This is a genomic window from Hymenobacter terricola (assembly GCF_017921975.2).
Lineage (GTDB): Bacteria > Bacteroidota > Bacteroidia > Cytophagales > Hymenobacteraceae > Hymenobacter > Hymenobacter terricola.
The window spans coordinates 401,883-457,771 of sequence record NZ_JAGEMO020000001.1 but is presented as its reverse complement, the minus strand read 5'-3'; the positions used below and the strand labels follow the sequence as shown (position 1 = coordinate 457,771).

The 55,889-nt window shown below is 61.0% G+C and carries 54 protein-coding genes and 2 tRNA genes (2 of these 56 cut by a window edge); 30 read left to right on the top strand and 26 right to left on the bottom strand.

Annotated features, from left to right (window positions below; translation table 11 throughout):
* The 4 genes from J4G38_RS01780 to J4G38_RS01765 form a co-directional block, all read right to left on the bottom strand.
* Positions 1-41 carry the 5' portion of a hypothetical protein gene (locus J4G38_RS01780; protein ID WP_210514631.1) on the bottom strand. Its footprint begins 166 nt before the window's first position, so the window shows 41 of its 207 coding nt (coding positions 1-41); its start codon is at positions 39-41; the stop codon falls past the left edge of the window.
* A gap of 124 nt (positions 42-165) precedes the next feature.
* Positions 166-867: a hypothetical protein gene (locus tag J4G38_RS01775; RefSeq protein ID WP_210514628.1), complete on the bottom strand. Its 702-nt coding sequence runs from the start codon at positions 865-867 to the stop codon at positions 166-168.
* Positions 868-1,064: 197 nt separating this feature from the next.
* Positions 1,065-1,138: transfer RNA gene (locus J4G38_RS01770), tRNA-Pro, on the bottom strand.
* A gap of 108 nt (positions 1,139-1,246) precedes the next feature.
* Positions 1,247-1,320: transfer RNA gene (locus tag J4G38_RS01765), tRNA-Pro, on the bottom strand.
* Positions 1,321-1,509: 189 nt separating this feature from the next.
* Between J4G38_RS01765 and J4G38_RS01760 the strand changes: the two genes are divergently transcribed.
* Together J4G38_RS01760 and J4G38_RS01755 are read left to right on the top strand one after the other, a co-directional pair.
* Entirely contained in the window at positions 1,510-1,971 is a 462-nt protein-coding gene (locus tag J4G38_RS01760) for a T9SS type A sorting domain-containing protein (protein ID WP_210514626.1), read from the top strand.
* A gap of 360 nt (positions 1,972-2,331) precedes the next feature.
* Positions 2,332-5,550 carry a TonB-dependent receptor gene (locus J4G38_RS01755; RefSeq protein ID WP_210514623.1) on the top strand — a complete coding sequence of 1,073 codons (3,219 nt, stop codon included), beginning with the start codon at positions 2,332-2,334 and terminating at the stop codon, positions 5,548-5,550.
* Positions 5,551-5,624: 74 nt separating this feature from the next.
* On the opposite strand, the gene J4G38_RS01750 is transcribed toward J4G38_RS01755, so the two are convergent.
* Positions 5,625-6,017 carry a VOC family protein gene (locus tag J4G38_RS01750; protein ID WP_210514620.1) on the bottom strand — a complete coding sequence of 131 codons (393 nt, stop codon included), beginning with the start codon at positions 6,015-6,017 and terminating at the stop codon, positions 5,625-5,627.
* Between the two features lie 105 nt (positions 6,018-6,122).
* Positions 6,123-7,907 (bottom strand): ABC transporter ATP-binding protein, encoded by a 1,785-nt coding sequence (locus J4G38_RS01745; RefSeq protein WP_210514618.1) that lies wholly within the window; start codon positions 7,905-7,907, stop codon positions 6,123-6,125.
* A gap of 223 nt (positions 7,908-8,130) precedes the next feature.
* On the opposite strand from J4G38_RS01745, the gene J4G38_RS01740 reads away from it, so the two are divergent.
* The 8 genes from J4G38_RS01740 (at position 8,131) to coaE (ending at position 14,456) form a co-directional block, all read left to right on the top strand.
* Entirely contained in the window at positions 8,131-9,222 is a 1,092-nt protein-coding gene (locus J4G38_RS01740) for a Glu/Leu/Phe/Val dehydrogenase dimerization domain-containing protein (RefSeq protein ID WP_210514616.1), read from the top strand.
* Positions 9,223-9,312: 90 nt separating this feature from the next.
* Positions 9,313-10,509, top strand: a complete 1,197-nt coding sequence (nusB, locus tag J4G38_RS01735) for a transcription antitermination factor NusB (RefSeq protein WP_210514613.1) — start codon at positions 9,313-9,315, stop codon at positions 10,507-10,509.
* Between the two features lie 140 nt (positions 10,510-10,649).
* Entirely contained in the window at positions 10,650-10,961 is a 312-nt protein-coding gene (locus tag J4G38_RS01730) for a YtxH domain-containing protein (RefSeq protein WP_210514611.1), read from the top strand.
* 110 nt (positions 10,962-11,071) lie between these two features.
* Positions 11,072-12,070 (top strand): isocitrate/isopropylmalate dehydrogenase family protein, encoded by a 999-nt coding sequence (locus J4G38_RS01725; protein WP_210514608.1) that lies wholly within the window; start codon positions 11,072-11,074, stop codon positions 12,068-12,070.
* Between the two features lie 178 nt (positions 12,071-12,248).
* Positions 12,249-12,758: a DUF1573 domain-containing protein gene (locus J4G38_RS01720; RefSeq protein WP_210514605.1), complete on the top strand. Its 510-nt coding sequence runs from the start codon at positions 12,249-12,251 to the stop codon at positions 12,756-12,758.
* 18 nt (positions 12,759-12,776) lie between these two features.
* A complete protein-coding gene (gene yajC / locus J4G38_RS01715) occupies positions 12,777-13,106 on the top strand; it encodes a preprotein translocase subunit YajC (RefSeq protein ID WP_210514602.1) in 330 nt (109 codons plus the stop codon).
* A gap of 2 nt (positions 13,107-13,108) precedes the next feature.
* The gene (locus J4G38_RS01710) at positions 13,109-13,843 is read left to right on the top strand and encodes a YbbR-like domain-containing protein (RefSeq protein WP_210514599.1); all 735 of its coding nucleotides are present in this window, start codon (positions 13,109-13,111) and stop codon (positions 13,841-13,843) included.
* A 16-nt stretch (positions 13,844-13,859) separates the two neighbouring features.
* A complete protein-coding gene (gene coaE / locus J4G38_RS01705; RefSeq protein WP_210514596.1) occupies positions 13,860-14,456 on the top strand; it encodes a dephospho-CoA kinase in 597 nt (198 codons plus the stop codon).
* 60 nt (positions 14,457-14,516) lie between these two features.
* Here coaE and J4G38_RS01700 read toward each other — a convergent pair whose 3' ends face one another.
* A complete protein-coding gene (locus tag J4G38_RS01700) occupies positions 14,517-14,837 on the bottom strand; it encodes an ArsR/SmtB family transcription factor (protein WP_210514888.1) in 321 nt (106 codons plus the stop codon).
* 244 nt (positions 14,838-15,081) lie between these two features.
* Between J4G38_RS01700 and J4G38_RS01695 the strand changes: the two genes are divergently transcribed.
* The 3 genes from J4G38_RS01695 to J4G38_RS01685 all read left to right on the top strand — a co-directional run bounded on the left by J4G38_RS01695 (position 15,082) and on the right by J4G38_RS01685 (position 18,748).
* A complete protein-coding gene (locus J4G38_RS01695) occupies positions 15,082-16,311 on the top strand; it encodes a Glu/Leu/Phe/Val dehydrogenase dimerization domain-containing protein (RefSeq protein WP_210514593.1) in 1,230 nt (409 codons plus the stop codon).
* A gap of 337 nt (positions 16,312-16,648) precedes the next feature.
* Positions 16,649-17,392, top strand: a complete 744-nt coding sequence (locus J4G38_RS01690) for an LOG family protein (RefSeq protein ID WP_226163100.1) — start codon at positions 16,649-16,651, stop codon at positions 17,390-17,392.
* A gap of 153 nt (positions 17,393-17,545) precedes the next feature.
* Positions 17,546-18,748: a lycopene cyclase family protein gene (locus J4G38_RS01685; protein ID WP_210514587.1), complete on the top strand. Its 1,203-nt coding sequence runs from the start codon at positions 17,546-17,548 to the stop codon at positions 18,746-18,748.
* 35 nt (positions 18,749-18,783) lie between these two features.
* Here J4G38_RS01685 and J4G38_RS01680 read toward each other — a convergent pair whose 3' ends face one another.
* The 3 genes from J4G38_RS01680 to J4G38_RS01670 form a co-directional block, all read right to left on the bottom strand.
* Positions 18,784-19,539, bottom strand: coding sequence for an ABC transporter ATP-binding protein (locus J4G38_RS01680; protein ID WP_210514584.1), 756 nt, complete (start codon positions 19,537-19,539; stop codon positions 18,784-18,786).
* A 62-nt stretch (positions 19,540-19,601) separates the two neighbouring features.
* Entirely contained in the window at positions 19,602-19,823 is a 222-nt protein-coding gene (locus J4G38_RS01675; RefSeq protein ID WP_035561220.1) for a DUF2795 domain-containing protein, read from the bottom strand.
* 101 nt (positions 19,824-19,924) lie between these two features.
* Positions 19,925-21,244 carry a DUF349 domain-containing protein gene (locus J4G38_RS01670; protein ID WP_210514581.1) on the bottom strand — a complete coding sequence of 440 codons (1,320 nt, stop codon included), beginning with the start codon at positions 21,242-21,244 and terminating at the stop codon, positions 19,925-19,927.
* A gap of 275 nt (positions 21,245-21,519) precedes the next feature.
* Here J4G38_RS01670 and ettA point away from each other — a divergent pair, with 275 nt between their 5' ends.
* The 5 genes from ettA to J4G38_RS01645 are packed head-to-tail and all read left to right on the top strand — an operon-like array spanning position 21,520 to position 28,329.
* The gene (gene ettA / locus J4G38_RS01665) at positions 21,520-23,184 is read left to right on the top strand and encodes an energy-dependent translational throttle protein EttA (protein WP_210514578.1); all 1,665 of its coding nucleotides are present in this window, start codon (positions 21,520-21,522) and stop codon (positions 23,182-23,184) included.
* A gap of 47 nt (positions 23,185-23,231) precedes the next feature.
* The gene (locus tag J4G38_RS01660) at positions 23,232-24,323 is read left to right on the top strand and encodes a hypothetical protein (RefSeq protein WP_210514575.1); all 1,092 of its coding nucleotides are present in this window, start codon (positions 23,232-23,234) and stop codon (positions 24,321-24,323) included.
* 45 nt (positions 24,324-24,368) lie between these two features.
* The gene (locus J4G38_RS01655) at positions 24,369-25,829 is read left to right on the top strand and encodes a hypothetical protein (RefSeq protein WP_210514572.1); all 1,461 of its coding nucleotides are present in this window, start codon (positions 24,369-24,371) and stop codon (positions 25,827-25,829) included.
* A 26-nt stretch (positions 25,830-25,855) separates the two neighbouring features.
* Entirely contained in the window at positions 25,856-27,022 is a 1,167-nt protein-coding gene (locus J4G38_RS01650; protein ID WP_210514569.1) for a hypothetical protein, read from the top strand.
* Between the two features lie 44 nt (positions 27,023-27,066).
* Positions 27,067-28,329 (top strand): hypothetical protein, encoded by a 1,263-nt coding sequence (locus J4G38_RS01645; RefSeq protein ID WP_210514568.1) that lies wholly within the window; start codon positions 27,067-27,069, stop codon positions 28,327-28,329.
* A 47-nt stretch (positions 28,330-28,376) separates the two neighbouring features.
* Here J4G38_RS01645 and J4G38_RS01640 read toward each other — a convergent pair whose 3' ends face one another.
* From J4G38_RS01640 to panC, 12 genes are all read right to left on the bottom strand, one after another.
* Positions 28,377-29,234 carry an SMP-30/gluconolactonase/LRE family protein gene (locus J4G38_RS01640; protein WP_226163057.1) on the bottom strand — a complete coding sequence of 286 codons (858 nt, stop codon included), beginning with the start codon at positions 29,232-29,234 and terminating at the stop codon, positions 28,377-28,379.
* 336 nt (positions 29,235-29,570) lie between these two features.
* Complete coding sequence (locus J4G38_RS01635) at positions 29,571-30,749, bottom strand: hypothetical protein (protein WP_210514562.1); 1,179 nt, start codon at positions 30,747-30,749, stop codon at positions 29,571-29,573.
* A 13-nt stretch (positions 30,750-30,762) separates the two neighbouring features.
* A complete protein-coding gene (locus J4G38_RS01630) occupies positions 30,763-31,065 on the bottom strand; it encodes a hypothetical protein (protein WP_210514559.1) in 303 nt (100 codons plus the stop codon).
* A 74-nt stretch (positions 31,066-31,139) separates the two neighbouring features.
* The gene (locus tag J4G38_RS01625; RefSeq protein ID WP_210514557.1) at positions 31,140-32,396 is read right to left on the bottom strand and encodes a hypothetical protein; all 1,257 of its coding nucleotides are present in this window, start codon (positions 32,394-32,396) and stop codon (positions 31,140-31,142) included.
* A gap of 21 nt (positions 32,397-32,417) precedes the next feature.
* Positions 32,418-33,236 (bottom strand): M12 family metallopeptidase, encoded by an 819-nt coding sequence (locus J4G38_RS01620; RefSeq protein WP_210514555.1) that lies wholly within the window; start codon positions 33,234-33,236, stop codon positions 32,418-32,420.
* Between the two features lie 128 nt (positions 33,237-33,364).
* Positions 33,365-33,943, bottom strand: a complete 579-nt coding sequence (locus tag J4G38_RS01615) for an N-acetylmuramoyl-L-alanine amidase (RefSeq protein ID WP_210514552.1) — start codon at positions 33,941-33,943, stop codon at positions 33,365-33,367.
* Positions 33,944-34,050: 107 nt separating this feature from the next.
* Positions 34,051-34,674 (bottom strand): helix-turn-helix transcriptional regulator, encoded by a 624-nt coding sequence (locus J4G38_RS01610; protein ID WP_210514549.1) that lies wholly within the window; start codon positions 34,672-34,674, stop codon positions 34,051-34,053.
* Between the two features lie 270 nt (positions 34,675-34,944).
* Positions 34,945-35,622, bottom strand: a complete 678-nt coding sequence (locus J4G38_RS01605; protein ID WP_210514546.1) for a zinc metallopeptidase — start codon at positions 35,620-35,622, stop codon at positions 34,945-34,947.
* A gap of 156 nt (positions 35,623-35,778) precedes the next feature.
* Positions 35,779-36,258, bottom strand: a complete 480-nt coding sequence (rfaE2, locus tag J4G38_RS01600) for a D-glycero-beta-D-manno-heptose 1-phosphate adenylyltransferase (RefSeq protein ID WP_210514543.1) — start codon at positions 36,256-36,258, stop codon at positions 35,779-35,781.
* Between the two features lie 160 nt (positions 36,259-36,418).
* A complete protein-coding gene (locus J4G38_RS01595) occupies positions 36,419-37,465 on the bottom strand; it encodes a lysylphosphatidylglycerol synthase transmembrane domain-containing protein (RefSeq protein ID WP_210514540.1) in 1,047 nt (348 codons plus the stop codon).
* 101 nt (positions 37,466-37,566) lie between these two features.
* The gene (gene panD / locus J4G38_RS01590; RefSeq protein WP_210514538.1) at positions 37,567-37,914 is read right to left on the bottom strand and encodes an aspartate 1-decarboxylase; all 348 of its coding nucleotides are present in this window, start codon (positions 37,912-37,914) and stop codon (positions 37,567-37,569) included.
* Positions 37,915-37,995: 81 nt separating this feature from the next.
* Positions 37,996-38,844 carry a pantoate--beta-alanine ligase gene (gene panC / locus J4G38_RS01585; protein WP_210514535.1) on the bottom strand — a complete coding sequence of 283 codons (849 nt, stop codon included), beginning with the start codon at positions 38,842-38,844 and terminating at the stop codon, positions 37,996-37,998.
* Positions 38,845-38,963: 119 nt separating this feature from the next.
* Between panC and J4G38_RS01580 the strand changes: the two genes are divergently transcribed.
* From J4G38_RS01580 to J4G38_RS01545, 8 genes are all read left to right on the top strand, one after another.
* Complete coding sequence (locus J4G38_RS01580; protein WP_210514532.1) at positions 38,964-39,776, top strand: glycogen/starch synthase; 813 nt, start codon at positions 38,964-38,966, stop codon at positions 39,774-39,776.
* On the top strand, positions 39,760-41,247 hold the full coding sequence (locus J4G38_RS01575) for a DUF4270 family protein (RefSeq protein WP_210514530.1): 1,488 nt from the start codon (positions 39,760-39,762) through the stop codon (positions 41,245-41,247). Before J4G38_RS01580 ends, J4G38_RS01575 begins: the two co-directional genes overlap by 17 nt.
* Before the next feature lie 79 nt (positions 41,248-41,326).
* Complete coding sequence (gene glmS, locus J4G38_RS01570; protein WP_210514527.1) at positions 41,327-43,162, top strand: glutamine--fructose-6-phosphate transaminase (isomerizing); 1,836 nt, start codon at positions 41,327-41,329, stop codon at positions 43,160-43,162.
* 59 nt (positions 43,163-43,221) lie between these two features.
* Complete coding sequence (locus tag J4G38_RS01565) at positions 43,222-44,721, top strand: DUF6056 family protein (RefSeq protein WP_210514524.1); 1,500 nt, start codon at positions 43,222-43,224, stop codon at positions 44,719-44,721.
* 56 nt (positions 44,722-44,777) lie between these two features.
* Positions 44,778-45,161, top strand: coding sequence for a Rid family detoxifying hydrolase (locus J4G38_RS01560; RefSeq protein ID WP_210514523.1), 384 nt, complete (start codon positions 44,778-44,780; stop codon positions 45,159-45,161).
* Positions 45,162-45,219: 58 nt separating this feature from the next.
* Positions 45,220-45,411 carry a hypothetical protein gene (locus J4G38_RS01555; protein ID WP_210514520.1) on the top strand — a complete coding sequence of 64 codons (192 nt, stop codon included), beginning with the start codon at positions 45,220-45,222 and terminating at the stop codon, positions 45,409-45,411.
* A gap of 137 nt (positions 45,412-45,548) precedes the next feature.
* Positions 45,549-47,096, top strand: a complete 1,548-nt coding sequence (gltX, locus tag J4G38_RS01550; protein WP_210514518.1) for a glutamate--tRNA ligase — start codon at positions 45,549-45,551, stop codon at positions 47,094-47,096.
* A 237-nt stretch (positions 47,097-47,333) separates the two neighbouring features.
* Positions 47,334-47,732, top strand: a complete 399-nt coding sequence (locus tag J4G38_RS01545) for a hypothetical protein (RefSeq protein WP_210514515.1) — start codon at positions 47,334-47,336, stop codon at positions 47,730-47,732.
* A gap of 33 nt (positions 47,733-47,765) precedes the next feature.
* Here the strand turns inward: J4G38_RS01545 and J4G38_RS01540 are convergent, their stop codons facing one another.
* On the bottom strand, positions 47,766-48,380 hold the full coding sequence (locus J4G38_RS01540) for a toxin-antitoxin system YwqK family antitoxin (RefSeq protein ID WP_210514513.1): 615 nt from the start codon (positions 48,378-48,380) through the stop codon (positions 47,766-47,768).
* A 155-nt stretch (positions 48,381-48,535) separates the two neighbouring features.
* Between J4G38_RS01540 and J4G38_RS01535 the strand changes: the two genes are divergently transcribed.
* The gene (locus tag J4G38_RS01535; RefSeq protein WP_210514511.1) at positions 48,536-49,318 is read left to right on the top strand and encodes a TIGR00266 family protein; all 783 of its coding nucleotides are present in this window, start codon (positions 48,536-48,538) and stop codon (positions 49,316-49,318) included.
* Between the two features lie 29 nt (positions 49,319-49,347).
* On the opposite strand, the gene J4G38_RS01530 is transcribed toward J4G38_RS01535, so the two are convergent.
* The 3 genes from J4G38_RS01530 to lptB form a co-directional block, all read right to left on the bottom strand.
* The gene (locus J4G38_RS01530) at positions 49,348-49,596 is read right to left on the bottom strand and encodes a hypothetical protein (RefSeq protein ID WP_210514509.1); all 249 of its coding nucleotides are present in this window, start codon (positions 49,594-49,596) and stop codon (positions 49,348-49,350) included.
* A gap of 137 nt (positions 49,597-49,733) precedes the next feature.
* Positions 49,734-51,287 carry a GH3 auxin-responsive promoter family protein gene (locus J4G38_RS01525; RefSeq protein WP_210514507.1) on the bottom strand — a complete coding sequence of 518 codons (1,554 nt, stop codon included), beginning with the start codon at positions 51,285-51,287 and terminating at the stop codon, positions 49,734-49,736.
* 158 nt (positions 51,288-51,445) lie between these two features.
* Complete coding sequence (lptB, locus tag J4G38_RS01520; protein WP_210514505.1) at positions 51,446-52,177, bottom strand: LPS export ABC transporter ATP-binding protein; 732 nt, start codon at positions 52,175-52,177, stop codon at positions 51,446-51,448.
* Between the two features lie 151 nt (positions 52,178-52,328).
* Here lptB and J4G38_RS01515 point away from each other — a divergent pair, with 151 nt between their 5' ends.
* The 3 genes from J4G38_RS01515 to J4G38_RS01505 all read left to right on the top strand — a co-directional run.
* Positions 52,329-53,630 carry an OmpP1/FadL family transporter gene (locus J4G38_RS01515; RefSeq protein WP_210514503.1) on the top strand — a complete coding sequence of 434 codons (1,302 nt, stop codon included), beginning with the start codon at positions 52,329-52,331 and terminating at the stop codon, positions 53,628-53,630.
* Between the two features lie 33 nt (positions 53,631-53,663).
* Positions 53,664-55,091, top strand: coding sequence for an SGNH/GDSL hydrolase family protein (locus tag J4G38_RS01510; RefSeq protein WP_210514501.1), 1,428 nt, complete (start codon positions 53,664-53,666; stop codon positions 55,089-55,091).
* Positions 55,092-55,249: 158 nt separating this feature from the next.
* Positions 55,250-55,889, top strand: partial view of a hypothetical protein gene (locus J4G38_RS01505; protein ID WP_210514499.1) — the 5' end (the start) only. 818 nt of this gene lie beyond the right edge of the window; only the first 640 of its 1,458 coding nucleotides appear in the window; it begins with the start codon at positions 55,250-55,252; its stop codon lies beyond the right edge, outside the window.

The window sequence follows — 55,889 nt, the reverse complement described above, 5'->3', positions numbered from 1 at the left end:
GCAGCGCCTAGCAGCGCCACCAAAGTAAAAGTTGTTTTCATGACGCTTAATTTACGAATAGCGGAATGAATATCCTTTGCTCAACCGGTCGTTTTCATGAATGCGTAAAAAGGCCCTGACATCTTCCGATACCAGGGCCTTTTTACGCGGGGATGCAGCCGTCTATTATTTGCGCCCGAAATAATACGAGGCCCCAAACTGCAGCTGACTGAAGCCAAAGCCGGCATCAAACGAGCTAGCGGTTTCGTCGGGAATGTTGCTGCCCGTCAGGTTATTATTTTTGATGGTCAGCCGGTTATAGGCCAGGCTTCCAATCGTGGCCGTCAAGCCAAACTTGGGCACCGGGAAGAACACAATGCCCGGCGTGAGGGCCGCATAATAGCCAGTAGCCTTCAGGTTGGTGTAGTAGGTAGTAGGGTAGCCCCCCGAAGTGTAATACTGCACGGACCGCCGCAAGTCCGACTCATATCCCGCCCCAACCCCCGCGGTCAGGCCAAATTGCTCGCTCAGCATTTTGTAGTACTGCACCATCGGCCCCACCCGTAGCGTAGTGGAAGTAGGCGGGCTGGTGGTTTGAAGGTTGGAAGAAGATTTGGCCGAACCACCCGTTACCGAGTGGCTGAGCTGCAGGCCCAGGGCCAGGTTGTCGGCCACAAAGCCCCCGACGGCAACATCCAGATTGAACGTGCCGTACGTGACCGTGCTGGTGTACGTGCTGCCGCTGCCGGTGTTGGTTACATCGTCGGTGCTGGTGTGGTAGCCCACCGAGCCGGTGAGCAAGCCCGTGCCTTTGCCGATGGTGGTTTGCGCCTGTGCAGCCGAAAGGGTACTGCCTAATGCGGCCAGTAGAAGTAGTGAACTTTTCATGAAGGAAATTAAGGTTTGGGGCAAAGTTCTTGTGGAGCACCTCATTTCCAATGCCGCCAGCCAACTATTTGCGGCCCTCATGCCGCGGCCCAGTGCGCCTGAGCGGTTACGCGAAGTATAGTAGCAACTTACCAAACCGGCCACAACGCGCAACGCCCCCGCCGGGATGGCGGGGGCGTTGGCACTGGCGGGAAATGTCGGGGTGGCAGGATTCGAACCTACGGCCTCGTCGTCCCGAACGACGCGCGCTACCGGGCTGCGCTACACCCCGAAAGCAGGCCGATGGGGCGGCCTGTTTTCTTTTTTCCAATAGTTAGCGGCCGAAAAAAGCCCCCGAACCCAGAAGTTCGGAGGCTTTACAAGAGCGGCTGCTCTTCCGTCGGAGTGGCAGGATTCGAACCTACGACCTCCAGCACCCCATGCTGGCGCGATACCAGGCTACGCTACACCCCGATTGGTATTGGAGCGACAAAGGTAAGGGTTTTTTCGAGTGTAGCGCAAGCCAGCGCCAAAGAAAGTTTTGCACCCAGCAGCGCGGCCGGGCGGCACCGCCCGCCTTCGCCAGCTGCGAGGGCGATAAACGGCCCCAGAATTGCTTAGCTTTACGCTAGCAATTTTACCCCATCCCGTTCGTATCGCACTATGAAAAAGTTATTACTATCCGTGCTGCTCAGTGCCTTGGTATCGGCGGCCGCTCAGGCCCAGACTCCGGCGGCCTCACCCGGCGCGGCGGCCCCCGCGCCAGCCAAAGAAGAAGCCATTTTGCCCAGCGGCGTGGTGGCGGCCCCGGCGCCCACCGCCGTCGTTGCGGCAGCCCCTGCGTCCCTCATCGCGCCGGCGCCCGAAACGCCGGCGGCTAATCCCAACGCCATCAAGGTGAAGGCCGAATCCGTGGCGGGCCGCCTCACCGTGAAAACCGACAACCCCGGCCCCACCCGCGTGGAACTCACCGACGTGGGCGGCCGGCCGGTACTCACCTACACCATGATGAATGGCCAGGCACCAGCCGTGCTCAACGTCAGCCAGCTGCCCGCGGGCTCGTACATCGTGCGCTGCACCGCCTACGAGAAAACCGGCATGCGCCGGGTGATGATTGGGCAATAGCCCAAAGCATCGCAACTGCATGGGCCAGTGCCCAGCAATAGCGACCTGAGGTCTTATTGCTGGTATTGCGACTATAGCAACATTTCGCCCCGCCCACCAATAATTGGTGGGCGGTTTTTTTTATTCCCTTTTCGAAGCCAGGAAATTGACTAACGAATGAAAAAGGGATGTTCCTGCTTGTCATTTATCTCGGTGGCTATTGCTCGGTATAATTATTATAATTAAATTATTATATAAATTGGGTTCCCATGTTATCGCAGAGTTACTAATTTGTTATGCACGCCTACTTAATAATTGCTTAACATAACTTTGCGGCGAAATTCTGAGCATAAGCTTCGGATAAATAAAAAAGCTATTCACATGAAGAACAAATCATTACTACTCCTATTGCTCGGCTTTTTGCTTTTCACGAGCCACAATTACCTGCTGGCGCAGGGGGTCACAACCTCCGCAATAAAGGGCTTGGTGCTCGACGGCAAAGGCCAGCCCCTGCCGGGCGCCACGGTGGTGGCCACGCACCTGCCCTCGGGCACCACGTATGGCAATGCCACCCGCGACAACGGGCAGTTTGACCTGCTGAACATGCGCATCGGCGGGCCCTACGAAATCAAGGTGTCGTTTGTGGGCTACGACACCTACGTGCAGAACAATGTGCAGCTGGTGCTGGGCAAAACCTTCGAAACCCGCATCACCCTAAAAGAAGGCGAGGGGCAGAAGCTCGACGAAGTGGTGGTGAAGGGCAACCGCGACGGCCAGATTAACCCCGACCGCACGGGGGCCGTCACCAACATCAGCTCGACGGCCATTCGCACGCTGCCCACCATCAGCCGCTCGCAGGAGGACTTTACGCGCCTCACGCCCCAGGCCAGCGGCCAGAGCTTTGGCGGCCGCAACACGCTGTATAACAACTTCTCGCTCGACGGCTCCATCTTCAACAACTCCTTTGGCCTGGACTCGCCCACGCCCGGCGGCCAAACCAATTCGCAGCCGGTGAGCCTCGACGCCATCGAGCAGATTCAGGTGAGCCTGGCGCCGTATGACGTGCGCCAGGGCGGCTTCACCGGGGCCGGCATCAACGCCGTGACCAAGAGCGGCACCAACTCTTTAAAAGGCACGGCCTACACTTACTTCCGCAACGAGGGCCTGATTGGCAAGAAAGTGGAAGGTGCCACCATCGAAAACCCCAGCCTGAAATTCAACCAGACGGGCTTTGCCCTGGGCGGGCCGATTATCAAGAACAAGCTGTTCTTCTTTGCCAACGCCGAAATCACCCGCCAGACGGACCCCGGCCAGACTTTCCGGCCTGCCACCAGCGCGGCCGAAGCCACGGCCGCGCAAAGCGGCCAGCTCAACGGCGTGAGCCGGGTGCAACAGGCCGATTTGCAGGCCATCCGCGACCGCCTGACGTCGGTGTACGGCTACGACCCAGGGCCGTTCCAGGGTTTTAACTACCGCACGTACTCGGATAAGATTCTGGCTAAAATTGACTGGAATATCAACCCGCAGAACACGTTTTCCATCCGCTATAACTACCTCAAGAGCTACCGCGAGCAGGGGCCGCACCCCATTGCCATCGCGCCCTCCTCGCGCGTGCCCGGCGTGAACACCCTGCAGTTTGCCAACTCCGGCTACACGATTGACAACAACCTGAACTCGGTGGTGGCCGAGCTGAACAGCACGTTCGGGGGCGGCAAATTCAGCAACAAGGCCCAGGCCAGCTTCTCGGCCTTCCGCGACTTTCGGGAGCTGCCCTCGGGCAAATTCTTCCCGATGATTGACATTACCCAGGGCGGCACCACCTACACCAGCGTGGGCACCGAGCAGTTCTCGGCCAACAACACCCTGGACCAGAACATTTTGCAGCTCACCGACAACCTGAGCTACTTTGCCGGCAAGCACATTTTTACGGCGGGCGTCAATTACGAGCGGTTCAATTTCGTGAACGGCTTTAACCTCCAGCGCTATGGCTACCAGCGCCTGGAGCTGAGCGACTTTTTTGCCGACACCCGTCCCGGCACCGCCAGCAGCCCCAACCCCAATTTCCTGGACCTGAACGGCCAGGCCGCTGCCGGTGCCCTCACGCCCGTGAAGCAGGTGGACGTGAGCGTGGCCCAGCTCGGCCTTTACGTGCAGGACGAGTACCAGGCGAGCCAGGCCCTGAAGCTGACCCTGGGCGTGCGCGCCGACATTCCCATCTACAACACGACGGTGGCTCCGAATGCGCAGGTTGCGGCCGCCACGTTCCTCAATTCCGACGGCCAGCCGGTGAAGGTGGACGTGTCGGAGCTGCCGAAATCGACGCCGCTGTTTTCGCCCCGGCTGGGGTTCAACTACACTTCGCAGGGCGACGGCGCCAAAACCCAGGTGCGCGGCGGCACCGGCATTTTCACCGGCCGCATCCCGTTTGTGTGGATTTCGAACCAGGCCTCGAACGCCTCATTCGGCGATTTCTACACCTTCCAGATTAACTCGACGGGCCGTGACTTCAAATTCCCGCAGGTGTGGCGCTCAAATCTGGCCGTCGACCACGAGCTGCCGGGCGGCATTGTGGGCACCATTGAGGCCATTTATTCGAAAGACCGCAACGCCGTGGTGCATCGCAACTACAACCTTGTGACGCCCACCCAGCACCTGGCCGGGGCCGACAACCGCCTGATTTACCCCGCCGCCGGCCCGCGCCTGAACTCGTTCACGGGCCCCAACGGCCAGTTCACCTTCCTTGATGCGGGCGTGATTGCGCTCGAAAACACCAACCAGGGCTACCAATACTCCCTCACCGGGCAGCTGCGCAAGGAGTTTGCCAGCGGTTTCTACGCCTCGGCGGCCTATACCTACGCCCAGGCCAAGGACATTACCTCGAACCCCGGCGAAATTGCCGGCGATGCTTTCCAGCGCCTGCCCGTGGTGGGCAACCCCAACCAACCCAAGCTCTCCTACAGCGACTTTGGCCTGCGCCACCGCATCATTGCCGCCGCCGGCCGCCGCTTCGCCTACGCCAACGACAAGCTGGGCACCACCCTGGGCCTGGTGTTTGAGGCCGGGCAGGGCAACCGCTTCAGCTACACCTACGCCGGCGACCTGAACCGCGACGGTGTGGACGGCAACGACCTGATTTTCATCCCCAGCAGCCAGAGCCAAATCAACCTGGTGCCCTACACCACCGCAGCGGGCCAGACGGTTTCAGCCGCCACGCAGTGGCAGCAGCTCGACACCTATATTAACCAGGACAAGTACCTCAGCGCCCACCGCGGCGAATACTCCGAGCGCAACGGGGCCATCTCGCCCTGGTATACTCAGCTCGACGCCAAACTGATGCAGGACTTTGCGGTGGCCACCAGCAGCGGCAAGAAAAATACGCTCCAGGTGTCTTTCGACATTCTCAACCTGGGCAACCTCCTCAACCGCAGCTGGGGCAACCGGCAGGTGGTGGGCAACAACCGCCTGCTGGAAACCAGCTACGCGACCGGCTCCGATGTGCCCGCGTTCAACTTCCGCGGCGGCAACCAGACGTTCTTCACCGATACCAACCTAGCCAGCCGCTGGCGGGCGCAGGTGGGCGTGCGCTACATCTTCGATTAATTAACTCGTACTTTTCGAAATGAAAAATACCCCGGCAGCTACTGCCGGGGTATTTTTATGCTGCATCGGAGCACTTAACCCAGCGGCTCGAGCAGGTCCCACTTGTTGCCGTACAGGTCCTCGAACACGGCAACGTGGCCGTACACCTCGCTACGGGGCACTTCCAGAAAATGCAGGCCGCGGGCTTGCAGCACCGGGTAGTCGCGCCAAAAGTCGTCGGTGTGCAGAAACAGCCAGACGCGGCCAGCTCCCTGGTGGCCCACGCCGCGCTTTTCTTCGTCGGTTTTGGCTTCGGCCAGCAGCAGACTGCCGCTGGCCGAACCGGGCGGCGCTACCACCACCCAGCGCTTGCCGCCGCCCATGTCTTGGTCAGAAGTCAGGCTGAAACCCAGCACGTTGGTGTAGAAGGCAATAGCTTCGTCATAATCCCGAACGAGCAGGGTGACGTGGGCAAGATGTTGGCGCATGGGATAATCGGCTGATTGGTTCACGCGCCGGCAAGCTGATTAGTTGATGGGCTAATATGCTGAGGCACATTAAGTAATCCGCAAATCAACCAATTAGCCCATCAGCTACGCTTCTTCGGTTTGGAGCTGCCGGTCGTAGAGGGCGCGGTAGAGGCCGTCGGCATCGGCCATGAGGGCGTCGTGAGTGCCGTGCTGCACAATCACGCCATCGTCGAGCACCAGGATTTCATCAGCCAGCTTCACCGACGAAACGCGGTGCGAGATAATGAGGCTGGTGCGCGCCGCCATAATGCGCTGGAGGCTACCAAGAATGGCGTTCTCCGTCTTGGTATCGACGGCCGAGAGGGAGTCGTCGAGAATCAGAATTTTGGGCTCTTTCACCAGGGCGCGGGCCATGCTCACGCGCTGCTTCTGGCCGCCGGAAAGCGTGATGCCGCGCTCGCCCACTTTCGTGTCGAACCCTTCGGGGAAGGCGAGGATGTTTTCGTATACGTCGGCATCCTTGGCGGCTTGCAGCATCCGGACTTCATCGGGCTGGTCGAGGCCGAAGTTGATGTTGTTGCGGATGGTATCGGAGAACAGAAAAACGTCCTGCGGCACGTAGCCAATCTGGCCGCGCAGGGCCCTGAGCGAGTAGTCGCGCACGTCGGTGCCATCTATTTTGATGTCGCCGGCCGTCACGTCGTAGAGGCGGCAGAGCAGGGCCGCCACCGTGCTTTTGCCCGAGCCGGTGTTGCCGATGACGGCCAGCGTCTGGCCCGGCCGCACCCGGAAGCTCACGTTGCGCAGGGCCTGAATACCAGTATCGGGGTAGGTGAAAGACACGTTCTCGAACACAATGTCGCCCACCAGCTCGTGCTGCACGTTCTGGCGCGAGACGATGTCGGTTTTCTGGTCCAGAAACTCGTTGATGCGGGCCTGCGAAGCCTCGGCCCGCTGCACCAGCGAGGACGTCCAGCCCAGCGCCGTGACCGGCCAGGTGAGCAGGTTCACGTAAATCAGGAACTCGGCGATGGTGCCCGTGGTGATGGTGCCCCGGATGACCTCCTGCCCGCCCACCCACACGGTGATGAGCGTGCTCAGCCCAATCAGGAATAGAATGAGCGGAAAAAACAGCGAGTTCACGAAGTTCAGGCTCAGGGACTTCTCCTTGTATTCGTTGCTGGCTGCCGCAAACTGGGCGTGCGAATCGGCCTCGCGCACAAAAGATTTCAGCACCCGAATTCCGGAGAAAGCTTCCTGCACAAAGGTCGTCATGCCGGAAAGCGCCCGCTGGATTTCGTCAGATTTCCGCTCAATCAAGTTGTTGACGTAGAAAATACTGACCGACAAAACCGGCAGCGGCAGCAGCGTGTACAGCGTCAATTTCACGTTCACCAGGAGCATGAGTGGCACGATGAGCAGGAACAGCAGCACCAATTGCAGGAAATACATGATGGCCGGCCCGAGGTACATCCGCACCCGGCTCACGTCCTCCGAGATGCGCGACATCAAATCGCCGGTGCTGTGGCGGCGGTAGAAGCTGAGCGGCAGGGATTGGTAGTGCCGGTAAATCTGGTTTTTCTGGTCGTTCTCGATGTGCCGCGACATCACGATGAGCGTCTGGCGCATGAAGAACAGGAAAATGCCGCGCAGCAGGGCTAGCCCGATGATGAGCATGCCATAAAACAGCACGTTGCGGCCAAACAATTGGTACACCCCGCTCTGGGTCTGGGTGCCCGCGTAGAGGTGGTAGAGGTCGATGCCCTCATTCACCAAATCGAACGCGTAGCGCACCAGCTGGGCCGGAAAAATGGCCAGCAAAGTGCTCAGGGCCACGAACAGCACGCCCGCGAGGAAATGCCACTTGTAGCGGAAAATGAACGGGTTAACGGCGGATAATGCGCGCACGGGCAGGGTGGAAAGGGGGCCGGTTCGGGAAAATAGCGGTACTTTTGCGGCCTGAAAGGCTTACGCTGCTATCAAAAACTTTTCAATTCAACGGTAATACTCAACGCCGTGAAGCATGTTTACTGCTTCCGAACAGACTCCGTATAAAGACCCAACAAAGTTACGCCGCACACTTCTCAACCATCCATTCCAAATTCCCACCACACTCATTCATCCCCCAAGTATGATTGAAACCCAAATCCTGGCACCTGAAACCATTTTTGGTCAGATTGCCGAGCACCAGCACGAGCAAGTCGTGTTTTGCCACGACCACGAGACGGGCCTGAAGGCCATCATCGGCATCCACAACACCGTGCTCGGGCCCGCGCTTGGCGGCACCCGCATGTGGCACTACGCCAGCGACATGGAAGCGCTGAACGACGTGCTGCGCCTCTCGCGCGGCATGACGTACAAGGCCGCCATTTCGGGCCTGAACCTGGGCGGCGGCAAGGCCGTCATCATCGGCGACGCCGCTACCATGAAGACCGAAGCCCTGCTGCGCAAGTTTGGCCGCTTCGTGAAGAACCTGAACGGCAAGTACATCACGGCCGAGGATGTGAACATGACCACCAAGGACATGGAGTACATCCGCATGGAAACCACCCACGTAGCCGGCCTGCCCGAGAGCATGGGTGGCTCCGGCGACCCCTCGCCCGTCACGGCCTACGGCGTGTACATGGGCATGAAGGCCGCCGCCAAGAAAGCCTTTGGCTCCGAGAGCCTGGCCGGCAAGCGCATCGGCGTGCAGGGCACGGGCCACGTCGGCACCTACCTGCTGGAGCATTTGCAGAAAGAAGGCGCCAAGCTCATTGTTACCGATTACTACGAGGACCGGGCGCTGGATGCGGCCAACCGCTTCGGCGCCAAAGCCGTGGGCCTGGACGACATCTACGACCAGGAGATGGACATCTACTCGCCCTGCGCGCTGGGTGCCACGCTCAACGACGACACCATTCCGCGCCTGAAAGCCCGCGTGGTAGCCGGCTGCGCCAACAACCAGCTCAAAAACGAAAATTTGCACGGCCCCGAGCTAGTGCGCCGCGGCATCGTGTACGCCCCCGACTTCCTCATCAACGCCGGCGGCCTCATCAATGTGTATTCTGAAGTAACCGGCGCCAGCCGCCAGGGCGCCCTTACGCAAACCGAAAAAATTTACGATTTCACCCTCCAGGTTTTGGCGAAAGCCGAAGAAGAAGGCACGCACCCGCAAGCCGCCGCCATCCGGCAGGCCAAGGAGCGCATTGCCAGCGTGGGCAAGGTGAAATCGACCTACTAGTCATTAGTGGCTGGTTGTCAGTTGCTAGTCTGTTCCAGCAATTGACAACCAGGCACTAACAACTGACAACCAGCCACTAACAACTAAACAATGCTCAACCGCCGCCTCCTTCGTATCAAAGTCATGCAGTCGCTCTACTCCTACCACCAGGCGGTGGGAGCTGATTTAATGCTGGCGCAGGACCGCATCGCGGCTGCTTTCGAGCCCGACCTGACAGCCAAAGAGGCGCCCGACCGCCGCCAGCTGGAAGGCCAGCGCAAGCTGGGCGAAGCCCAATTGCGCGACTGGTATCGCACCGGCAACGCCCCCGAAAAGACCGACGACAAGGCCGTGGACGCGGCTTTGGCCGATGCCATCAGCTTTTTTCAGGCGCAGGTGAAAAAGGACGGCACTTTCTTCGGCGGGCAGCTGCTGGCCGGGGCTGAAAGCATTCACGACCAGTACCTGCACCTGCTCAACCTGCCCGCCGCCCTGCTCGGCGTGATTGAGGAAGAGCAGAGCCGCGAGGAGCGCCGCCGCCTCGGCCCGCGCGAAGACGCCCTGGATGCCAACCGCCTGCACCAGAACGTCGCCATGGCCAAGCTGATGGCCAACGAGCAGCTCCAGAGCCTGACCATCCGGCGCAAGCTGGCCTGGGACAGCGCCGAGGACCTCGAAGCCCTGCGCGCGGCCTGGGGCGAAATGAAGGCCGATGAAACCCTGCTGGCCTACCTGGCTGGCAAGCCCACCGACGAGCCCGAAATGGACTACGACACGGACATGGAAATCCTGCGTCATCTCTACAAGGACTTCATTTTCAAGGGTGATGCCCTGCCCCGCCACCTCGAAGCCGACGATTTGAACTGGGAAGAAAACCGGCCCATCGTGCGCAACCTGGTGCTGAAGACGCTGAAAATGCTGCCCTTCGCCGCCGAGCCAACACAGGAATTGATGAACCTCTCGGCCAACTGGGCCGACGACCGCGAATTTGCCGAAACCCTCTACAAGCAGACGCTGATTGAGGACGACAAGATGGAAAAGCTCATCGCCGGCTCGGTGCAGAACTGGGACGTGGACCGCGTGGCCCTGCTCGACAAAATCATCCTGAAAATGGCGCTCACCGAAATGCAGCTTTTCCGCGGCATTCCGGTGAAAGTTACTATCAACGAGTACATTGAAATCAGTAAGCTCTACAGTACGCCCAAGAGCAAGCAGTTTGTGAATGGCATTCTGGACAAGCTGGCGCAGGATTTGGCAGCCAGTGGCGACATTCGCAAATCGGGCCGTGGCCTGCTGGACAACCAGTAAGCTGCCGGCAACACTGGACGCAACCGGCGCGGGTGGCCCGAGATTGGGCCGCCGTAGCCACCTTTGCACCTGGTGCCGCGTTTCTCCGTACTCACGCCAGCACCTGTTCTCACCTTTCTTCCTTTTTCATCCCGACGACCATGGCCAGCAAAACCACCACCGGCATCCTATGCTTCGCGGGCGGCGCCCTCACCGGCGCAGCCCTTGGCTTGCTCTATGCCCCCGAACCCGGCACTGAAACCCGCTCCTGGCTCAGCTATCAGCTGGAGAAATACCGCTCCGTTCTGGCCGACCTCACCGACAGCCTTGTGACCAGCCGCGAAGCCACCGGCCAGTCCACCGCCAAAAGCGAAGGCCAACGCGTGATTTCCGACGCCAAATCCAAAGCCGAGCAGTTGCTGGGCGATGTGGACCAACTCATTAACCAAATCAATTCCCGCAAGGGAGCCTAGTTGATGTGCCACTGTGTTAATGGGTTGATGTGCTGATTGCGGGAATCCGATTCCGCAGCGCATCAGTCCATTAACACAGTGGCACATCGAACAATCAACACATTAGTAATATGCACTTAGTAACCCTTATTCCCGGCGACGGCATTGGCCCCGAAATCACGAAAGCGGTAACCGATATTTTTGCTGCCGCGCAGGTGCCCATTCAGTGGGAAGAGCAGAACGCTGGCCAGACCACGTTTGACCAATCGGGCGAGCTGATTCCAAATTCGCTGCTCAAGTCCCTGGAAAAGAATAAGGTGGCCCTCAAAGGCCCGATTACCACGCCGGTCGGCAAAGGCTTCCGCAGCATCAACGTGACGCTGCGCCAGAAGTACGACCTCTACCAGAACGTGCGGCCCAGCAAAACCACGGCCGGCATCCACACCCGCTACGAGGGCATCGACCTCGTGCTGTTTCGCGAAAACACCGAGGGCCTGTACTCGGGCCTCGAAATGTGGGACGAGCGCCTCGGCATCGCCGATGCTATTGCCCGCGTCACGGTGGAGGGCTCACGCAAGATATGCCGCGCGGCCTTCGCCTACGCCGCCAAGCACGGCCGCAAAAAGGTGACCCTGGCCCACAAGGCCAACATCATCAAAATGGCTGGCACGCTGATGCTCAACGCCTGCAAAGAGGCCAGCAACGAGTTTCCGCAGATTTTGTTCGAGGATAAAATCATCGACAACATGTGCATGCAGCTCGTGAACAAGCCCGAACAGTTCGACGTGATTGTGACCACGAACCTGTTCGGCGACCTGCTGTCCGACCTCTGCGCCGGCCTCGTGGGCGGCCTGGGCGTGGTGGCCGGGGCCAACATCGGCGACAACATGGCCATCTTTGAAGCCGTGCACGGCTCGGCCCCCGACATCGCCGGCCAGGGCAAAGCCAACCCCACCGCCCTGCTCCGCTCGGCCCTGATGATGCTGCACTACCTGGGCGAACACGCTAAGGCTGACCAGATTGAAAAAGCCCTCGAAGGCACTTTGCTCAACCAGGCGGAATGCACCGGCGACCTTGGCGGCAAAGCCAGCACCAGCCAGTTCGCCCAAAACATCATCAACAAGCTGTAGGAACGCGCTATAGCGCGTTCGTGTGGCCGCGTTGTAATAATTGTTCGCATAGCTGCGCCAGTCGCACCAGCCGCCTGCCCAGCCGGGCACGTTGCGCGGCGCGCTGCTGTTTGGTGATACCCTTGACTTTTAATTCGTTCAACACCGGAACGCGCCTGGGCGCGTGCCCACCTCTTCGATGAAATACCAGATTCTTCTCGCTGCTACACTTCTGCTTGCGGCTTGCAATCGCGACAAAGCCCCGGAAGTTGGGACCGAAGGCATGAATGCCGCCGCCACCGCCGCTTCCGATGCCGCCAATCCTACGGTGGACAACCCCAATGTGGTGAGCGAAAATGAAGCACCTAACCCGAATGCGCCGGTAATGAAATTTGCCGAATCCGAATTTGATTTTGGTGACATTCAGCCTGATACCAAAGTCCATCACACGTTCAGCTTCACCAACACCGGCAAATCGCCGCTGCTGATTGAGGACGCTACGGCTTCCTGCGGCTGCACCACGCCCAGCTGGACCAAAGAGCCCGTGGCGCCCGGTGCCCAGGGCAAAATGGAAGTGCAGTTTGATAGCCATGGCAAGCAGGGTATCATCAGCAAGCAGGTGGCGGTGCGGGCCAATACGCAGCCCAACATCACCACCATCCTCATCAAAGGCAATGTGCTCGACGCCGACGCCAAGAAACCTCTCTAAGCTAACATCCTAAACACCATGTTTTTGACCTTACTACTACAAGCTTCCGGCGGAATGGATTTCATGCAGCTGATATTTCCGGCGGCCATTGGCCTCGTGGTGTACTTCTTCATGATTCGGCCCCAGCAGAAGCGCACGGCCGATGCCAAAGCATTTCGGCAGTCGCTGGCCAAAGGCTCGCGCATCGTCACCATCGGCGGCCTGCACGGGCTGGTTATTGAGCTCACCGACGACACCGTGGTGGTGGAAGTCGACCGCGGCACCAAGTTGCGCTTCGACCGCTCGGCCATTGCCCGCGAAGTGGGCAACAAAGCCGCTTCCGGCGCCGATAGCATCGCCAACACCTAGTCATGGACGGGCCGCTGAACCGGGCGGGCCGGCTGGTGCGCTGGTTCTTGCGCCCCTTTGAAGGCCAGGAACCCAGCTTCTACCGGGCCGTGACGGCGTGCCTGCTGGCGGCTGGCTTGTTCTGGCAGATGAATGCCCTGAATAAAACCTACACCACCCGCCTGAATTTCCCACTGGCGTGGCACTACGATTCGGTGCACTACGTGCCCCTGCGGCCGTTGCCGGCAGTGCTGCCGGTCACGGTCACGGGCCAGGGCTGGCGCCTGCTGCGGGCCAACCTGGGCTGGGGCACCCACCCCGCCGACTTGCGCCCCGTGCCGTTGCCCGGCACCCGCTACCTGCCCGCCGAGGCCTGGCACCGCGGCCTGCAAACCGCACTCGAAGGCCTGCAGGTCAACGAATGGGCCGGCGACACCCTGCGGCTCACGTTTGACCGGTACGCCAGCCGGCGGCTGCCGCTCGGGCTCCCTCCCGACTCTGCCCAGCACTACACCGCACTTTTTATCCCGGCAGAGGTCACGTTTCGCGGCCCGGCCAGTCTGGTGAATGCCCTGCCGACTCCCTACCCCGTGGCGCTTCCCCCGGCGGCTGATAGCGACGCTGAAGAACTGGAAATAGCCATTAAAACACCGGCACGGGTACGCGCCCTGGTAGCCACAGTGCGGGTGCGGAGGCAGCCCCGCGCCGTACTCCGCCCGCGCGGCCGACACCGTCGCACGGCCGAAACGCCCAAATAACTTCCATCAAGCACATATGCTACGGATTGGCATCACCGGCGGAATTGGCTCTGGCAAAAGCATTGCCAGCCGTTTATTTCACGCATTGGGCGTTCCCGTCTACGATGCGGACACCCGGGCCCGGTGGCTAATGGAGAACGATGCCGAGCTGCGCCAGCAGCTAAACGCCGCCTTCGGCCCCGATACCTACGACAGCACGGGACGCCTGAACCGAGCAGTTTTGGCCGGCACCGTGTTTCGGGACCCAGCTTTGCTGGCCCACCTCAATTCCCTTGTCCATCCGCATGTCGGCACCGATTTTGAGCGCTGGGCTGCCGCACAGCAGCGCGCCGGCCACCCCTATATTCTAAAAGAAGCGGCCCTGCTTTTCGAAGCCGGCTCTTACAAGCAGCTCGACCGCATCATCACCGTATTTGCGCCGCTGGCGGTGCGCCAGGCCCGCGTACTGCGGCGCGACCCGCACCGCTCCCCTCCCGATGTGCAAGCCATCATGGCCAAGCAGCTTAGCGAAGAAGAAAAGATGCGGCGGGCCGATTATGTGCTGACCAATGACGACGTGCAGCCGTTATTGCCCCAGGTGTTGGCCTTGCACACGGCATTTAGCCAGCCCTAAGGAACATAAAAAAGGCTGCTTCTTTCGAAACAGCCTTCCTTACTGGGCACTTCTAATAATCTATAGCTTACCGGAATAATCCTCCAAGGTGTCAATCACCTTAAGAAGCTGAGGCACAGCCAGCGAATAGTAAATCTTGGTGCCTACTTTGCTCGACTTCAGTACGCCCCGGTCTTTGAGGGTGATGAGGTGTTGCGAAGCAATGGCTTGGGGCAGGTCAAGGGCTTGGTAAATGTCCGTAACGGACATCTGGCTGTCTTTGCCCTTGGTTTTGCCCAGCAAATCAACAATAGCCAATCGTTTTGGATGAGAGAGAACCTTGAGCATAGCCGCGGCACGGTCCAACTGTTGCGCTTCTACGCGCGAATGCAATGGTTTCATGAACTGGATAAAAAGTGAAGGTAAAATGGAAGTGTAGAATAAGTGCAATACATCATTGCTACTTGGGTAGTTCCTAAGCATGATGCAAAATAGGGGGAAATAGTTCGAATATTTTCAAAATACATAAATATTTATGCATTTTATTTCTCCCGGTAATGCAATTCCACTTTTTAACCGCTCAGGAGTTCCTGCCTACCTTTACGGCCCTGCTTTTATTGGCAGATTTTTTTTAAGTTGTCATTCGATGCTTGACCTGCTGACCAAATTTGAAAACAGACGTCCTGAAATTGTCTTTGAGTGGAAAGACTCGGAAACCGAAGCCGAAGGGTGGGTGGTAATCAACTCATTACGTGGTGGTGCAGCCGGTGGAGGCACTCGCATGCGCAAGGGCCTGGACAAGCGGGAAGTGGAAAGTTTGGCAAAAACGATGGAAGTAAAGTTCACGGTATCGGGGCCGGCAATCGGTGGGGCGAAGTCGGGTATCAACTTCGACCCGCAGGACCCGCGCAAGCGCGGGGTATTGGAGCGATGGTACCGCGCCGTATTTCCATTATTGAAAAACTACTACGGCACTGGTGGGGACCTTAACGTAGATGAGATACATGAGGTTATACCTATTACTGAAGAATATGGCCTGTGGCATCCGCAAGAGGGCGTAGTTACGGGTCATTACCACGCTACTGAACCCCAGAAAATCCAAAAGCTGGGCCAGCTCCGGCAAGGCGTGGTGAAGGTGGTGGAAGACGCCACCTTCTCTCCCAACCTGGCCCGCAAGTACACCGTGGCCGACCTCATCACCGGCTACGGCGTGGCCGAGGCTGTGCGCCATTACTACCGCCTCTGGCCCGGCACCGACGTGCGCGGACAGCGCGCCATCATCCAGGGCTGGGGAAACGTGGGCGCGGCGGCGGCCTACTACCTGGCCGGCCAGGGCGTGCGCATCGTGGGCATCATCGACCGGGCCGGCGGATTGCTGAACCCCGACGGCTTCGGCCTGGAAGAAATCCGGGCATTGCTGCTGGCCCGTGAAGGAAACTCCCTAACCGACGGCAACTTGCTGTCTTTCGAAGAAATTAACGCGCAGGTGTGGTCTGTGGGGGCCGATATTTTCATTCCGGCGGCTTCGTCGCGCCTCGTGGCGCGGGAACAGCTGGAACTGCTACTGGCGGGCGGGTTGAAAGTAATAAGCTGTGGGGCCAATGTACCCTTCGCCGACCCGGAAATTTTCTTCGGCCCCACCGGCGAATTTGCCGACCAGCACGCGGCCGTTATCCCCGATTTTATTGCCAACTGCGGCATGGCCCGCGTGTTTGCCTACCTCATGGAAACCGGTGCCGAAATCACCGACCAGGCCATCTTCGCCGATACTTCGCGCATCATCGGGGCGGCCCTGGAGCGTACGCGCCAGGAAAATGCCCAAGCCACGGGCATCGCGCAGCGCTCATTTGAGATGGCCCTGCGGCAGTTGGTGTAGGGGTGATTTGCTGATTTCTCGATGTGCTGGCATATAACGACCTTGTGCTAAAGCAAACAGCGCGGCGGCTTGCCATGCCATTCCACGTCAGCAAATCAGCACTTGAGCACATCAATTGTTATTTGGTAACAATTCGATAACTTTGACGCCCTACTTTTGGTCGCCCCATCTACGGGGCGATTTTGTTTTTAATAGAATTCCCTCTGAATTTATGTCTACTCTGAAAAAAGCAAAGACCAGCAAGACCAAGGTTTCCGACGACATGCTGAATGCCGGCAGCGGCAAAACCATCAAGCAGCCCAACGTCAACGACGATAAGCTCACGTCCATCACGGAGATGCGCCAAACCACCAACGGCCAGACCACCATGGCCATTGAGGACGAGCAGCGCCTGCGCAAAGCTTTTGTGGACAAGGACTGGAACGAAATCAAAATTGCCGATAGCTGGCAGATTTTCAAGGTGATGGCCGAGTTTGTGGAGGGCTTCGAAAAGATGTCCAAAATCGGCCCGTGCGTCAGCATCTTCGGTTCGGCCCGCACCAAGCCCGACAACCAATACTACCAGCTAGCCGAGGAGATTGCCTCCAAACTGGTGCGCCACGGCTACGGCGTTATCACGGGCGGCGGCCCCGGCATCATGGAAGCCGGCAACAAAGGTGCCCGTGCCGAGGGCGGTAAGTCGGTGGGCCTCAACATCGAGCTGCCCTTCGAGCAAACCCACAACATTTACATTGACCAGGACAAGTGCATCAACTTCGACTACTTTTTTGTGCGGAAGGTGATGTTTGTGAAATACGCGCAGGCATTCGTGGGCATGCCCGGCGGCTTTGGAACGCTCGATGAGCTGTTTGAAGCCATGACGCTGATTCAGACCAAGAAAATCAGCCGCTTCCCCATCGTGCTGGTGGGCTCGGCGTACTGGAATGGCCTGTTTAAGTGGATTGAGGACGTGATGTTGCACGAAGAGCACAACATCTCGGCCGAAGATATGAGCCTGGTGCAGATTGTGGACGACGCCAGCGAGGCGGTGAAAATCATCGACGATTTCTACCACAAGTACTTGCTGTCGCCGAACTTTTAATCGCGGATTTAGCCGGATTAGGTGGATTTTGCGGATTATTGGTCTCCCGGTTTTGGAGCAGGAAACGCCGCTTTCCCAAAAGCCGCTTCTTCGGAAGCGGCTTTTTTTGTGGGTAGCTTCGCCTTTCCGAGGCCTTTTGTGGTTTCTTCGCTCATGTCCTCACTTGCTGTTCCCGAAATTCCAGAGTTTGATTACCTGATTGTCGGCGGCGGCGCGGCGGGGCTGAGTCTGGCGTATCACATTGCGCGGGAGCCGCGCCTTGCTGGTAAAAAGGTGCTGCTGATTGAGTCCGAAGCCAAAGACCGGAACGACCGAACCTGGTCCTTTTGGACCGATGAGCCGACGGCATTCGACGGCATCGTGGCGCATGAGTGGCGGAAAATCGCCTTTCGTAGCCCCGGCTTTGAACGGGTTTTCGACCTGGGCCGCTACCGCTACAAGACCATCAACGGGCTGGATTATTACCGCTTTGTGTGGCGGGCACTGGCGGATAATCCGCAATTCACCTTCGTGCGCGGCACGGTAAAAAGCCTGGACAATGTTGCGCACCGCGCACGGGCGCGCACCACAGCGGGCGAGTTCAGGGGCCACTATGCTTTCGATAGCCGCCCGCCCAACCTGGAGCAGCTGAAGCAGCCAGAGAAACACCGCTACCTGTTGCAGCACTTCGTGGGCTGGGAAATTGAGACTGATGCTGATGTGTTCGACCCGACTACGGTAGAATTCATGGACTTTCGCGGCGAACAGCAGCACGAGGCGCGGTTCATGTACGTACTGCCCTTTTCGGCGCGCAAAGCATTGGTGGAGTACACGTTATTTTCTGAAACGACGCTACCGAAGGAGGAATATGAAGCGGCTATTCGGGAATATCTAAGTGGGACGCTGGGCTTGACGGCTTACCACGTTAGGGCCGAGGAAGTAGGCGCTATTCCGATGACGGACCACCCGCTGCCGGCGCGGGCGGGCCAGCACGTCATCAACCTGGGCACGCGGGGCGGGCGGGCCAAACCGAGCACTGGCTATGCGTTCAAGCGTATTCAGCAGCACTCGGCGCGGCTGGTGGCGGCGCTCGCAAGCACGGGGCACCCGCCGGCTGATGCAACCGGCGATAAGTGGCAATTTCGGCTGTTCGACACGCTGTTGCTGGATATCATGCAGCGGCGCGGCGAAACCACGCGGGATATATTTCGGCAGCTGTTCGAGCGCAATCCCGTGGAGCGCATCTTCCGCTTTCTGGACGAAACCACGTCGTGGGCCGACAACCTGCGGGTGATGAATTCGGTGGCGCCGGGGCCGTTTATGCACTCTATTGCGCAGGTGCTGCGGGACCGGCCGGGGCGGCGAAAAACAAGTTAAAAGGGAAGAGTTAAAAAGGGCGTCCATATTTTAACTCATTCTTTACCCATAGGGGCCTGTTCCAGCCAAGCGCGGGCGGCTTGTACGGTGGCGGCCGAAATGGGCCGCAATTGCGGTTCCGGCTCAGACAGATTGAGCAGACAACCCGATAATTCCGGCAGGTTATCCAAGTCGTGGGTACTGCAAAGCACGGTTTTGCCCTGCTCCGTAGCCCAGGCGTGGACGAGGCTGAACACCTGGCGACGGTAGTACACATCGAGCTGCTGGGTGGGCTCGTCGAGCAGGTATATCTGCGCGTCCTGCAGGCTGAGCTGGGCCAGCCACACCAGCTGCTGCTCGCCGCCCGAGAGTTGGGTGAAGTCGCGGGCCGTGAGGTGGGCCATGCCGACGCGGGCCAGCGCCGCATCGGCCAGGGCATAATCTGCGGGTGAGTAGGCGCTTAGCAGGCCGTGGTGACGGTAGCGGCCCATCACCACCAGTTCGCGCACGGCTATGGAAAAACCAATGCTGCCGCGCTGCGGCAGGTAACCCAGCAGGCCCGCCTGGGCGGCCCGGCGCAGGTTGCGCACCTCCTGGCCGTGCAACTGGATGCTGCCTTGGTAGGGCAGCTGGCCCGTGAGCACCCGGAACAGCGTGGTTTTGCCGCTGCCGTTGTGGCCCACCACGGCCACGAAAGCCGGCACGGGCAGGCACAAAAAAAGGTTGCGGACCAGCACCCTTCCGGGGTAGCCCGCAACCAGATTTTCGATGGTTATTGAGTTATTGGTTGTTAGTTGTGGGTTGTCAGACATGGGACAGCGAGGAGCCGCTTAGGTACTAACAACTGACAACGAGCAACTAACAATCATACATCCTAATACTCGTCCTCGTTGAACATAAAGTCCTCCTTGGTCGGGTAGTCGGGCCACACTTCCTCGATGTTTTCGTAGGGCTGGCCGTCGTCTTCCAGGGCTTGCAGGTTCTCCACCACTTCCATGGGCGCACCCGAGCGGATGGAAAAGTCAATCAGTTCGTCTTTGGTGGCGGGCCAGGGCGCATCTTCCAAGTAGGAAGCCAGTTCGAGTGTCCAATACATAGGGAGGAGGATAAAAAAAAGGTTGGCGAAGGTAACAGTTTCCTGTCAAGATACAAGATAGAAACTGCGTTGGAATCGACAACGAAAAATATGAGTGAATGTTAGCTTGCGGCCTGGGCCTGCTGGCTAAATAGTGCAATCAGGTCGTTTTTCGTGCGAATCTTGCGTTCAAACGACCTGATTTTTGTTTGCAGCATCTGGCGGAAGGCATCGTTGGCGGCGCTGGGGCTGAGCTTGTCGAGGTTATCGCGCAGCACTTCCAGCTCCTGGTGGTCGTCCTTGAGCAGTTCGCGCAGGGTACTGGCCCGGAAGCGCGCCCGCTCGGCCGGAGCGGTGGGCATGGGCTCGCCGGTGGTGCGCTTGCGCAAGTGGTACTCGAGGGCGCTAAGCTCAAAAATCTTGTCGCAGGCCACCATAAAGCGCTGCCAGATGCGGTCCGACTCTTCGCCGCGCACGGTGCCTACCTGTTTCCATTCGGCTTGCAAGGCCTTGGCCTGGTGAATGGCTTCCTGCGGGGGAATGGCCATCAGGGCTTCGGCGCGGTCGGCGAGGGCGCGCTTGCGGGCCAGCAGCTCATCGGGCAAGGCCGAGGCGCTGGAGCTGCCGGTGGCTTGCTGCGCGGCGATGTGCACTTTCAGGCGCTCGAAAAAATGGTTGTTGGCGGCCCGGAAGCGTGTCCACAGCTCCGAAGCCTGCTTTTTGGGCAAGGTGCCGTTCACCTCGCGCCAGGCCTGCTGGAGCAGCTTGAGCTGGCGGGAGGTAGTTTCGAACTGGTCGGAGTTTTTGAGGGCTTCGGCTTGCTGAATGAGGTCGCGGTAGCGGGTTTGCACGCGCGTGCTCATGGCCTTTTTGTCCGACTGGAAGGCTTTGCGGCGGTCGAAAAACACCTGGATGGCCGTTTGAAAGCGGCTTTCCAGCTGGTCGGTCATGGCTTTGTCGACGGGGCCGGTTTTGAGCCAGCCCTGACGCAGGTCCTTCACCTTTTCGCTGGCCGAAATCCATTCCACGTTCTCGCTCAGGGCCTCGGCTTCCTTGATGAAGCCGAGCTTGGTGGCCAGGTTTTTTTCGCGGTTCTGGGCCACGGTCACGCCGACGGCTTCTTCGGCGGCGGTGAGGCGGCGGTGCAGGCCCGCGAAATCGCCAAGGCCGTCGTGGGTCAGCAGCTGCTCTTTGAGGTGCAGCGCCTTCATTAAAAACGAGCCTTTGTTCTCGCTCGCGTCCATTTTCGCCAATAAGGCGTCGACTTTGGCTTTGAGGGCTTCGAAGCGTTGGGCAAAATAAAGAAGCGCGGCATCACCGGTTTCTTTAACCAGGCCAATCTGGCGGGCGGGCTGGCCCAGCACAGGGCTCAGCCAGACGCCGCCGGCTTCCACGTAGCCATAGCGTTTCGCTTCGGCCAGCAGGGGGGCGGTTGGTTCCATAGAAATGTTAAGCTCGGGGGTAGGAGTGTAGGATACGTGGGTGGGAGGGTAGAGCTTGGGCAGAAAGGGGAACGTGGGCCGGGAAAGGACTACAAGTTTACGGTAAAAACGTGATGAAAAGATGTAGCAATAAGGAAACGGGATAAAACTGAAGCCCGCCCTGAACGGACAGGGCGCATGGGGCGGCCAAAACTGCCGGGGCGGGGCATGGCCCACAAGCGTGGGCTGTCGTTCTTTGCGTTCTTAATCCTTCTTTTAGCCCCCTCCCCCACCCCATGAGCGACCAGACCATCATCTTCAGCATGGCCGGCGTGAGTAAGATTTACCCGCCCCAGAAGCAAGTTCTCAAGAACATCTACCTCTCCTTTTTTTACGGCGCGAAGATTGGCGTGCTCGGCCTCAACGGCTCGGGCAAGTCGAGTTTGCTGAAAATTATTGCCGGCGTCGACAAGCAGTTTCAGGGCGAAGTGGTGTTTTCGCCGGGCTACTCGGTGGGCTATCTGGAGCAGGAGCCCTTGCTCGACCCCACCAAAACGGTGCGCGAAGTAGTGGAAGAAGGCGTGGCCGAAACCGTGGCCATGCTGAAGGAATTCGACGAAATCAACGAAGCCTTTGGGGCCGAGGACGCAGATTTCGACAAGTTGCTCGACCGCCAGGGCAAGGTGCAGGAACGGCTCGACCAACTCGACGCCTGGAACCTCGACACCAGGCTGGAACGGGCCATGGACGCGCTGCGCACCCCGCCGCAGGAGGCCATTATCGGCACGCTCAGCGGGGGCGAGAAGCGCCGGGTGGCCCTGTGCCGCCTGCTGCTGCAGGAGCCCGACGTGCTGCTGCTGGACGAGCCCACCAACCACCTCGACGCCGAGAGCGTGCTGTGGCTGGAGCAGCACTTGCAGCAATACAAGGGCACGGTCATCGCCGTGACCCACGACCGGTACTTCCTCGACAACGTGGCCGGCTGGATTCTGGAGCTGGACCGCGGCTCGGGCATTCCGTGGAAGGGCAATTATTCCTCGTGGCTGGAGCAGAAAACCGACCGCATGGCCAAGGAAGAGAACACCGAAAGCAAGCGCATGAAAACCCTGCAGCGCGAGCTGGAATGGGTCCGGATGTCGCCCAAAGCCCGGCAAAGCAAGGGCAAGGCCCGCCTGGCCAACTACGATAAGCTGGCCAGCGAGGAGGCCAAAGACAAGGAGCAGAAACTGGAGCTGTTCATTCCCGACGGCCCGCGCCTGGGTGCGCAGGTAATTGAAGCCGAGGGCATCACGAAGTCGTTTGGCGACAAGCTGCTGTTTGAAAACCTGAGCTTTTCGCTGCCGCAGGGTGGCATTGTGGGCATCATCGGGCCGAACGGCGCGGGCAAAACCACGTTGTTCCGCCTCATCACGGACCAATTGCAGCCCGACGCGGGCACGTTTGAAGTGGGCCCGACGGTGCTCACGGCCTACATCGACCAGCAGCACGACACGCTGGACGGCAGCAAATCGGTGTTCGACACCATTACGGGCGGCACCGAAACCATGCTGCTGGCCGGCCGGCCGGTGAACTCCCGCGCCTACGTAAGCAAGTTCAACTTCGGCGGCGGCGACCAGGAGAAGAAAGTGGGCACGTTGAGCGGCGGCGAGAAAAACCGCGTGCATTTGGCCATGACGCTCAAGCAGGGCGCCAACTTATTGCTGCTCGATGAGCCGACCAACGACCTGGACGTAAACGCCATCCGGGCGCTGGAAGACGCGCTGGAAAACTTTGCCGGCTGCGCCGTCATCATCAGCCACGACCGGTGGTTTCTGGACCGGCTGGCCACGCACATCCTGGCCTTTGAGGGCGACTCGGAGGTGGTGTGGTTCGAGGGCAACTTCTCCGATTATGAGGAAGCCAAGCGCAAGCGCCTGGGCGACGTGGAGCCGAAGCGCGTGCGCTACAAGAAGCTGGGGTAGAAATGTGCCGGTGATGGTGTAGCTTGGCAGGCTACTTCATCGCTGCCATGAATACTGCCGACCACTACGACCAGGAAGCCGATAGTTTCGGCGAGCAGGCCCGCATTGCCGAAGAAACCGAAGCCCGCCTGGCGGCCGACCCGGCCGTGCAGGCGTGGCTGACGGATTTTTACGGTGATGGCAGCGGCCTGCTCGGCCACTACGCCGAAGAAAAGGCCCGCTACCTGGTGCACGGCCCGAGTTGGCTGGCCGCCGAAGAAAGCCGCGCCCTGCGCCCGCTGACCGAAGCGAATGAGCGCCTGTGGGAAATTCAGCAGAAAAAGCTCTTTAACCTGCAATGCGAGTGGCGGGCGGGCCTGCTCGACCTGCCCGGCGTGGAAACCGGGGCGGAGTTTGCCACCTGGGGCAAGGACATTACCCGGTGCCCGCTGCTGTCGCCCATCGGCGCCGAGGACGTGGCCCTGTACCGCGCCTACCTGCTCAGCAACGACTGCGTGGACGTGGGCGCGGGCGTTATCGGGCAGCCCAACTGGCAGGAATATGACCTGTTCCGGCAGTGGCACCGGCTGGAAGAAGCCGGGTCCGACTCGCCCGGCCACGACGTGGGCCGGGGCCTGCCCGCCGGGTTGCAGGACTCGTTCGGGCACCTCTTCAACCTGCTTTTTCGCTACCCGGAGTGGTACGCGTACTACGACCTGTACCGGGGCACCGGGCCGCTGCTGTGCCTGCCCGACGAGCGCGGCGCGGCCCCGAGCCCGGCCTTGCCCGCGAAGCCGCGGCCGCCCGAAATGCCACCCGGCCCGCCCGAGCCCGCCCTGCGCCACCTGGGGGCCAACGATTTGAAGCTGTCCGAAACCCTCATCAAGCGGTTCGAGAGCCGGCAGGTGCTGGGCTTTATGCGGGCCATGGAGTTTCAGCCGGAACAGGATGCCAAGACCGAAGCCATGTATGCCGTGTACGAGGAGCTGTGCGAAGCGCGGGAACCCGTGCCCGTGGCGGCGGGCTACGACTGGCGCGAGTGCCTGCGCCTGGCCCAGGTAGCCCACGAGAAGCGCACCCTGGCCGAAGCCCTGCCGGCCGTGTACCGCGACTACTGCCTGCGGGAACAGACGGGCATTGCCCACCCGCCGCCGGGGTAGCCCGGCCCCATAGCTTTTCTGCTTACCCCTTTTTTGCCGTTGCCAATGTCTGCCGAAACGACCCGTAAGCTGGCGGCCGAGCGCCGCCAACTGGCCCAGTTGGTGCGCGATACCGAGCACGAGCTGCGCACCAACCCCGAGTACCAGCCCTATTTTGCTGGCTACACCCCGGCCAGCGTGGCGGCGTTCATCGCGGCCTATGCGCAGCGCAAGGCCCGCTACGTGCTGCACGGCCCCAGCTACGAGCAGTGGAGCGAGCGCCACGCCGCCGAGCTGCACACCGAGGCCTACCAGCGCCTGTGGGACATTCAGCAGAAGAAGCTGTTTGACCTGCAATGCCGCTGGCGGGCCCGGGAAATCGACCTGCCCGGCGTGAACATCTACCAGCAGTTTGGCGAGTGGGAAAGCCACCCCGAACGCTGCGACTTCCTGCCGCCCGTTACCCCCGACGAGGTGGAACTCTACCGCGCCTACCTGCTCAGTCCGGAATGCCTCGACGCGGCCGACCACTACAGCGACTGGCGGCCCGATAACTGGCAGAACTACGCCGACGCCCACCTGACCGAGGAGCCGGCCTTCGACCCCGATGACTTTTACCGGGACGACGAGGCCAGCATCAACAACTACCACCCCGGCTACCTGCCGTGGTACCGCTATTACGACCGCCACCATGGCACCGACATGTTGGCCCTGCCCGACCTGCGCGGCGAGCGCCAGAAGCACTACGCCACCCTGTATTTGAAAGACGGCCACGCCCGGCAAGCCGCCGAAAAAGCGGCGCAGGCCGCAACCACCGCCCTCCCTACCGGCAACTCGGCCCTGCCGACCCAAGATGCTGCCCCCCTTTCCGATAGTACTGCCTTACTTAGTGATGACGCTGCCCGCCTTAGCAATAGCACTGCCTTGCTTGATGATAATGCGGCCCGCCTTGCCGATAACACTGCCTTACCTATCAATAATGCGGCCTTATTTAGTGATAACGCAGCCTTACTTGACGATAACGCCGCCTTACCTCCTGATAGCCCGGCGGCTCCCCATCCCGCGCCCGGCCGCGACCGCCGCACCATGTGGAGCCATTATGATTCGGGGGCGCTATTCGATGAAATAGCCGAAACGTTTGACCCCACGCCCCGCCTCCGGCAGCTCAAGGAAGCCATGGACGCCGGCCTGGACCACCGCGACAACACCAACGACGAAGTGAGCAAGGCCTTCGAGGTGCTGATGGAAGCCGAGGAGCTGGTGCCGCTCGAAGCGGATGCGGACGACTGGCGCGAGGCCCTGATTACGGCCGCCACGGACCTGCGCAAGCACTGGCTGGCCGAGGCCCTGACCACGGTATACGAGCAATACCGCCAGCGCCTGGCCCTGGGCCTGCGCCCCGCCCCGCCCTCCCCACACGAGGGGCTGAGCCGGGCAGACTACGAGGAGCATGTGCTGCAAGTGCAGCGCGACTGGGTGCTGGGCGGCCGCGCCCTGTGCGGCGAACCCCAGGATTTCAATTACTAACCGTTGCCTTTCCTGACCTGCCCCTGATGTCCGACGACCAGCCCCCCCTCGACCACCTCCCCTACGGCGACCCGCGCCGGACCGCAGCCCGCCACCGCGAGCTGGTGCGCCTGCGCGCCGAGGCGCTGGACCGGCACCAGAACGACCCGGCCGTGCGGGAATGGCTGCGGCAGTTCCGCGACGATGGCGACGGTTTTTTAGAATCCTACGCGGATAGCCGGGCCAGCAGCCTCACCGCCGGCCGCAACCATCTGGAGTACGAGCAACGCATCGACCGGGAGCTGGCGCGGGAGGCCAAGCACCGCCTGCGCGAAATTCAGCAGCGCAAGCTGTTTGAAGAGCAGGTGCGCTGGCGAGCCGGCGAGGCTACGGCTGCCGAGGCTTACGTGAGCACGGCGGCCGATTTTCAATATTGGGGTGGTAAGGTGAAGAAGTGCCACTGGCTGCCCCGCATCACGGCCGATGAGGTGGCGGACTACCTGGCCTACCTGGCCAGCCCGTACTGCTCGGATGCCGACCCGGAGGCCGCGCAGACGCCCGATTTTCAGGACTACGACGCCTTCAGGCACTTCCTGCTGCTGCGGGGCGAAGACTACGACCCCGCCGGGGTGCGCCGCCGGGCCCGGACGGCGCGCTTCGGCACCAACGAGCTGCAGTACCCCGGCTGGTACGCCTGGTGCGACCAGCGCGACGGCCCGCCCAACCTGGTGCTCAGCCGGCCCAACCTGCGCGGCTTCGCCAACGGGCCCGACGACGACGCGGAGGAGGAGGACGAAGACCAGCCCGGCATCTTCCGGCCGGCATCCGCTGCGCCCCCATCCCCGCCACCCGCCCCCGACCCGCCCCTGCCGCCGCCGGTCCCGTGGCTGGGGTATGCGGACTATGCGGGCCTCACCGCCACCCTCATGCGCGAGCAGGAAACCTCCGAGATGCAGCGCTACCACCAGGCCTGCCTGCCCCCGCCCACCGCGCCCGATGCCCCGGAAATCATCGAAGCGGAGCGCCTCCTCAACAATGCCGGGCACGAGGCGGGCCGCCTGCTGGCCGAGATACCCGAGCGCCTGCCCATTGCGGCCGCCGCCGACTGGCGCGAAGCCCTGCACCTGACCTGGCTCGACCACCGCAAGCAGCGCCTGGCTACCGCCATTCGGGCGGCCTTTGCCACCTACCAGGCCCGGCAGCCGGGCCGCTAGCGCGGGCCGTTTATTTCCCCCACTGCTTCTCCCTTTATCATACCATGGCTACCGACTACCACCTCGCCGCCGCCGAGCGGGAAGAACAGTTTGCCCGGCAGCAGCGCGACTTCGAGCACGAGCTGCGCACCGACCCGCGCTACCAGCCGTACCTGGCGGGCTACGCGCCGGCCAGTGTGGAGGGGTTCATCAAGCACTACGCGGCCCACAAAGTGGACTGCCTGCGCAAGGGGCCCGGCATGGTGAAATTCCGCTTGCACCAAGCCATCGAATACCAGGAAGATGCCTACGAGCGCCTGTTCGACATTCAGCAGAAGAAGCTGTTTGACTTGCAGGTGCGCTGGCGGGCCGGCGAAATCACCCTGCCCGGCGTGGCCGTCGGCCGCCAGTTTACGCTCTGGGAGCGGCACGTCCACGCCTGCCCCTGGCTGCCGCCCATCACCCCGGCCGAGTATGAGCGGTACTGCGACTACCTGGCCAGCTCCGCCTGCCAGGACGTGGGCCACCACCCCGACCATCGGCGCTTCGATGACTGGCAGGACTACGACCGGATGTATGACGACTGGCGCAGCACCCAGCCCAACCCGCCCGCCGACGACTTCCTCGACTGTGCCCCGTACCCAGCCTGGTACGCCTACGACGACGCCCGCACCGGCGCACCGGCCGGCTACCCCTTCGCCACCCATTCCAACCACAAAGGCGAGCGCGAGGAATACTATCGGGACCTGGCCATTGAGGAGGAACAGGCCACCCAGGGCCCGCCCACGCCCTACGTGCCCGACCCCCGACCTTTTTATCACGACTTTGACGCCCAGGAGTCGTTTGAGTCCCCGGCCGGCTGGTACATCGACAAGTATGCCCAGCAGTTTGAGGCATTTGCCAAAGCCTTCGACCCCGAGCCGGAGCCCCTCGGGGCCTACCACCGCGCCTGGCTCCGGCTGCAAAACAGTCACTACAGCCACTTCATGCAGCAAACCGAAAGCAGCCGGGAGCTGCTCTGGGACGCCCGCGGCCCCTGGCCCGTGGCCGCGCACCCCGACTGGCGGCTGGGCATCGTGGGGGCCGCGCAGGAGCTGCACCGGGCGCTGCTGCTGGCCGCGCTGCCGGCCGTGTTCGAGGACTACGAATTTCGGCTGGCCACGGGCCTGGCCCCGGCCGCGCCCGACCAGTTCCGCGCCTACCACGATGCCACCAGGCCCGATGACGAGGATGACCCCAAGCAGAAATGCGCGGTGCCCGCCTACCTGGAGCGCCTCATCCTGCGCGGCCGGGAGCTGGCCGGCGAGCCCCGGGACTTCAATTATTAGCAGCGGCGGCGCTTAAAAGCGGCGCTGCTGCACACGGCGTAAAGCAGCTACTGCACGCCGTGCACCTTCATCGGCAGAATGAACACGGCATCGGAAGCGGTAATGAACAAGGTTTTCCGGTCCTTGCCACCGAAGCAGACGTTGCCGGTCCACTCGGCTGGCACGTCGATGTGCTGAATTTGCTGGCCGGCGGCGTTGTAGACGGTCACGCCTTTGCCGGTGAGGTACACGTTGCCCTCGTTGTCGATGGTCATGCCATCGGAGCCCTGGGGCACAAATAGCTGGCGGTGGGTGAGCCGGCCGTCGGGCGCAATCTGGTAGCGGTAGGTTTTGTTGCCGTCGATGTCGGCCACGTAAAGCTGCTGGCCATCGGGCGTGCCGATGATGCCGTTGGGTTTTTGCAGTTTATCATCGGCCACCACGGGCTGGGTCTGGCCTTTGGGCAGGTAGTACAGCTTCTGGCCGCCCAGGCCGGGGTCGGGCGCGGTGCGGGGCCAGTAATCGCGCTGGTAATAGGGGTCGGTGAAGTAGATGGTGCCGGTGCCGGGGTGCAGCCACAGGTCGTTGGGGCCGTTGAGCTGGTGGCCCTGGGCGTCTTGCAGCAGCACGGTCACCTTGCCGTCGGGCGCGATGGACCAGAGTTGATTTTGCTCATCGGCGCAAACGAGCAGGTTGCCTTTGGGATCGAAGTACATGCCGTTGGCCCGGCCCGACTTTTCCAGGAAGACACTCAGCTTGCCATCGAGGTCGTACTTCCAGATTTTGTCGTTGGGCTGGTCGGTAAAGAAGACGTTGCCAGCCTTATCAGCGGCCGGGCCTTCGGTGAATTTGAACTGGCGGGCGATGAGCTGCGGCGTAGCCGGGCCGGCGAGGATGGCGCTGGGGGCGGGAGTGGTTTGGGCCATGGTGGGAATGATAGCACCGCCGCTTAGTGCAAGGCAAATAAGCGGAAAGCCAGCGCTGGAGCCGTAGGAAAACATCCGGAGAATAAAAATGAAACAGCCTGATTTCGGCGGAAGAAAGCGGGCCCGGCGTCGCCGCCTGGCTGGTTATTCTTCCTCTTAACGCAATAGGGTTGGAAAGGTAGTTGACAGAAAAATCCCGCGACTCAATCTCCGACGCTATTCATTGCCAAACAAAGCCCTTTTGGTACCGCGCGGCGAGAGCACCTGTGGTAAATTCTCCTGTCGCCGCGATGTTACGAGTGGCAGGCAACGGCTTACTGCGCCCGGCCGGCCTGGTCAATTGGGCACAATATTCCAGACCACCTTCAGAAAACCCAACACGTTGCCGTGCGTGTCGTACTGCACCGTCAGCGGCACCCACACCTGCTCGTTGATTCGGACGCGCAGGCTGGTTTCGCCATAAAGCTTGTCCCGGCTTTCTCCGTTGTACAGCTGGCTGGGGCGATGCTCGTACCCCGCGTTCAGTTTAAATTCCAGTAGTGGCCTGGCCACGTCGCTGCTGCTGATTAGCACCTTGTTCAACCCCACGGTTGTGATAAAAGCCCGGTGGTCGAGCCCGCGTGGCTCGGCGGTGGGAGTGGCCGTGGTGTCCCAGGCAAACGCTGTTCTCGCGTCCAGCTCCAGGGAATTGCTGTTCCTGACCGGCAGCCAGCCCACCAAATAGCGCAAGCCCAATTCCCCGTGAGTGAAGCCTTGGGTTTTCCCAAAATTGGTGTTGGCCCGGCCAAAAAGGGTGAGCAAGCCCCGGGTTTTAAGCGCCTCCGCAACCAGGGCCAACGTGTAGGCAGATACCGCATAGCCCTGGCTTTGGTAGAATTTAAGTTGCTCGTCGGTATTGCCTGCTGCTTTGTCTTTTTGCACGGCGGCCTTCTCCTTAGCGGCCAGCGCCGGGTCCGGAGTCGCTAAAAGCTTGGCCTTAAATTTCACGCGCGCCGCGCTGAGTGAAACCACAGCCTTGCTCTGAAGCTCGATTTCATTGGCCGGAAAATTAAAGAACGGGTCGCGTTTGTTCACAATAGCCCAATTAAACCCAAACACCCCATCGCTCACCGAGCTGCCCTTCCCGGTTTTCGCCCCCAATTCCACCGAAAAATGGCGCATGAACGCGGTACCCTGTCGCGTAGACAATTCATCAAAATCACCCCTGGTCAAGCCGTCAATGGCAAACAGGGTGCCTTTCAGGACATAGGTTGCCCCCGCCCCATCCGGCGTAGCCTTTTGCGTGAGCAAATCCCGGTCGTAGGCCAATTGAATGTATTTGGCGAAGGTTTCGAACGCTAACTGGCTCAGCTGCTTGTTCTGGAGCTTTTCCACAACCGCCTCTTTATTTACGGTGGCAGAATCGGTGCTCGTGCTGCTTGCCCGGGCGGCCACCAGGTCGTTGCGCAACGCCGTCGCCAGGTTCACAGTGCCCCTCTGGCACCAGGCGTGGCTGGCCACCAATAGTAACCCCACGAGGGCAACGATTTCACGCTTCATCTTGCTCATTGACTTCGTATGGCTGACTGATATTGGTAATAACCCGGTCGGAAAACTGGCGGAATAGGTTTTGCGGTTTTTTGATGTCGGTGATGTCGTCGACGAGTACCGTCAGCTGAGAGCCTTCCAGCAGGTGCGCCGCCACGGTCACAAAGTATTCCCCCGGCGAGAGGGTGTCGATGTGAATGTCGGTCCCGTAGTAGTGGCACAGGGTGGCGCCATCATACCAAAGCACGGTGGCAATGGCGTCGCCAAAGCCCGAGACGATGAGCGAAAAACGGATGGTTTTCATGGGGTCCGTAATTGGGGTTGGACAATGCGGCCGGAAAAAATCAGGGCCCGCCATGGGGCTGGGTGTCTTCTCAGCTAAGCTTTAGGTTTCTTATCAGCTTTTGGCGGCTTAATGCCCACGTTGCGGATGTTCACGAACCGGCACAGGGTATCGAACCAGAAAGGCGCGCCGAGCATCATGGCAAAGGCCGTGAGCAGCCAGCCGCCGAGCATCTTCCCGATGGTTGCCACGGCTACCCCAATTCCAGCATGGCCGACGGTGCCGGTTCGCCGGTCAATCTGCCGGCGCTGGGCATACCCCGGCAGGCCAAAATCATCGGCCGTCGGGGCCCACCGGTAGCCCACTATCACCGAGTCTCTGCGGGGGTGCGGGTTGGGTATTCGCTTCCTGGTTTGGGGGTCCGTGACCTTCGAGGTATCGGGCCGTTGTCTGTAAACGGTGTCTATGCTATAGTCAATCCAGCGCACCGGCCCCAGGGGCAGCCCCACCTGTGGCACGGCCCGCAGGGTCTTTTGAAAGTCCAGGACGGCCGCCGCCGCCGCATTTTTCAGCACCTCTCGTCCCGGGTCTTTGGCGGTATCGGCGGGCGGTGGGCCGTCGGGACGATACCCGCCGCTGGCCGGCGCGGCGCCCTGCGTGGCCAGCACGCCGGCTTCTACCAGCGCCAGCCGGGCCTTCGAGTTGCTGGTGTCGGCAACGAAACGAGCCAGGCGCACGGTGTCCACATCGGCCAGCACGGCCACCACCAGCCCCGTCAGGAAGAGCGGCCAGCGCTGGTCGCGCTTGTACCAGCCGCTCAGCCGGCTGCCGTATTCATGAAACCAGGTCTCCAGGTTCCTTTGCAGGGCCTGGCTCTGCTCCGCCGGGTTGCCGGGGGCCGTGGCTATTGCGCTATTGTACAGCGTTTGCAGGAGCTTCTGGAAGTCCTTGTCGGTGGGTGTGCCGTGCAGCCCGCTCATCCCCGACTCAAATTTCTCGATTGCCGGCGGCGGGGCGGCGCCGGCGGGGGGCGCCGGCGCTTGCTCGCTTACCCAATTGATGATGGTTTGGGCAAACAAGGTTTCGCTCACGTAGGCGGGCCACACCGGAACCCAACCAACCATCCAGTTTTTTTCTTTTGGCTCCGTCATCAGCGACTTGATGGCGGCGGCCCCGTAAAACCCAAGGTGGGCGGCGGGCCCCAGGGCTTTTTCCAGGTGGTCGTGCAGGTAGCGCCCGCGCTTGTTGAGAAACCCGGCCGGCAATTCCACCAGCGAAAGCGTCAGCTGGCTGAAGAACAGGTACAGCGTAATCAAGGCAATGGCCGTGTCGAAAAGCGGGCTGTTGAACATGGCGGGGCCGTTCCTCTGCGTCTACAGCAGCTTCTTGGGGTAGATTTTGGCCGCGAAGGCAAAATCCGTGGGGTCGATATCGATGCCGCCGATGATGGGCAGGCCATCTTTGGTGATGGTGCCCGGAATCTGGTAGCACATGATGGAGTTGGGGTCGGGCGGCACGGTGCCCAGCAGCGACGATTCTTCCAGCGGGGTGAGCACCTGCTGTTTCACCTCGGCCGGCGACCAGCCCTGGGTGGCCCCGAAAAAGGCAATGGCTTTCTTGGGGTCAATCCTGGCCACCAGTTCCTTGCGCATGTGCTCGTGCGGGAAACCCAGGGTGTGGCCCGTTTCGTGCCGCACCACCCGGTGGAATTCCGACTCCGGCGTGCTCATCGTGAAAGCTTCCAGGTTCATGGTGGCCTCGGCGGCGGGAATGCTCAGGATATCAGTGCCCAGGTAGGACCAGTAGCCGCCGTCCTGGCCGCCCACGCGGGCAATGCGCACTTGCGGATTATGGCTGCTTTCCTTGAACTGCACGTTGGCCGTTTTGGCCCAGGCATTCATGTGCTGGATGATGCGCTTGCGCAAATCGGCCGGTGGGTTGTCCAGAAAGCCCACCGTGAGGTGCACGCCCGCCGTGTGCCAGCGCTTGGTGGTGAGCACGGCAATGCGGTCCGGCGTGGGCGTGAAGCGCATGACGCGGGCCAGGCGTTCGAGCGGCGGGTGGTTGTTGGGGTTGATGGCCGTGGCCTGGGCGGCGGCCGGAATCCACAGCTCGCGCGGCAGGCGCTTGGGGGTGCAGGTGAGCAGCGGCGTGGCGGGAGCAGCAGCGGCGGCCGTGGGTTTCTTTGCCATGGAATTGGACGGTTTGATTGAAGATGAGGAAGTGGAGGAAATACCTTCCATGTTGGAAAACGGAGGAGTCTATTACCCCGAACCGGCGCTGGCTGCGGCACGAATGCCTTCCCATCGGCCCACCGTCTTCAGGCCTCGGGCGGGGGCAGGTGGTCGCCGGGGTGGCGTTCCTGGAGCAGGTCCTGCACCTGCTGGATGATGGCGGCCTTGTGCACGTTCTTGCCGGGGCAATGCTTGTGCGTCGTGCAGACATCCTCTTTGTGCAGCTTCAGCGTGGCGGGCTCCAGGCCCAGCACGGCGTGCAGCGTGGCCAGGGCAGCCACGGCGTTGTTTTGCACCAGGCGGCCCCGGCCCGTATCGAAGGCTTCCGTATCGTAGTTGCCCAGCATTTCCACGCCCAGCGCTACTTTATTGAAACACGGCGAATGCACGCCCGACACGGTGAGCGGCGTGAACACCCAAATCTGGTGGTCGTCCACAAACAGGTGCGGGCCCGCCGACCAGCCCTGCTCGTCGCGGTAATACTTTTCCAGGTCCAGGATGTGCTGCTTGGTCAGGCCGTTGGGCCGCTGCTTCAGGGTGGGCACTTCGGTGTTGTGCAGCGCCACGAAGCTGGGGCGCCATTGCAGCCAATGCAGCAAGTGGCAATACTGGTCGAAAGTGGCCGGTGTGAAGCTGGCCCCGATAATTCCTTTCCAGGTAGGCATAAGCGTGCGGATAAAAACTGGCCGGTCACATCGGCGGCACTTGCGCCGGCTCTGTGCTAAAACTCGTTCTTTTCACAGCCCCGGGCATCAGTGCCAGCACTGAAATCCTAGGCCACCCAGCCTTCGCGCATGGCGCGGGCGGCCAGGCCCGCCACCGTGCGGGCGCCCGCTTTTTGCAGCATGGTGCGGCGGTGGCTTTCCACGGTGCGCACGCTCAGGCAAAGCTGGTCGGCAATTTCTTCGTTGCAGTGGTCGTCCATCACCAGCCGCAGCACTTCCAGCTCGCGGGGGCTGAACGTGGTGGTTACCGTGTACCGGGCGGGGCGCGCGGGTGCCGGGCTGGCCGCCGGTATAGCATCCAGCCAGGGCGCCAGAGCGGCGGCCAGGGCCGGGGGCGGTACCTGGCGGGGCACCAGCAGCTGGGTGCCGGGCCACATCAGCGCGGGGTGGGGGTGGGCCAGCGTGCGCGAGTCGGCGAGTACCAGCAGGCGCTGCGTGGGGCGGGCATGATGCAGGCGCGTCAGCAAGTGGGGCAGGTCCAGCCCCGGCAGGGCCCCGTCGAGCACCATCAACTCAAAGGGGCGACGCGCTACCAGCTCGGCCACCTGGGTGGCATCGGCGGTGAGGGAGAGCAACAGCTGCGGCCACTGCTCGCGCAGCAAAGCCAGCAGGCCCTGCCGGAACAGGGTGGGCGCGGCCGCAACCAGGGCCGTCGGGGCAGAAACCATCATGGCATGTGGCAGAGATTAATGTGACGCTGATAGCCAGTGGCTTCTGCCCGGAAAGGATGGCAACAACTGGCGTCGGGAAGTGGAAAGGAACTGCCAAAGTAGAAATTATACTTTAATTATCAATAATTATTATTTTATATGTATTAATTCTCAATAAAATCAGGTAGAAATACGTGGTATTTAGCCCGGGCTTATGCCTCATCCCAATAAAAAAAGCCGCCACCCTGCGAGCAGAGTGGCGGCTTTGCGCCAATGGCTAACCCGACAGCCTTACCGCCGCCGCATGAAAATGCTAACGTAGTACAGCAGCGTGGCCAGGGCACTCAGGGCGGCTACCACGTACGTCATGGCGGCCCACCACAGGGCATCTTTGGCCATGGCGTGTTCCTGGGTGGTCACCACGCCGCGCTGGTCCATCCAGGCCAGGGCCCGGCGCGAGGCGTCGAACTCGACCGGCAAAGTCACGAACGAAAACAGGGTGACGAGCCCAAACAGGGCAATGCCCACCTCCAGCGGAATGGCGCTGGTGCGCAGCAGCAATACCCCGGCAATTAGAATCCAGGACATATAACGCGACACCGAGCTCACCATCGGCACCATGGCCGAGCGAAATTGCAGCATGGAATACGCCGTGGCGTGCTGCACGGCGTGCCCGCATTCGTGGGCCGCAATAGCGGCCGCGGCCGCGCTGCGCTCGGCGTACACGCCTTCGCTCAGGTTCACGGTTTTATCCACGGGGTTGTAATGGTCGGTGAGCTGGCCGGCGGTGCTAATGACGCGCACATCGCGAATGCCGTGGTCGGCCAGCATCCGCTCCGCGATTTGGGCGCCCGATAAGTTGGATTGCAGGCGCACCTGGGCATACTGCTTGAACTTGCTGCGGAGCCGCCACTGAATACCCCAGCTAGCCAGCATGAGGACAATGATAAGCAAATAGGGAAGAGGCATGGTTGGAGAATGGAATGAGAAAGATGAACCGCCGGCCGCGCCCCCATCTCCGGCGTGAAGCGCCCGTTGATAGTTGGTTTAGCGTGGCCGGCCGGCGCTACAATTCAAACACAGGCTCTGCAAAAAAGATGCAGCCTTTTGCTCCTGCCAATTTGGCTACAGCGTGGCGATGATGCGCTCCACGATGCGCGACGTGCTGTAGCCCGGCACCAGCGGCACCGTCAGCACCTGCCCGCCATTGGCCAGCACCAGCTCGTGGCCCACAATTTTTTCGATGGCGTAGTCGTCGCCCTTCACCAGCACATCGGGCCGCACCAGCTCGATGAGGGCCAGCGGCGTGGGCTCGCCAAACAGCACCACCGCGTCCACAAAGGCCAGCGCGGCCAGGATGCGCCCGCGGGCTTCCTCGTCCTGAATGGGCCGGCTGGGCTTGAGGCATCTCACCGACATGTCGGTGTTGAGGCCCACCACCAGGGCATCGCCCAAATGCCGGGCCTGCTCCAGGTAATCAACGTGGCCCAGGTGCAGCAAATCGAAGCAGCCGTTGGTGAACACCACCTTGCGGCCCTGCGCCCGCCAGGCCGCCAGCGTAGCGGGCAGCTGCTCCCGGCTCATGATTTTATCTTTCGTCCACATGATGATTCAGTTAGCAGTTAGCAGTGAACAAAGAGAGCGTCATGCTGAGCGCAGTTGAAGCATCTCTACCTCAATACTAATCAATGTCGCTGCAACGAAGCGGTAGAGATGCTTCGACTGCGCTCAGCATGACGTTCTCTTCGTTCACCACTCACTGATTTTATTCCGTCGTCAGCGGCTCGTCGGCCAGGGCTTCGGCTTCGGTGAGCATGTTGCCTTTGTCAGCGGCAGCCACGGCCACGAAGCTGATGCCGCCCATGAGCACCACCAGCAGCGTTTGGGCGCCGTGCACCACCAGCGCGTAGGCAATGCCGGCCTCCTTGCTCACGCCATACACCAGCAGCACGCCCTGCACCAGCACGTGAAACGGCCCGATTCCTCCCGCCACCGGCGCGGCCATCCCGAAGGCGCCGAAGGTGAGCACGGCCAGGCCGGCCCGCATGTCGAGGCTGTACGTTTCGGGAAAACAGAAGAACGCCAGGTAATCCATCAGGTAATAGATGGTCCAGGTGAACAAGGTGTGGAACAGAAACAGCCATTTATTTTCCAGCTTCAGCACGCTGAACACGCCCGCCAGCAAGCCTTTCACGAAGAGAATCGCCTTGTTGAAAAACGCATTCTGCCGCAGCCGCTCCAGGTTGCGAAACAGCGCGTAGCCCGCCGTGAGCAGCAGCACCGCCCCAATGCAGGCGGCAATCAGCAGGGGCGTGCGGTTGCGGGCCAGCGCGTCGTAATGGCCGCCCAACAGGTTCTGGGTCACAAAATTCCAAAAAGTATTGAAATCCAGCAGCAAAATGGTGCTCAGCAACCCCAGCAGCACCAGCACGTCAATGACCCGCTCCGTAACTACCGTGCCCAGTGCCACCTGCACCGGCACACCGCTCGTGCGCCGCAGCACCGAGCAGCGAATGACTTCGCCCATGCGCGGCAGCACCAGGTTGGCGAGGTAGCCCACCATCATGGCGTGGTACACGGGCCAGTACGGAGCCGGGTTCTGCGAGGCGTTGAGCTGCATCTGCCAGCGGTAGGCCCGGCTGAAGTAGCCCAGTGTCGACAAGGACAGCGTGAGGCCCAGCCACAGGTAGTTGGCCGTGGCGATGTAGTGCCCAATCCGGGAAAGGTCCTGCCCGCGCACCGCGTACCACATCAGGGCCGCCGAGATGCTCAACAGCAGCGCGTATTTGAGAATTGTGAAAAGATGCTTCAAGGCAATAGTGTGATGAGTAAACTAGGTAGGTTAGCCATTTGGTGAATCAACTAGTTAAGAAAGGCACCCCGCCATTTTTCTCTTGAAATTCATCGATTCGCTCACTGCAGACGGTTTTGCTCGTCAGGAAAAATAACGGTCGGCTTGTGCTGCCGGGCTTCGGCAAAGTCCACCATCGCATAAGAAAAGATGATGACCACATCACCAACCGCCACTTTGCGCGCGGCCGGCCCATTCAGGCAAATAGTGCCCGAACCGCGCTGGCCCCGAATGGTATAGGTCTCGAACCGCTCGCCATTGTTCACGTTCACAATGGTCACCTTTTCGTTTTCCACAAAATTGGCCGCGTCCAATAAGTCCTCGTCAATAGTCACGCTGCCCACGTAGTGCAGTTCGGCCTGCGTGACCGTGACCCGGTGGATTTTGGACTTCATTACTTCAATATACATGGCCCGGCTAATCGCATTGGTGAGGGCGGCAAAGATACTGCTGACCGGCTCCGCAGGCCCAAAATCTGCTCTTTCGGCCAATCAGCGCACCACCACCACATTGTCAATCAGCCGCACCCCGCCCAGATGGGCTGCCAGGCACAGCACCACGGCCCGGCCCGGCGCGTAGTTTTCCAGCGGCTGCAGGGTTTGGGCATCGGCCACTTCCACGTATTCGGGCGTCACGAGCGGCTCGTGGGCGAGGGTAGCTTCGGCCGCCGCCCGCACCTGTGCCGGGGGCACGCCCTGCCGCACCTGGGCGGCGGCGGCGGCCAGCACCTGGTGCAGCAGCGGCGCGGCGGCGCGGGCGGCGGGGTCCAGCCGGCGGTTGCGGGAGGACATGGCCAGCCCGTCGGCTTCGCGAATGGTAGGGCAGGCCACAATTTCCAGGTCGAACGATAAATCGGCCACCAACTGGCGAATCACGGCCACCTGCTGCCAGTCTTTTTGTCCGAAATAAGCCCGGTGCGGGCGCGCCAGATGAAACAATTTGCTCACCACCGTGGCCACCCCATTGAAATGCCCGGGCCGATGTGCCCCTTCCATCACCCGTTCCAGGTCCCCAAAGTCGAACCGCAGCACCGGGGGCCGGGGATACATTTCCTCCACCGAAGGCACGAATAAGGCGGTGCAGCCGGCCGGCGCCAGCAGGGCCGCATCGGCCTCCGGCACCCGCGGGTAGAGCCGGAAATCCTCGGCATTATTGAACTGTGTGGGGTTCACAAAAATGGTGGCCACCACCTCGTTGCACTCGGCGCGGGCGGCTTGCACCAGTTGCAGGTGGCCCGCGTGCAGCGCCCCCATGGTGGGCACCAGGCCGATGCGTTGGCCGGCTTGGCGGGCTTGTTCGGTATAGGCTTGCAACTCAGCCGCCGTAGTAAGTATCTGCATAGAAGAGGAAGGCAATCGGAACGGCCCCCAAAGTAGGTTTTATTGATTTTCCGCTCAGAATTGTTTAATTTTGTGCACCCATAGCATGGCCTTGTTCCATTCTCTTCAATAATCCCTTTATGTCGAAGCTACGAATCCTTTACGCGGCCACCGAAATTGACCCGTTTCTGCAGACCACGAAGGTGGCTGAAATGCTGCGTCGGCTCCCCGCCAGCATGCAGGAGATGGGCTGCGAGATTCGCATTTTCGTGCCTCGTTTCGGCATTATTAACGAACGCAAAAACCGGTTGCACGAAGTAGTGCGCCTCTCGGGCATCAACATCGCCGTCGGCGATGACGAAAAGCCTTTGGTTATCAAAGTGGCCTCTATCCCTACGGCCAAGTTGCAGGTTTATTTTATCGATAACGAAGATTATTTTCACCGCAAGTCGGCTTTGGTCGACAAAAATGACAAGTTCTACGCCGACAACGACGAGCGCGCCATCTTTTTTTGCAAAGGTGTGCTCGAAACGGTGAAAAAGCTTGGCTGGTCCCCTAACATCGTGCATTGCTCCGACTGGATGACCGGCTTGATTCCGCTGTACCTGAAAACGACGTACAAAAAAGACCCGGTCTTCAAGGATGCCAAGTCGGTTTTCTCGATTTACAGCAACGAATTCCAGGACAAGTTCGAAGGCAACATCCTCGAAAAAGCCAAAATGCTCGACATCGATGACGCCATGCTGGCGTCGCTCAAAACGGCAGATTTCAGCGGCTTCATCAAGATGGGCATGGAATATGCCGACACGGTGGTCCGGTCCGACGAGGACTTCAGCGACAACATGAACGGCATGTTTACCGAATACGCCCTGCACAACCGGCTCAGCCAGGTAGCCACCGACGAAAACCTGCACTCTTCCTACCTAGCGCTGTACAATGAATTGGCTAACTAGCCGCTGTGCTCCCCTGGTGGCCCTCGCCACCCTGGCCCTCGCCAGCTGCGACAAAGGCACCGACCTGAACGTAGACCTGCCCGACACCACGGCCGTCAACACCGAATACCAGGATTTCCCGGTAGATGTAGCGACGGTGCGTTTCGCCCCGGTGCAGACCCAGAAAACTGACCACTACCTGATTGGGCGACTAGTCGATAATGTGGCCGGCACCACCGAAGCCCGGGCCTACTTCAACGTCATAACCGCCAGCTCAAACGATTCGCTGCCCTCGAAACTCATCACGCCCGTCCTCGATTCGGTGGTGCTGGTGATGGGGTACGACAAGGTAAACGGCAGCACCGGCACGCCCGTTAAGTTCGACGTGTACAACCTGCAAGCTTCGCTGGATGAGCGCCAGTCGTATAACAGCAGCTCCGTAACGGCGACGGGGCCTACTGCCCTTGGTTCAAACCTGGTGGGCCGGCTCGACCATACGCTGCAAGTAGCTACGGATACCACCACGCGGCCCATCACCACGGCCACGGTGATTGACCCCGTGGTGCGGCTAGCGTTGTATCGGGCAGCGGCAACGACGGCCCCTCTGGCCCCTTCCCCGGCAGTTGCGTCCCCGTTTTTCAGCAACACGTTTTTCACGGCACTGCGCGGCACGAGCTTCACCCAGGCACAGCTCGATGGCTTGCTAAAAGGGCTGGCCATTGTGCCCAGCCCGGGCTATTCGAGCGCCATTGTCAGCTTTGGGCGAGCGTATAATGCCCGCCTGGCGTTCTTCTTTCACGACGATGGGGTGCCCGCGCCTGCGGCTCCCAAGCGGCGAACCTGGCATTCGTATTCGATTTTCTTTGGCCCGGTTTATAGCGGTGCCGGCGCGGCTTCGGCCAGCGACCCGCGCTATTACACCCAGATTATATCCACCTTGCCGCCGGCTTTGGCTGCGCTGAACACGAACGCCGGCTCAATCGACCCTAATTTGTTGAATGGCATCGCTTACGTGCAGGAGGGGACGGGTTTCGGAGCCCGCGTAACTTTCCGGGGACTGAGTGTGCTGATGAACCAGCCGAGGCTGACGGTGAACCGTGCCGAGTTGCGCGCCCCCGTCAAGCCCTACACCAACGCTCTATTCCCGAACCCTGGCCTACTATATGCAGTAGAAGTCGGGCCTAACAACGACATCCTGCAGCGCATAGTGAACTACACGTCTTACGACCGGATAGTCCAGGCCGATGGCCAAGACCAGTTGGGTACCAGCTACCCAGCCACGAGCGCGCTTACCGATGCCGCCACGACCCAATCGTACTACAGCATTCCCATCACCAGCTACCTGGATGCTTACCTCAAAGACAAGCTGGACGGCGACCCGACCGCCCTGGTGCTGGTGCCAAACGTCCGCAATTCAGCTTCGCTGTCGCTGAACCGGGCCGCCCTCGACGCGGCGCATATTAGCTTGCGCGTCTATTACTCCAAGCGGTAGTGCCAGACGGGCGGCCCTCTGCTAAGAGCCGGCTTTCGTCCTTCAATTAATTAACTACAATACTTAACCCCCCCCTGCCATGTGCGGCATTGTTGCTTATTTGGGCCATCGTGAGGCCTGCCCCATTATTCTCAAAGGCTTGCACCGGCTCGAATACCGGGGCTATGACTCCGCCGGGGTCGCGCTGCTCAACGGCGAGCTTACCGTCTATAAAAAGAAGGGAAAGGTTAGTGATTTAGAGTCTTTTATTGCCACCAAAGACACCCACGCCAACGTGGGCATGGGCCACACGCGCTGGGCCACCCACGGCGAGCCCAACGATGAGAATGCCCACCCCCACTATTCCACGTCGGAGCGCATTGCCATCATCCACAACGGCATTATTGAGAACTACGCGGCGCTGAAAACGCACTTGCAGCAGCAGGGCCACACGTTCCATTCCGATACGGACACGGAGGTTTTCGTGAACCTGATTGAGGAAATTCAGACGCAAAACCATTGCTCGCTGGAAGAGGCCGTGCGCTTGGCCCTGCACGAAGTGGTGGGGGCCTACGCCATCGTGGTGCTCAGCAAGGATGCCCCCAACCAGCTCATCGCCGCCCGCAAAGGCTCGCCGATGGTGATTGGCATTGGCGAAGGCGAGTTCTTTATTGCCTCCGATGCCACGCCCATCATCGAGTACACCAACGAAGTGGTGTATGTGAATGACTACGAAATCGCCGTTATCCGCGACGGGCAGCTGGAGATTCGCAGCCGCGAAGACGTGAGCCAGACGCCCTACATCCAGAAGCTGGAAATGGAGCTGGACAGCATCGAGAAGGGTGGCTACGAGCATTTTATGCTGAAGGAGATTTTCGAGCAGCCGCGCTCCATCATGGATTCGATGCGCGGCCGTTTGGAGCTGGAAGCCGGCCACCTGAACATGGGCGGCATCCGGGCCTACGAGCAGAAGTTTGTGAATGCCCAGCGCATCATCATCGTGGCTTGTGGCACTTCCTGGCACGCCGGCCTGGTGGCCGAGTACCTGATTGAGGACTTGGCCCGTATTCCGGTGGAAGTGGAGTACGCGTCGGAATTCCGCTACCGAAACCCCATTATCACGGAGCGCGACATCGTAATTGCCATTTCGCAGAGCGGTGAAACGGCCGATACGCTGGCCGCCATCGAGCTGGCTAAGAGCAAGGGCGCTACCATCTTCGGGGTGTGCAACGTGGTGGGCAGCAGCATTGCCCGCGCCACCGATGCCGGGGCTTACACCCACGCCGGCCCCGAAATCGGGGTGGCTTCCACCAAGGCCTTCACGGCCCAGGTAACGGTGCTGACGTTGCTGGCCATGATTATGGGCCAGAAGCGCGGCACCATCACCGACACCAAACTGCGGGAGCTGATGGTGGAGTTGGAGACGATTCCGGCCAAGGTAACCAAGGCGCTGGAGCTGGACACCGAAATCCGCGCCATTGCCGAAATCTTCAAAGACGCCACTAACTTCCTGTACCTGGGCCGCGGCTACAACTTCCCGGTGGCCCTGGAAGGCGCACTTAAGCTCAAGGAAATCAGCTACATCCACGCCGAGGGATACCCAGCCGCCGAGATGAAGCACGGCCCCATTGCCCTGATTGACGAGAACATGCCGATGGTGGTAATTGCCACCCGCGACAGCTCGTACGAGAAGGTGGTGAGCAATATTCAGGAAGTGAAGGCCCGCAAGGGACGCATCATCGCCATCGTGAGCGAGGGCGACACCGTGATTCCGGCCATGGCTGAGTTCGTGATTGAAGTGCCCCACACCAGCGAAGTGCTGATGCCGCTCGTATCAGTGATTCCGCTGCAATTGCTGAGCTACCACATTGCCGTGCTGCGCGGCTGCAACGTGGACCAGCCCCGCAACCTCGCCAAATCGGTGACGGTGGAATAGCCTATTACCTTGGCCTGACTGATGGGAATAGTTATTAACCACACTGTGCAAGCTTCTTAATGAGCAGTTCCACGAGCCGTATCGTGTGCCTGTTCCAACGCCACCAAAACCTGCTGATTACCATCAGTTTGGTTTTGGTGGCGTTGCCTTTTGTAGGACTGTCCTTTTATAACCACCCTTCGCTGGATGACATTCTGGATGCAGTTAAGGTAAAAGAAGTAGGCTTTTGGCAAGCGCAAAAGTATTTCTACAATGCACACACCGGCCGGTACACGACCACGGTCCTGCTGGCTTCGATTAATCCGCTGTTGTACAGCCGCCTGGAAGCTCGCTGGTGGTGGGTGGCGCTGGTTTTTATTACCGGAACGCTGCTGGTGTTACGGCTCTGTGCTACAAGGGTACCGGGTATTTCGGCCGGTGGAGTGTGGCGACTGGCCGGCGTGGTACTGGGCCTGTGGCTGGCCTATGCGCCAGGTCAGGCGGAGGGGCTGTATTGGTTCACAGGGGCCTATACCTACGTCATGACGGCGTGGCTCCTGCTGCTATGGATGGTTGCCCTGAGCCGCTATGCGGCGGCACGACCAGGTAGTACAAGCCGGCGGAGCTGGTTGGTTGGGCTAGCCGGGCTGACTCTTGCCGTAGCAGGCACGACGGAGCCGGTGGCCTTGCCTTTCCTGCTGGCCCTGCTTGTGGGAGCTGGCCTGAGCCTGTGGTACCGCCAGGGCCGAGTGCTGGTCCTGCTAGCCGTGTTGGCAGCGGTGGGCAGCGCAGTGTCCTTTACTGCCCCCGGGAATTTTGTGCGCATGACTGACATGGGCAATTCGTTCGGCATTGTAAAAACGCTGGTGTACTCGGTCGCAACTACCGGGTATCTGCTCCTGACATGGGCCAGCAACCCCGTACTGCTGGTAGTATCGGCGTTGCTCCTGCCCGCCATGAACCGCATAGCCCGGCAGCGCGGCCAACTGCTGGTGGTCACCTTGGCGCGCGTGCCCGCCGGGGTGCTCGCGGCCAGCCTAGCTGTGTTGATGGCGGCGGCCAGCAGCCCGGCCTTTTATGCCAGCGGCACAGGGCTGCCCCTGCGTGCCCGCACGACCTTATACTTGCTTTTCCTAGTTGGTTGGTTTGGCGTGTTGCTGACGTGGTGCTGCCGGCAGGTAGATTTAGGGCAACCTTCAGCGGTGTTGAGGGGGCTGATTACAAGCCGAATGACCCCGCTGTGGGTTGGGCTGTTGGTCATTTTCTTCGTGGCTGACTACAATGTGCAGACCCGGGCCACCATGCTCGGCCAGGGCAGCAACAATGTCGTACGCGCCTACCGGCAATGGCTGGGGGGCGAGGCGGCCCGCTACGATGCCGAACTACGCGCCCGCTACCAGAGAATCCACGCGGGCGGGCCCGTGGTGGAAATACGGCCGTTGCTCAACCGGCCGGACCTGCTGTACAACTCTGACTTCACCAATGCGACAAGTCCTGGCACCTTGCAGAACTACGCCCGTTATTTTGGCGCGAAGCAGATAATAGATGCTCCCACTACTAAAGCTGGGGCCAAGAATTAAGCTTGATGTACGCCGCGCGCCGTTACTTTGGCATTGAAGCAATAACCCTCCGCACTATGGCGCACCAAATTATCCTCACCGACCAGGCTCCGGCCCCAATTGGCCCCTACTCGCAAGCCGTGAAGGCGGGCAACACCGTGTACGTTTCGGGCCAGATACCGCTGGATGCCGCCGGACAGCTGGTGACCGGCGATGTAGCCGCCCAAACCCACCAGGTGCTCAAGAACCTGACGGCCGTGCTGGCCGCCGCCGGCCTGGCGCTGACCGACGTGGTGAAGTGCAGCATCTTCGTGAAGGACCTCGGCAACTTTGCCGTCATCAACCAGGTGTATGGGTCGTACTTCGACGAGGCCACGGCCCCGGCGCGGGAAACGGTGGAAGTGGCCCGCCTGCCACGCGACGTGGAAGTGGAAATTTCCTGCGTGGCCGTAGGGGCATAATATTCAGGGGGAACGGGCGTTGCGTTGGAAACAATTCTCACCCCGTTCCCCTCATCGCATGAAAGAACTTGGACTCGGACTGCTCATTATTGGGCTTATTTCGCTGGCGCTGCCATTCATCAACCCCAACGTACACTACGTTTTCCTGACGTGGATTGATAAGTGGGGGTCGGCCGTGGCCTGGGGCATTCGCGGCGGCATCACGCTGCTGGGGCTGGTGCTCTGGCTGGGCTTTAAAAATCGGGACTGATTTTCATTTGACAATTAACAGCCATTCAATAGCCCCGACAGGCACGTTGGACAGCTGTTAAATGTTAATTGATAATTGTTAAATGACCCCGACCTTTGCGGCGCGTTCCGAACTCCGGAGCGCGCTTTTTTATTGCCATGACTGAGAGAGAAGTTCGGGTGCGGTTTGCGCCCTCGCCCACCGGGCCGCTGCACATTGGCGGCGTGCGCACGGCTTTATACAACTACCTGCTGGCCCGCAAGCTGGGCGGCAAGATGCTGCTTCGCATCGAGGATACGGACCAGAACCGCTTCGTGCCCGGCGCCGAGGAATACATTCTGGAGGCGCTGGCCTGGTGCGGCATCGTGATTGACGAAGGCGTGGGCGTGGGCGGCCCCCACGCGCCCTACAAGCAGAGCGAGCGCAAGCCCATGTATAAGCAGTACGCCGACCAGCTCATTGCCGACGGCTACGCCTACTACGCCTTCGATACGCCCGAGGAGCTGGACGTGATGCGCGCCCGCCTGCAAGCCGCCAAGGTGCCCAACCCGCAGTACAACTCCATCACCCGCGCCCAGATGCGCAACTCTCTCACCCTGCCCGAGGACGAGGTGAAAGCCCTGCTCGACGGCGGCGCGCAGTACGTCATTCGCCTAAAAGTGCCCCGCAAGGAGGAGGTGCGCTTCCAGGACCTGATTCGCGGCTGGGTGGTGGTGCATTCGAGCGCCATCGACGACAAGGTGCTGATGAAGTCGGACGGGATGCCGACCTACCACTTGGCCAACATCGTGGACGACCATCTAATGGAAATCTCGCACGTTATCCGGGGCGAAGAATGGCTGCCGAGTGCGCCGTTGCACGTGCTGCTGTACCGCTACCTGGGCTGGGAAAAGACCATGCCGCTGTTTGCCCACCTGCCCCTGCTGCTGAAGCCCGACGGCACCGGCAAGCTGAGCAAGCGCGACGGCGACCGCCTGGGCTTCCCGGTGTTCCCGCTGGAATGGCACGGCACGGACGCCGACACCGGCGAGGCGACCCTGAGCCGCGGCTACCGCGAAGACGGCTACCTGCCCGAGGCCCTGGTGAACTTCCTGGCCTTCCTGGGCTGGAACCCCGGCTCGCAGCAGGAGATTTTCTCGATGGACGAGCTGATTCAAGCCTTCTCGATTGAGCGCGTGAGCAAGTCGCCGGCCAAGTTCGACCAGAACAAAGTGAAGTGGTTCAACGAGCATTACCTGCGCGCCAAATCCAACGCCGAGCTGGCGCCCTACCTGCTGGAAGCCCTGCACGAGCACGCCATTGTGTGCACCCAGGAGAAGGCCGAGCAGATTGTGAGCGTGATGAAGGAGCGGGTGAGCTTCCCGAAAGACTTCTGGCAGGAGGCCAAATATTTCTTTCAGGCCCCCACCGAGTACGACCAGGCCGTGGTGAGCAAGCGGTGGAACCCGGAAGTGAGCGCGGCACTGGCCGCCTACGCCGAAGTCCTGCCCGGCGCACCGGAGGTTTCGGCCGAAGGCCTGAAGGTCTTGTTCAACACCACCGTGGAGACCCAGGGCCTGAAGCCGGGCCAGGTACTGCAAATGCTACGCGTGGCCGTGACCGGCGGCGCGGCCGGCCCCGACTTGTTCGAGACGTTGGCCATTCTGGGCACGCCGGAAGTGGCCGAGCGCCTGCGGGCTGCCGTGGCCACGTTGCCCGTGGCATAAGCCCGGGACTCCGCATCTGACCGTGAAATATAGCCGCCGGCCCGAAAGAGCCGGCGGCTATGTTTTTGTTGCCGAAGCGCCAGAACGAGAAGGGTACTGCCCTCAGCCGAGCGCCCGCCCCGATAGAAGCCAAAGCGGCGAGCGGCGGCTTTTCGGGTTCGGAAGGGCGGCCTACCACCCGGACGTGTTATTTTCGCGTAAGCTGCTGGAACACCACTCTCAGCCCAGACCCTCATCATGGCCAAGAAACCCGTTAAGCCCAAGCAAAAGCCTGACCCCGACAAAAAAGCCCGCGTCCACAAAGAATTGGAAGGCTTTGAAATTGGCGTGAACCCCTTGGGCGAAATCACCTCCAATTACTCCATCGAGCAAATCAACCAGTTCCTGGGCCGCCACGTGCGCGACAAAAAGCTGGTGGACCGTGCCGGCCAGTTCGGCGAGAAGCCCGGCCCCGGCGAAACCGAGGACGAGGCCTTCCCCATCGCCGACGCCGAACACTCGCCCGACCCCGAGCCCGAAGAAACCGACGAGGATTTCATGAAGCGCACCAGCCGCGAGGCCAAGCGCAAAAAAACCGTGGGCGACCCCGATAAGGAAGCCGCCGACACGCGCGGCGAGCTGCCGCAGGAAGAGTAGCACTGCCCGCGCCAGCCACCAATACCACCAGCCCTACAGCGTATTGGTGGTGCCGGTGCGCCGCCCCTGCTCAAAGGTTTCGACCTTGAGCAGTTGGCCGTCGTGGTAGGTTTCGGTGCGGATGCGCCGGTTGCCCTCATAGGTTTCCACCTGGGTGAGGTGGCCGTGTTCGTAGGTTTCGGCGCGGGTCAGGGTGCCGTCGGTGTAGGTTTGGATGCCCGTAGTCTGGCCATTTTCGGTGTAGCTCGTCCAGGGCCCGAACCAGAAAAAGCGCGGAACCTGGTTGCGGCCCGTCACCCATTGGGCACCGCCCCGGCGCGCTACCTGCCCGCCCGGGTACCAGTACGTCACTTCGCAAAGCCCATCGCGGCCGTAGCGTTCCGAGTGGTCCAGCTTGCCTGTAGGGGCGTAGTAGAGGAAGGTGCGCACGGGCCGCCCGTGGCGGTAGCGGCCCGCCGTGAACGGCTGCTTGTGCGTGTTGGCCGAGTCGTAATACGTGCGCCAACGGCCCTGCTCCCGGCCGTGGTGGTCGAAGCGGTTGGGCTTCCAGAACCCACGCGGGCCGTAGTGGGCAGCAGGGTGCGAACCGGCGCAGGCGCTCAGCGCCAATGCATAAGCAGCAATCAAAAGCACGCGGGGAAGACCCATAGCAAGCAATGGTTGAGTTAACTATAAAATTAGTTGAAAACTCATTACCCAACGCGGCCCGGCCAAAATATTGTGCGCCCCCTGGAGCCCCGCTCGCTGCGAAATATGCGCCTGCGCCTATCTTTGGCTCCTCCAATCACTCCCTGATTACTCCCATGGTTTCCCACGACGTTGACTACCGCATTCTTGGCTCCGACATTCAGGTGCTGGAAATTGAGTTGGACCCCAACGAGACCGTTATCGCCGAAGCCGGCGCCATGGTGTACATGGAAGAAGCCATCGCGTTCGAAACCAAGATGGGCGACGGCTCCGAGCCCGACCAGGGGCTGATGGGCAAGCTGTTTTCGGCCGGCAGCCGGCTCCTCACCGGCGAGTCGCTGTTTCTCACGCACTTCACGCACCGCGGCAGCTTCGGCAAAAGCAAAGTGGCGTTTTCAGCCCCCTACCCCGGCACCATTATTCCCATTGAGCTGAGCACCATGCCCGCCGGCCTCATCGTGCAAAAAGACGGTTTTCTGGCCGCCGCCCGGGGCACCAAAATCAGCCTGCACTTCAATCAGAAATTCGGAGCGGGCATGTTCGGCGGCGAAGGCTTCATCCTCCAAAAGCTGACCGGCGATGGCCGCGCCTTCGTGCACGCGGGCGGCACCATCATCGAGAAACGGCTCAACAACGAGCTGTTGCGCGTCGATACCGGCTGCGTGGTGGCCTTCGAGCCAAGCATTGATTTCAGCGTGGCCCGGGCGGGCGGCCTGAAATCAATGATTTTTGGGGGCGAAGGGCTGCTGCTGGCCACGCTGCGCGGCAGCGGCCGGGTCTGGCTGCAATCCATGCCCGTCAAAAAACTCATCCGCGCCTTGGCCCCCGGCGGCGGCAACGCGCAGAAGGAAAGCGGAGGCGTGCTCGGCGGCCTGCTGGGCGGCATTCTGGACGAGTAGCCCGGCCCCTGCGGCCTGAGCTTCCGGCGCTAGTTGATTTCCTTGTGGGGTATCTGCGACTTGGGGATGCTGTTTTCGTGGTCTATCAGCCCCTTAATGGCAAACCCGAGGGCCAGCAGCAGCAGCAGGCCCACGCCCACGGCCATCCGCAACAAGAACTTTCGCTCCTTGGATTCGTCGTGCTTGCGTCGGTCGACCTCGCGACGCTCATTACGGGATTTATATGGGCGCTGATACGCCGGTTTCTTAATGACGGGAGCCGTGGTGGTGTGAGACATAGGGGAGGGAATATTAAGGTAATATTACTCATTTATCCTGATTATAATCTCATCAGTCCGACCAAAACCGCTTCTGCTCGATGAGTTGTCTTTTTTTTCCCCTGCCAATGGCTATTGTGCACCTTACTACCTGATTCCTAGCCCTGGCCGGCAGTCGTTTCGGCGGCAGCTACCAGCACGGCTTCCAGCACTTCGCGCGAGTTGAGCAGGCGTGGCACTTTGTGCTGCCCCCCCAGCTTGCCCTGGCCCGCCAGCCACGCGTCGAAGGTGCCGACGGGTACGGCCCGTAGCTGGGGCGGCGCCAGGGCGAGGCTGCGGTGGCGTTTGGCAGCGTAGTCCGAATTCACCTCGCATAAGGTCGCGTCGAGCACGGCACCGAACTGAACCAAATCGGGGCTGGTGGAGCCGGGCGCAAATTCCACCACCCATTCGTGGCCCCCGCGCGAAACCGCGCTGCCCACGGCGAACCAGACGGGGGCGGCCGTGAAATCGCGCACGGCCGTGCCAGTGGCCCGGCTGGCAGCAGCCACGGCCGCCTCCGCATTTTCGATGACGACTTCTTCGCCAAACGCGTTGAGGAAGTGCTTGGTACGCCCCGTGATGCGCACCCGGTACGGGGCCCGCGAGGTGAAGCGCACGGTGTCGCCCACCACGTAGCGCCACAGCCCGGCGTTGGTGCTGATGACCAGGGCGTAGGGCCGGTGCAGCTCCACTTCGACCAGCGGCACGGGGCGCGGGGAGGCGGTGGCCCACTGGTCGGCGGGCAGGAATTCGTAGTAGATGCCGTGGTCGAGCAGCAGCAGCAGGTCTTCGCTATCGGGCTGGTCCTGAATGGCAAAGTAGCCTTCCGACGCGCTATAGATTTCGAGGTAGCGCATCCGCGCATCCGGAATCAGTTGGCTAAACAGCTCGCGGTACGGCCCAAATGCCACCGCGCCGTGCAGAAACAGCCGCAGGTGCGGCCACACCTGGGTGATGTCGTCGGCCCCGGCCAGCGCCACCACGCGGCGCAGCAGCACCACCATCCAGGTGGGCACGCCGGCCAGTACCCGCACGTCCTGCCGGAGCACGTGGGCCGCGATGCGCTCAATCTTTTCTTCCCACTCGTCCAGCAGGGCCAGCCGGAGCGGGGGGGTACGCAGCTGCTCGGCCCAGCGCGGCAGCTGCGCCATGATAACGGCCGACACATCGCCGGTGCGGGAGGCCGGCTCCTGCGGCCGAAACGGGTTGGCGGTGTGGGCGCCGCCCAACGACAGCGTTTTGCCGGCCAGCAGCCGCTCGCTCGGGTACAGGTGGGTGCTCAGGGCCAGCATGTCGCGGCCGGCGCGGTAGTGGCCGTGGTGCAGCGCCTCGGGCGTGACGGGGATGAACTTGCTGCGGGCGTTGGTGGTGCCGCTACTCCTGGCAAACCAGCGCGGGCGGCCCGGCCAGAGCACATCGGGCTGGCCGCGCAGCACTTTTTCCAGCTCCGGGTACAACTGCTCGTAGGTACTCACGGGCACGCGCCGGGCAAACTCGGCGGGGCTCATTTTCTCGTTGAACCCGTAGCGCCGGCCCCACTCCGTGCCCCGCGCCCGCGCCAGCAGCCCCCGCAGCAGCCGGGCCTGCACCTCGTGCGGCTGCTCACGGATGCGGGCCAGGCGGGGCAAGCTGCCCCACTGGACGGCATGAGCAAGTAGCTGGTCGAGCATAGGCGGCGGGGATGTTTTGAGAAAAGAAGACAAATGAACGTCATGCTGCGCGCAGCCGAAGCATGACGCTCGCATTATTGAACGACTGAACTACCACCACACGCGAGATGCTTCGGCTGCGCGCAGCATGACGTTCTGCTTCTTGATTACCCCTGTTCTCACACGTTGCGCTTCAGCTCGAAGTTCTTGCCGAGGTACACGCGCCGCACGGTTTCGTCGCCGGCCAGCTCTTCGGCGGTGCCGGCCTTGAGGAGCTTGCCTTCGAAGAGCAGGTAGGCCCGGTCCACGATGCTGAGGGTGGAATTCACGTCGTGGTCGGTAATGAGGACGCCGATGTTGCGGTGCTTGAGCTTGGACACGATGCCCTGAATTTCTTCGGTGGCGATGGGGTCGACGCCGGCGAAAGGCTCATCGAGCAGCACGAACTTGGGGTCGACGGCCAGGGCCCGGGCAATTTCGGTGCGGCGACGCTCGCCGCCGCTTAGCACCTTGCCCAGGTTTTTGCGCACGTGGGTGAGGCTGAATTCTTCGAGCATCTCCTCCACTTTCTGGCGGCGGGCTTCCTTTTTCATGCTCGTCATTTCGAGCACGGCCATGATGTTTTCCTCCACGCTCAGGTCGCGGAACACGCTGGCTTCCTGCGCCAAGTAGCCCACGCCCAGCCGCGCCCGCTGGTAGATGGGCATGGTGGTAATTTCGGTGCTGTCGAGAAAAATGCGGCCGGCGTTGGGCTTCACCATGCCCACCATCATGTAGAAACAGGTGGTTTTGCCCGCGCCGTTGGGCCCGAGCAAGCCCACGATTTCGCCCTGCTCCACAGTCACCGACATGTCGTTGACAACGGTGCGGGCTTTGTATTTTTTGACAAGGTGGTCGGCACGGAGAATCATGGCAACAAAGGTACAGGCTGGCAGCACGGGAGCCGAATGCCGAAAGCAAACGATTGGGCAAGGAAAATATTCGGCTTGCCTAACACTTGACGTGAAAATTTCCGTTACTTTTAGCCCCTACAACCTAACCCACCCTCAATATTTCTTTTTTATGACAATAAAAACACTACTCCTCATGGGGGGTACGCTGCTGGCCAGCGTGTCGGCGGCCTCCGCCAGCGGCTTTCAAGTGAACCTAGGCGGGCAGAAAAACATCGGTATGGGGGGCGTAGGCGTGGGCTTGTCGCTCGACCAGGCCGCTATGTTCTACAACCCCGGCGCCCTGGCCATGGTGCGCGACAACGGCGTGCAAGTGGGCGTGAACGCGGCCCTGGCCCGGTCCAGCTTCCGCGGCGACAACACCGGTATCCAGCAAAGCCTCGACAACAAGCTCGTGGTGCCCTTCAACTTCTACGCCGGCTTCGGGCCCAAAGACGCCAAATACAAGTTTGGCGTGGCCGTGTACACGCCCTACGGCAGCACCCTGAAGTACGCCGATGGCTGGGAGGGCCGCTACGCCCTCACCGAAATCACGCTGCAATCGGTGTACGTGCAGCCTACCGCTTCGTACGCCATCACCCCTACCCTGAGTGTGGGCGCGGGCCTGATGATTCTGGCCTATGGCTCGGTGAACCTGCAAAAAGACCTGCCGCTGCCCACCGGCCCCGGCCACATCACGCTCGACGGCAAGACCAAAACGCAGTTCGGCTACAACGCCGGCATTTTCTTTAAGCCGTCGGACAAGCTGAGCGTGGGCATAAGCTACCGCTCCAAGATTGACGCCACCGTGGACAACGGCAGCGTTACGTATTCGGGGCTGCCGGCCACGGGCTCGGCCAGCGCGGCCCTTATCAACCGCAGCTTCACGGCCACCAGCTTCACGGCCACGCTGCCCCTGCCGGCCGTGGCCAGCATCGGCATCGGCGTGATGCCGAATGAGCAGCTGACCATCGGTCTGGACGCCTCGCTCACGTTCTGGAGTGCTTACCGCACCCTGGACTTCGGCTTCAGCGGTAACAACGGCAACGGCACCACCGACGGCCTGGTGGGCGGCAACAACTTCAGCACCTCGAAGCGTTTTTATCAGGATGCGCTGGCCTTCCGCCTGGGTGGCCAATACAAAGTGGACGATAAGCTGACCGTGCGCTTAGGTACGGCGTACGACTTCTCGGCGGTGAAGGACGGCTACGTGGGCCCCGAAACCCCGGATGCCGACCGCGTACAAGCCACCGCGGGCCTGTCGTACCTGGTCACGGAGCATTTCGGCGTGGACGCCTCGTTTCTCTTCGAAGCTTTCCGTCAGCGCACCCAGACCCAGGGCCAACTGCTCGACAACGGCACCACGGACCGGGTAGCGGGCACGTACCGCACCGACATCTTCATTCCCGGCGTCGGCCTGCACTACAAATTCTAAGCCTTTTCCCACCCGATTCCAGTACCTTCTCACATGAAATTCTTTATCAAGTGTACCGCTCCGGTAGTGGGCCTGCTGGGCCTGGGTTTGGCCGGCTGCCAGCCCGACATTGACGCACCAAAAGTATCGGCCGGCTCGGCCGATTTCTCCAGCTACATCGCCATTGGCAACTCGCTCACGGCGGGCTACTCCGATGGTGGCCTGTACCGCGAAGGCCAGCTCAACTCCTACCCGAACATCCTGTCGCAGCAGTTTGCCCAGGTGGGCGGCGGCAGCTTCGTGCAGCCCCTTTTCACCGAGGCCCAGAGCAACGGCTCAGGCTACCTGAAACTGACCGGCTTCACGGCCACGGGTTCGCCCGTTACAGCCAACGTGACCACGAGCCTGGCCCTGCGGGGTGGCACGGCCGCCGCGCCGCTGTACACCAAGTTCACCGACCCGATTAACAACCTCGGGGTGCCCGGCATTCGCATGTCGGACATTCTGACGCCCGGCTACGGCAGCGTAGCGGGCAATCCTTACTTCGAGCGCATCACTCTCGATACCACGCCGCTGCAAACCTACTTGCAGCGCGTGCAGGCCACGGTGGCCTCTCTCAAACCCACCTTCTTCACCGAATGGCTGGGCAACAACGACGTGCTGGGCTACGCCACGGCCGGCGGGGCAGCCAGTTCGCTGACCCCGGTAGCTACTTTCACCACCAACACGGGCCTGGTGCTCGATGCCCTGGTGGCGGGCGGGGCCAAAGGCGTAGTTTCGACCATTCCTGACGTAACCGGCATTCCCTTCTTCACCACGGTAGGGCCGAGCTTTAAAGCCACCCTCGTTGCGAACAGCGTGCCCGGTGTGGTCGCGCTGACCGGCGCTGCTGCTGGCAATGCCGCTTCGGGCAACCGCAAGTCGATTGCCACCGCCGACATTCGCGATGCCAGCGGCGGACGGCAGCTATTCACGCTCACTTCTTCGGCCTTTCTGGGCTTGCTGGGCCGGCCCACGGGTGCGCCGTGGCGCTACCTGCTGGCGCAAGCCAACCAGCCCCGCGCAGCCCTAGGACCTTACCTGACCTCGTTTGGCATCGATACTACGCAAGCGTTTGGCGCTACCGTCGGCAACCCCATTCCAAGCGCCTTTGTGCTCGACGATGTGGAGCAAGGCCTGGTAGCCTCGGCCACGGCATCGTTCAACTCGGCGCTGACCACTGCAGCTACGTCGCGGAACTTGGCCATTTTCGATGCGAATGCCTTCTTCCGCAACGTGGCTGCCAACGGCTACGTAGCGAATGCCGCCAACAACACGGCCGGCTACCTGTCGGGCAACCTGTTCGGCCTCGACGGCGTGCACCCCACCCCGCGCGGCTACGCCGTGGTGGCCAACGAAATCCTGAAGGTTATCAACGCCAAATACGGCAGCTCCTTCCAGGGCGTGAACGCCAACCTTTACCGCGGCGTGGTATTCCCGTAGTAATTTCTCACCTAGCAACCAACGAAAAGAAGCGCCTTCCCCGGCTGGGGAAGGTGCTTCTTTTTTGTGTCTTATTAATCAGCAATTTAAATCCGCTACCTTGCCGAGGTAATGACTTTTGGTGAAACGGATTGTCTCACCACCCTTTTCAGCTGCTTATGAAAAACCGCTTCCCTAACCTGATGCTTCGGAAAATCTCACTGCTTTCGGCGGGAGTGGCTATCGCGCTGGCCGGCTGCCAGAAACACACCGAAGAACCTGCACAGCAGGCCTCTACGGCCGATTTCTCCCGCTACATTGCCGTGGGCAGCTCCTTTACGGCCGGCTACGCCGACGGCGGCCTGTGCCGCGAAGGCCAGATGTACACCTACCCCAACATCCTGTCGGAACAGTTCCGGGGGGCCAACGGCAGCGATTTCAACCAGCCGTTCTTCAACATCGACTACGCCAACGGCTCGGGCTACCTGCACCTGACCGGCTACACCACGGCCACGGCCACCGCGCCCATTATGCCCGTTCTGGTGCCGGTGACCACCAGCTCGGGCATCCGGACGGCGACCCCGCAGGTGCTCTACGCCAAGTATGTAGAGCCGATAAACAACCTGGGGGTTCCCGGCCTGCGCATGGCCGACATTGAAACCGTGGGCTACGGCGGCCTCCTGGGCAACCCCTACTTTGAGCGCATCACGCCCACTGCCACGCCCAACCAAACCTACTTGCAGCGCGTGCGGGCCACGGTGACCGCCATCAAACCCACCTTTTTTACCGAGTGGATGGGCACCAGCGACGTCTTTGACT

Excerpts from the sequence above, each read along its gene's own strand:
- coaE (WP_210514596.1), top strand. The coding sequence starts at position 13,860 with ATGCTACGGATTGGCATCACCGGCGGAATTGGCTCTGGCAAAAGCATT.
- J4G38_RS01740 (WP_210514616.1), top strand. The coding sequence starts at position 8,131 with ATGATTGAAACCCAAATCCTGGCACCTGAAACCATTTTTGGTCAGATT.
- J4G38_RS01620 (WP_210514555.1), bottom strand. The coding sequence starts at position 33,236 with ATGGCAAAGAAACCCACGGCCGCCGCTGCTGCTCCCGCCACGCCGCTG.
- gltX (WP_210514518.1), top strand. The coding sequence starts at position 45,549 with ATGACTGAGAGAGAAGTTCGGGTGCGGTTTGCGCCCTCGCCCACCGGG.
- glmS (WP_210514527.1), top strand. The coding sequence starts at position 41,327 with ATGTGCGGCATTGTTGCTTATTTGGGCCATCGTGAGGCCTGCCCCATT.
- J4G38_RS01680 (WP_210514584.1), bottom strand. The coding sequence starts at position 19,539 with ATGTCTGACAACCCACAACTAACAACCAATAACTCAATAACCATCGAA.
- J4G38_RS01545 (WP_210514515.1), top strand. The coding sequence starts at position 47,334 with ATGGCCAAGAAACCCGTTAAGCCCAAGCAAAAGCCTGACCCCGACAAA.
- J4G38_RS01575 (WP_210514530.1), top strand. The coding sequence starts at position 39,760 with ATGAATTGGCTAACTAGCCGCTGTGCTCCCCTGGTGGCCCTCGCCACC.
- J4G38_RS01650 (WP_210514569.1), top strand. The coding sequence starts at position 25,856 with ATGTCCGACGACCAGCCCCCCCTCGACCACCTCCCCTACGGCGACCCG.
- J4G38_RS01565 (WP_210514524.1), top strand. The coding sequence starts at position 43,222 with ATGAGCAGTTCCACGAGCCGTATCGTGTGCCTGTTCCAACGCCACCAA.
- J4G38_RS01555 (WP_210514520.1), top strand. The coding sequence starts at position 45,220 with ATGAAAGAACTTGGACTCGGACTGCTCATTATTGGGCTTATTTCGCTG.
- J4G38_RS01725 (WP_210514608.1), top strand. The coding sequence starts at position 11,072 with ATGCACTTAGTAACCCTTATTCCCGGCGACGGCATTGGCCCCGAAATC.
- J4G38_RS01640 (WP_226163057.1), bottom strand. The coding sequence starts at position 29,234 with ATGGCCCAAACCACTCCCGCCCCCAGCGCCATCCTCGCCGGCCCGGCT.
- rfaE2 (WP_210514543.1), bottom strand. The coding sequence starts at position 36,258 with ATGTGGACGAAAGATAAAATCATGAGCCGGGAGCAGCTGCCCGCTACG.
- J4G38_RS01510 (WP_210514501.1), top strand. The coding sequence starts at position 53,664 with ATGAAATTCTTTATCAAGTGTACCGCTCCGGTAGTGGGCCTGCTGGGC.
- J4G38_RS01610 (WP_210514549.1), bottom strand. The coding sequence starts at position 34,674 with ATGATGGTTTCTGCCCCGACGGCCCTGGTTGCGGCCGCGCCCACCCTG.
- lptB (WP_210514505.1), bottom strand. The coding sequence starts at position 52,177 with ATGATTCTCCGTGCCGACCACCTTGTCAAAAAATACAAAGCCCGCACC.
- J4G38_RS01535 (WP_210514511.1), top strand. The coding sequence starts at position 48,536 with ATGGTTTCCCACGACGTTGACTACCGCATTCTTGGCTCCGACATTCAG.
- J4G38_RS01755 (WP_210514623.1), top strand. The coding sequence starts at position 2,332 with ATGAAGAACAAATCATTACTACTCCTATTGCTCGGCTTTTTGCTTTTC.
- J4G38_RS01645 (WP_210514568.1), top strand. The coding sequence starts at position 27,067 with ATGGCTACCGACTACCACCTCGCCGCCGCCGAGCGGGAAGAACAGTTT.
- J4G38_RS01690 (WP_226163100.1), top strand. The coding sequence starts at position 16,649 with ATGCGCCAAACCACCAACGGCCAGACCACCATGGCCATTGAGGACGAG.
- J4G38_RS01660 (WP_210514575.1), top strand. The coding sequence starts at position 23,232 with ATGAATACTGCCGACCACTACGACCAGGAAGCCGATAGTTTCGGCGAG.
- J4G38_RS01675 (WP_035561220.1), bottom strand. The coding sequence starts at position 19,823 with ATGTATTGGACACTCGAACTGGCTTCCTACTTGGAAGATGCGCCCTGG.
- J4G38_RS01560 (WP_210514523.1), top strand. The coding sequence starts at position 44,778 with ATGGCGCACCAAATTATCCTCACCGACCAGGCTCCGGCCCCAATTGGC.
- J4G38_RS01530 (WP_210514509.1), bottom strand. The coding sequence starts at position 49,596 with ATGTCTCACACCACCACGGCTCCCGTCATTAAGAAACCGGCGTATCAG.
- nusB (WP_210514613.1), top strand. The coding sequence starts at position 9,313 with ATGCTCAACCGCCGCCTCCTTCGTATCAAAGTCATGCAGTCGCTCTAC.
- J4G38_RS01695 (WP_210514593.1), top strand. The coding sequence starts at position 15,082 with ATGCTTGACCTGCTGACCAAATTTGAAAACAGACGTCCTGAAATTGTC.
- J4G38_RS01685 (WP_210514587.1), top strand. The coding sequence starts at position 17,546 with ATGTCCTCACTTGCTGTTCCCGAAATTCCAGAGTTTGATTACCTGATT.
- J4G38_RS01730 (WP_210514611.1), top strand. The coding sequence starts at position 10,650 with ATGGCCAGCAAAACCACCACCGGCATCCTATGCTTCGCGGGCGGCGCC.
- J4G38_RS01720 (WP_210514605.1), top strand. The coding sequence starts at position 12,249 with ATGAAATACCAGATTCTTCTCGCTGCTACACTTCTGCTTGCGGCTTGC.
- J4G38_RS01670 (WP_210514581.1), bottom strand. The coding sequence starts at position 21,244 with ATGGAACCAACCGCCCCCCTGCTGGCCGAAGCGAAACGCTATGGCTAC.
- J4G38_RS01760 (WP_210514626.1), top strand. The coding sequence starts at position 1,510 with ATGAAAAAGTTATTACTATCCGTGCTGCTCAGTGCCTTGGTATCGGCG.
- J4G38_RS01615 (WP_210514552.1), bottom strand. The coding sequence starts at position 33,943 with ATGCCTACCTGGAAAGGAATTATCGGGGCCAGCTTCACACCGGCCACT.
- J4G38_RS01655 (WP_210514572.1), top strand. The coding sequence starts at position 24,369 with ATGTCTGCCGAAACGACCCGTAAGCTGGCGGCCGAGCGCCGCCAACTG.
- J4G38_RS01540 (WP_210514513.1), bottom strand. The coding sequence starts at position 48,380 with ATGGGTCTTCCCCGCGTGCTTTTGATTGCTGCTTATGCATTGGCGCTG.
- J4G38_RS01525 (WP_210514507.1), bottom strand. The coding sequence starts at position 51,287 with ATGCTCGACCAGCTACTTGCTCATGCCGTCCAGTGGGGCAGCTTGCCC.
- ettA (WP_210514578.1), top strand. The coding sequence starts at position 21,520 with ATGAGCGACCAGACCATCATCTTCAGCATGGCCGGCGTGAGTAAGATT.
- J4G38_RS01580 (WP_210514532.1), top strand. The coding sequence starts at position 38,964 with ATGTCGAAGCTACGAATCCTTTACGCGGCCACCGAAATTGACCCGTTT.
- J4G38_RS01700 (WP_210514888.1), bottom strand. The coding sequence starts at position 14,837 with ATGAAACCATTGCATTCGCGCGTAGAAGCGCAACAGTTGGACCGTGCC.
- J4G38_RS01710 (WP_210514599.1), top strand. The coding sequence starts at position 13,109 with ATGGACGGGCCGCTGAACCGGGCGGGCCGGCTGGTGCGCTGGTTCTTG.
- yajC (WP_210514602.1), top strand. The coding sequence starts at position 12,777 with ATGTTTTTGACCTTACTACTACAAGCTTCCGGCGGAATGGATTTCATG.
- J4G38_RS01515 (WP_210514503.1), top strand. The coding sequence starts at position 52,329 with ATGACAATAAAAACACTACTCCTCATGGGGGGTACGCTGCTGGCCAGC.
- J4G38_RS01775 (WP_210514628.1), bottom strand. The coding sequence starts at position 867 with ATGAAAAGTTCACTACTTCTACTGGCCGCATTAGGCAGTACCCTTTCG.
- panC (WP_210514535.1), bottom strand. The coding sequence starts at position 38,844 with ATGCAGATACTTACTACGGCGGCTGAGTTGCAAGCCTATACCGAACAA.
- panD (WP_210514538.1), bottom strand. The coding sequence starts at position 37,914 with ATGTATATTGAAGTAATGAAGTCCAAAATCCACCGGGTCACGGTCACG.
- J4G38_RS01630 (WP_210514559.1), bottom strand. The coding sequence starts at position 31,065 with ATGAAAACCATCCGTTTTTCGCTCATCGTCTCGGGCTTTGGCGACGCC.
- J4G38_RS01750 (WP_210514620.1), bottom strand. The coding sequence starts at position 6,017 with ATGCGCCAACATCTTGCCCACGTCACCCTGCTCGTTCGGGATTATGAC.
- J4G38_RS01625 (WP_210514557.1), bottom strand. The coding sequence starts at position 32,396 with ATGTTCAACAGCCCGCTTTTCGACACGGCCATTGCCTTGATTACGCTG.
- J4G38_RS01605 (WP_210514546.1), bottom strand. The coding sequence starts at position 35,622 with ATGCCTCTTCCCTATTTGCTTATCATTGTCCTCATGCTGGCTAGCTGG.